Below are 49859 nucleotides of genomic sequence, written 5' to 3' on the forward strand. Positions count from 1 at the left end.
GGCGCAGAAGGCGCAGGGGCCGGCGGAGGCGAAGGCGCCGATGAATGGACCGGCCGATCCGCCCGGCGCGCCGTTTATCCCGGCGGACAGGCCGGAAGGATACGGGGCAGAATGTCGAAAATACAAGGGAAACCCTTGACTTACCAGGGGTTTCCTATTATAATTTTAGCGTGAAAAAAGTAATAGTATGATAGAACCATATGAGAAAGACCGTGACGAAGACAGTAGGGCATGTAGGAACGTCAAAGCGAGCCGGTGATGGTGTAAGGCCGGTACAAGTAGGATGTGCCTGAATATCACTTCAGAGTCGCAGCCTCCGAAAAGAGCATGAGTAGGAGCTGACGGAGTCCGCCGTTACCGGAAGGCATATGATAGTATGTTAGGTGGTTTATAAATGAAGGGAATACGACTTTCATCCTAATTCGGATGAAGGTCTTTTTTTTCATAAATGTTCCAAACAATATACACAATAGCACAGGAGTTAGTGTAATTCCGGACGTAACCCTTTTAAAAAGGGTTACGTCCCCTGTTAACATTTTCACAAGGAGGAAGCCATGTACAAGAAAGTTCCAACAGACCTGAATTTCGTGGACCGGGAGAAAGAGGTCGAGAAATTCTGGGAAGACAATCAGATTTTTGAAAAGAGTATGGAGAACCGCAAAGAGGGTGAGACCTACACCTTCTACGACGGGCCGCCGACAGCCAACGGCAAGCCCCACATCGGTCATGTACTGACCCGTGTCATCAAGGACATGATCCCCAGATACCGCACCATGAAGGGATACATGGTGCCCAGAAAAGCGGGTTGGGATACCCACGGTCTGCCGGTGGAGCTGGAGGTGGAGAAAGCTCTTGGCCTGGACGGCAAGGACCAGATCGAGGAGTACGGTCTGGAGCCGTTCATCAACAAATGTAAGGAGAGTGTCTGGAAGTACAAGGGCATGTGGGAGGACTTCTCCGGCACAGTAGGCTTCTGGGCAGATATGGAAAATCCATACGTCACATACCACAATGATTTCATCGAGTCCGAGTGGTGGGCGCTGAAGAAGATCTGGGACAAGGGACTTCTCTACAAAGGTTTCAAGATCGTTCCCTACTGTCCGCGCTGCGGTACGCCTCTGTCCGCCCAGGAAGTAGCCCAGGGCTACAAGGATGTAAAAGAGCGCTCCGCCATTGTCCGCTTTAAAGTAAAAGACGAGGACGCCTACATTCTGGCATGGACCACAACGCCATGGACACTGCCCTCCAACATCGGTCTCTGCGTAAATCCGGATGAGGACTACGCAAAAGTAAAAGCTGCGGACGGCTATGTGTACTACATGGCACAGGCCCTGCTGGACACAGTCCTTGGAAAGTTGGCCACAGAAGATCAGCCTGCCTATGAGGTGCTGGAGACCTATACGGGAAAGGACCTGGAGTACAAAGAGTACGAGCCGCTGTACCAGTGTGCATATGACTGCGCGGCAAAGCAGAACAAGAAAGCGTTCTTCGTGACATGCGACAGCTATGTAACGCTGACAGACGGTACCGGCGTGGTTCACATTGCTCCCGCCTTTGGTGAGGACGACGCGAAAGTGGGCCGCAAGTACGACATGCCTTTTGTACAGCTTGTAGATGAAAAAGGAAATATGGGCGAGACCACCCCGTTTGCAGGTCTGTTCGTGAAGAAAGCAGACCCGGAGGTGTTAAAGGACCTGGATGCAAGAGGACTTCTCTTTGACGCTCCCAAATTCGAGCACAGCTATCCCCACTGCTGGAGATGCGACACACCGCTCATCTACTATGCCCGCGAGTCCTGGTTCATCAAGATGACAGCGGTGAAGGACGACCTGATCGCCAACAACAACACCATCAACTGGATCCCGGAGAGCATCGGAAAGGGCCGCTTCGGCGACTGGCTGGAGAATGTCCAGGACTGGGGCATCAGCCGGAACCGCTACTGGGGAACTCCGTTAAATATCTGGGAGTGTGAGTGCGGACACCAGCATTCCATCGGAAGCATCGAGGAACTGAAATCTATGTCCGACAACTGTCCGGACGACATCGAACTGCACCGTCCATACATCGACGAAGTGACCATTAAGTGTCCAAAGTGCGGCAAAGAGATGCACCGTGTGCCGGAAGTCATCGACTGCTGGTTCGACTCCGGTTCCATGCCTTTTGCACAGCATCATTATCCGTTTGAAAATAAAGAGCTCTTTGAGCAGCAGTTCCCGGCAGACTTCATTTCCGAGGCTGTGGACCAGACAAGAGGATGGTTCTACTCCCTGCTGGCCATCTCCACGCTGATCTTCAACAAGGCTCCGTATAAGAACGTCATCGTCCTTGGACATGTGCAGGATGAGAACGGCCAGAAGATGAGCAAATCCAAGGGAAATGCGGTGGATCCTTTCGATGCCCTGGAAAAATACGGCGCAGACGCCATCCGCTGGTATTTCTATGTAAACAGCGCGCCCTGGCTGCCTAACCGTTTCCACGGAAAAGCCGTTGTGGAAGGACAGCGCAAATTCATGGGAACACTGTGGAATACCTACGCATTCTTTGTGCTGTACGCGAATATTGACGAGTTTGACGCCACAAAATACACGCTGGATTATGAGAAGCTGCCTGTCATGGACAAATGGCTCCTGTCCAAGATGAACACACTGGTCAAAGAGGTGGACAGCCATCTCGGAAATTACCGCATCCCGGAGGCGGCCAGAGCGCTCCAGGAGTTTGTGGATGACATGAGCAACTGGTATGTGCGCAGGAGCCGCGAGCGCTTCTGGGCAAAAGGAATGCCCCAGGATAAGATCAACGCCTACATGACGCTGTACACGGCCCTTGTGACTCTCTGCAAGGCGGCGGCGCCCATGGTTCCTTTTATGACTGAGGAGATTTACCAGAACCTGGTGCGCAGCATCGATCCCTCCGCACCGGAGAGCATCCACCTGTGCGATTTCCCGGAGGCAGATGAGTCCCGGATTGATAAAGAGCTGGAAGCAAACATGGACGAAGTCCTGAAGATCGTTGTCATGGGCCGCGCATGCAGAAACACAGCCAACATCAAGAACCGGCAGCCCATCGGGCAGATGTTTGTGAAGAGCGCGGTGCAGATTCCGGAATTTTACCAGGATATCATCAAGGAGGAGCTGAACGTAAAGGATCTAACATTTACAGACGATGTGCGCGCCTTTACTTCATATACATTTAAACCACAGTTAAAGACAGTGGGACCAAAATATGGTAAAATGTTAGGTGGCATCAAGGCAGCCCTGGACGCGGTGGACGGCAACGCGGCCATGGACGAGGTCAATGCCACAGGAGCATTAAAGCTGGAGGTAAACGGGCAGGAGGTCACCCTGTTCAGGGAGGATCTTCTCATCGACACAGCGCAGATGGAAGGCTATGTGTCCGAGGACAACAATGGCATCACTGTGGTGCTGGACACAAATCTGACACCGGAACTTCTTGAGGAAGGATTTGTCCGCGAGATCATCAGCAAAGTACAGACCATGAGAAAAGAAGCCGATTTTGAGGTAACCGACAAGATCCATATCACCTACCAGGGAAGCGAGAAGGCTGAGGATGTCTTTGCCGCCCATAAGGAGGAGATCGGAAGCGAGACACTGGCGCTCACTGTGGAGAAAGCCGCACCCGCGGGATACGTGAAGGAGTGGAAGATCAACGGCGAGAACGTGACCATCGGAGTCGAGAGATAAGTCTCTAAGAAAGGAATGGAAAAATGTATAATCCCAGATTTGAAAAAAAGGCTTTTAAGAAGGAAGTAGAACACAACGTAAAGACCCTCTACCGCAAGACCATAGACGAGGCTACGCCACAGCAGCTTTTCCAGGCAGTATCCTACGCGGTAAAGGAGGCCATCATCGATGACTGGATCGCCACACAGAACCAGTTCAAGAAGGATGACCCGAAGACAGTTTACTATATGTCCATGGAGTTTCTGATGGGCCGGGCCCTGGGAAACAACCTGATCAACATGACAGCCTACAGGGAGGTAAAAGAGGCCCTGGATGAGATGGGCATTGACCTGAACACCATCGAGGACCAGGAGCCGGACCCGGCTCTCGGGAACGGAGGCCTTGGCCGTCTGGCGGCCTGCTTCCTGGATTCCCTGGCTACCCTCGGATATGCGGCCTACGGCTGCGGTATCCGCTACCGCTACGGTATGTTCAAGCAGAAGATCGAGAACGGCTACCAGGTGGAGACACCGGACAACTGGCTCAAGGAGGGAAATCCCTTTGAGCTGCGCCGGGAGGAGTACGCAAAGGAGGTCCGCTTTGGCGGAAATATCCGGGTAGAGTACGACGACGCTACAAACCGTACAAAATTTGTGCAGGAAAACTACGAGTCCGTTCTGGCTATCCCTTATGACATGCCTATCGTGGGCTACGGCAATCACCATGTGAACACCCTCAGGATCTGGGATGCCCAGGCTATCACGGACTTCCAGCTGGAGTCCTTTGACCGGGGCGACTACCACAAGGCAGTGGAGCAGGAAAATCTGGCCAAGACCATTGTGGAAGTACTCTATCCAAACGACAACCATTATGCGGGAAAAGAACTCCGCCTGAAGCAGCAGTATTTCTTCGTGTCAGCCAGCATCCAGGCGGCTGTGGCAAAATATAAGAGGTCTCACGATGACATCCACAGCCTGCCGGAGAAGGTCCTCTTCCAGATGAATGACACGCACCCCACGGTAGCAGTGGCAGAGCTGATGCGCATCCTTCTGGACGAGGAGGGACTTGGATGGAACGAAGCGTGGGATATCACCACCAAGTGCTGCGCCTACACAAACCATACGATCATGGCAGAGGCCCTGGAGAAATGGCCTATAGACCTGTTCTCCAAGCTCCTCCCGAGAGTGTACCAGATCATCCAGGAGATCGATCGCCGGTTCATCATCCAGGTGCGGGAGATGTATCCGGGAAATGAGGAGAAGGTAAAGAAGATGGCTATCCTCTACAACGGGCAGGTTCGCATGGCACATCTGGCCATCGTGGCAGGCTTCTCCGTTAACGGTGTTGCAAGGCTCCATACAGAGATCCTGAAGCACCAGGAGCTGAGAGATTTCTATGAGATGATGCCTGAGAAATTCAACAACAAGACAAACGGCATTACCCAGAGACGCTTCCTCATGCACGGAAACCCGCTCCTGGCAGACTGGGTGACAGAAAAGCTGGGAACAAAGGACTGGATCACAGACCTGTCCCTCATGTCCGGGCTGAAAAAGTATGCGGATGACCCGAAGGCCCTGGCCGAGTTCATGGATATCAAGTACAAAAATAAAGAGCGGCTCGCAGCCTATATTTTAAAACACAACGGCATCGAGGTGGATCCCCGGTCCATCTTTGACGTGCAGGTAAAACGTCTCCACGAGTACAAGAGACAGCTCCTCAACATCCTCCATGTGATGTATCTGTACAACCAGATCAAGGAGCATCCGGAGATGTCCTTCTATCCGAGGACCTTTATCTTCGGCGCGAAGGCATCCGCCGGCTACATCCGGGCAAAGGAGATCATCAAGCTTATCAACTCCGTGGGGGACGTGGTCAACAACGACCGCAGCATCAACGGAAAGCTGAAGGTCATCTTTATCGAGGACTACCGCGTGTCCAATGCGGAGATCATCTTTGCGGCGGCAGATGTCAGCGAGCAGATTTCCACAGCCTCCAAGGAGGCATCCGGAACAGGAAACATGAAATTCATGCTGAACGGCGCTCCCACACTGGGAACTATGGACGGAGCCAACGTGGAGATCGTGGAGGAAGTGGGGGCGGAGAATGCCTTCATCTTCGGACTGAGCTCTGAGGAGGTCATTAACTACGAGAATTACGGCGGCTATCATCCCCAGGATATCTATCACAATGACCAGGATATCCACAAGGTGGTGGACCAGCTCGTGGACGGCACCTACTCAAACGGCGATACCGAGATGTACCGTGACCTCTACAACTCCCTTCTCAACAATCAGGGCGGCAACAAGGCGGATATGTACTTTATCCTGAAGGATTTCCGCTCCTACGCAGAGGCCCAGAAGAAGGTGGAGGAGGCCTACAAGGATACAGAAGGCTGGGCAAAGAAAGCGCTTCTCAATACAGCCTGCTGCGGCAAGTTCACCTCCGACAGGACCATCCAGGAATATGTGGATGACATCTGGCATCTGGATAAGATCAAGGTGGAAGTAGACACGGAAGAATAAACAGACATCCCCTCTCATACACTACTGTATGGGAGGGGTTTTTTATGCGCAACAGACTGAAAAAAATAGGCTGCTACATCATCATCATCGTACTGCTTCCCTATATAGTGACCGTTTTCATGAACGGCCCGGCTGTCCCGGCAGGCACAGCTGTGAAGGAGACCTCTGTGAAAGTAAAGAAAGACGACACAGAGCTGGAGATGCCTCTGGATGAGTACTGCATCGGGCGCATGGCAAAGGAGATCCCTGCGGACTACGAGGAGGAGGTACTGAAGGCCCAGGCGGTGCTGGTGCGCACCTCTGTCTACAAGAGCATAAAGGAGGGGGGGACGCAGGTCCTTCTGGAGGATGATTTCTGGACAGAGGAGGAGATGCGTCAGCAGTGGGGAGGCAGCAGGTACTCCGGATACTACAGGAAGCTGGAGGATGCCTGGAAGGAAACGGAGGGACAAGTTGTCATGTACGGGGAAAACCTTGCCAACACTCCGTTTACGAGGCTGACGAACGGAAACAGCCGGGACGGAGGGGAGGTCCTGGGAAGCGGGGATTACCCCTATCTGAAGATAAAGGACTGCCCTCTGGACATCGAAGCTCCCGAGCAGATCCAGACAGTGACAGTGGACGACATGGATGCGGAGGTGACGGCCATGGACACGGCAGGCTATGTGACTTCCGTGCGGGTGGGACAGGAGACAGTGAACGGGGAGGAGTTCCGGCAGACTTACGGCCTGGCCTCCAGCTGTTTTATCCTGCAGAAGTATGACGGCAGGCTGCGGATCACCACAAGAGGGGTGGGGCACGGCCTGGGGCTGTCCCAGTACACGGCCAACGAGATGGCAAAGGAGGGGAAGGACGTGTCGGAAATCCTGCAGTATTTTTTTGAAGGGACCGAGATAAGAGAGGTGGCAGAAATCGTTACAAATTCCCGGGATACAGAATAATGCACCCTGCTTCTGGCAAAAATATAGCCAGAGGTGATGAATATGAATAAGAGACAGAAGCCCTCAAAATCCAGGAGAGGAGCAGGCATTACCCTCGCTGTGTGCTTTGTGGCTGCCGCGGTCATGGTGGGAACATATACACTACGGAACTATCAGGAAGCGAAGCGGCAGGAGCAGGCCCTGGCAGAGGAAAATGCGGACACAAAGGAGAAGGAGAGCCAGGAGGAGGCGGGCAGCAGCCTGGTCATCAACACCGAGGAGGACCCGGCAGACGGAGCGGCTGCGGAAGAGACACGGGACAGCGGGACACAGGACGCCGCGGGTGAGACTGCAGAAGGCCAGCCCGGCGTGACAGATACATCTCAGGGGACGCTGTCCGGGGATACGTCCTCCTACCAGACCTCCGGGAGTGCCGGAAATGTGGATTTCAATGGAGAGAGCATACTTCTGTGGCCGGTGGATGGAAATTTGATCATGAACTACAGCATGGACAAGACTGTCTACTTTTCCACCCTGGACCAGTACAAGTATAATCCGGCGCTTATCATATCCGGCGCAGAGGGAGACCAGGTGATCAGCTCCACCACGGGAATCGTGAAATCCATTGACGAGAGCGCCCAGACAGGCACCACTGTCAATATTGATATCGGAAATGGCTATGAGCTGTTCTACGGGCAGCTGAAGGATGTGACAGTCAGCACAGGGGACTATGTGGAGGCGAAGACAGTCATCGGCTACGTGGCGCAGCCCACAAAATACTACAGCGTAGAGGGATGCAATCTATATTTTGAGATGAGAAAGGACGGACAGCCGGTCAATCCCATGGACTACATGGCCGACTGAGAGGGGATTGGCCGAGACCGCCGGGAGCAGCTGAAAGGGACGCCGGGAGAGCGTCCCTCTTTTGTGTCTTGCCAGCAAAGCACTGCTTCCGCTATAATAAAAAACAGTGGAAGGCTGGGGCAGAATGGAAAATCCAGTCGAAGGATGGGGATAACTTGTGCAATGAGTGTGGATAAAGTGGATAACTATGTGGATAATCCGGAAAAGCCCGTGGATAAAATGGGAAAAGGCAACTGTACATACATCGTAAAGTGCAGGGACGGCAGCCTCTATACCGGCTGGACCAACGACCTGGAAAAGAGGCTCAGGGCTCACAACGAGGGGAGAGGGGCCAAGTATACAAAGAGCCGCAGGCCGGTCACCCTTGTCCACTGTGAAGTTTTCGGGACAAAGGAGGAGGCCATGCGGCGTGAATACGAGATAAAGCATATGTCCAGGAAGGAGAAGGAAAAGCTTATAACACAAAAGCGTACATGACTACAAAGTGGCAGGCGCTTCCGGCCATCACAAAGAGATGGAAAATCTCGTGGCTCCCAAAATATTTGTGCTTTCCGTTAAAGATAGGGAGCTTCAGGGCGTAGATGACACCGCCGATAGTGTAGATGATACCCCCGGCCAGGAGCCAGCCAAAGGCCGCCGGTGACATGGAGTTGAGGATCTGTGTAAAAGCCAGTACACAGGTCCAGCCCATACCGATGTAAAGCACGGAGGATACCCACTTGGGACAGTATACCCAGAAGGCCTTCAGGACAATGCCCAGGATGGCGATACCCCACACAATGGAAAGCAGGAGGATGCCGGTACGGTTCCTGAGGACCAGAAGGCAGATGGGAGTGTAGCTTCCTGCTATGAGGACAAAGATCATCATATGGTCTATCTTCTTCAATATCGTATTTACTTTTCTGGAACGGTCAAACGTGTGGTATGTGGTGCTGGCCGCATAGAGGAGGATGAGGCTCACCGCATAGACCGCTATGGATATCACATAAATCCTGCTGGGCTCGTGCATTGCCTTTATGAGAAGGGGAACGGCAGCGAAAATGGCCATCAGCATGCCGATAAAATGTGTGATCGCGCTTCCAGGATCTTTTACATGTGTCTTGATCATCTGTGTCATAACTATACCTCCTAGAAATTGATATTATTAAAAGTAGTTTTCAAAACCACATCCATGCTTATATACATTATACCCCCTCATGTGAAAAAAGCAACAGAAGAAATACGAAATTTTTTCTTAAATCCATAACTGGTATGATTAAAAAAACCAAAACTGGATGTTTATATGAAGCCAGACCGGTGCTATCATAGACATACGATATAAGGAAAGGAAGTAATCGTATGGAACAGAGAAATCAGACAGTCATGAAACTTGCTCAGACGGCTATACTTGCCGCTCTGTGCTACGTGTCATTTACCTATCTTCAGATAAAGATCCCCATGCCGGGAGGAGATGCCACCTCCCTTCATATAGGAAATGCCTTCTGTGTGCTGGGAGCCCTTCTCCTGGGCGGATGGTACGGAGGGCTGGCAGGCGCCATCGGGATGGGAATTGCGGATATCATGGACCCCATCTACATAACCGGAGCGCCCAAGACCTTCCTGCTGAAGCTGTGCATCGGGCTCATCACAGGGCTGGTCGCTCACAGGATCGCCAGGATAAATGAGAGCAGCGACAAAGCGTACGTGGCAAAATGGAGCACCATAGCGGCCGTGGCAGGACTTGGATTTAATGTGGTCGCTGACCCGGTGGTGGGATACTTTTATAAGATGTACATTCTGGGGCAGCCCCAGCAGATGGCGGAAGTGCTGGCAAAGTGGAGCACGGCGGCAACCTTTGTGAATGCGATCGTCTCCACGGTCCTTGTGTCCTTCCTGTACAATGCGGTGCGGCCTGTCCTCCTCCGCAGCGGTCTTTTGTCCGGCGAGAACAGGCACACCCGTCCCATGGCTCAGTAGTCTGCTATAATAGAAGACAGAGGACAGACGAAAAGGGCGCCCGCCCGGAGACTCAGGTCTCCGGGGCAGGCGCCCTTCCTGTCGCTTCAGTTCTCTTTTTAGTAGTTCTCAGCCTTTCTCTCAAAGTAAGCCCTCGGATGATTGCATACCGGGCATACTTCCGGCGCTTCCTCGCCGTAGTAGATGAAGCCGCAGTTGCCGCATTTCCATCCAAGAGGAGCCTCGCCCTTGAAGGTCTCGCCTGCCAGGTAGTGCTCAAGGAGTCTCTTGTAGCGGGCCTCGTGGGCAGCCTCTACTCTTGCAACGCCCTCGAATTTTTCAGCCAGCTCTTCAAAGCCTTCCTCCCGGGCTTCCTCGGCCATGCGCTTGTACATGTCTGTCCACTCGTAGTTCTCGCCCTCAGCGGCATCCTTCAGGTTCTCGGCAGTGTCGCCGATGCCGTGGAATTCCTTGAACCACATTTTTGCGTGCTCCTTCTCCTGGTTTGCAGTCTCCTCAAAGATGTTTGCCATCTGTACAAAGCCTGCTTTTCTGGCAGCGCTTGCATAGTAAGTATATTTGTTGCGGGCCTGTGACTCGCCTGAGAATGCTTCCATAAGATTTTTTTCTGTTTTGGTTCCTGCGTATTTGGACATATTTTTTCCCTCCTGCAATATAAGTTAAAGGTGCTGCTTGTAAAATAAGGCTTGCAGAACTGTCATCCTGCAAGCCTTGTGTAAGCGTCTGTCTGTGACGACAATATGATCGATCTGTATGGCCGGAGCTTTATCTTAGCCAAAGTATCTCTTGAGGAGTCCCTCGAAAGCTTTTCCGTGACGAGCCTCGTCTCTTGCCATCTCGTGAACTGTGTCATGGATCGCGTCAAGATTTGCGGCCTTTGCACGTTTTGCAAGATCAAATTTTCCGGCTGTAGCGCCGTTCTCAGCGTCTACACGCATCTCAAGGTTCTTCTTTGTGCTGTCTGTGACAACCTCGCCCAGAAGCTCTGCAAATTTAGCAGCATGCTCTGCCTCTTCCCAGGCAGCCTTCTCCCAGTAGAGGCCGATCTCCGGATATCCCTCTCTGTGAGCAACTCTGGCCATTGCCAGATACATACCAACCTCAGAGCACTCGCCCTCAAAGTTAGCGCGAAGGTCTGCAAGGATGTCCTCGCTTACGCCCTGTGCAACGCCTACAACGTGCTCAGCAGCCCACTCTCTGTCTCCTGTCTGCTCTTTGAATTTCTCAGCAGGTGCATGACAGACCGGACACTCAGCCGGAGCTGCCTCTCCCTCGTAAACATAGCCACATACTGTACAAACAAATTTTTTCATGTCTTTCTACTTCCTTTCTTTTTATTTTTTATATTTTAATATCAGTAATTGTTACTGATATTAATTTACACCTTTTTGCTCTGATTGTCAACACTTATTTTGTATTCTTTTTTAAACAATCGCCACAGGTTCCGTAGAACAGAGCCGTGTGATGGTCTATACATCCATCAAAACACTTTTCGGCAAGTTTGTCAATGGAATCTAAGGGGTCCATCTTCAAATCTATCACCCTGCCGCAGGAGGTACATATTACATGATAATGCGGACTGGTCACCGCATCAAATCGGTCGCCGCCGTCCGGTGTGGTGATCTTCGTGATCTCTCCGATGTCGGCGAGCAGGTTCAGGTTGCGGTAGACAGTTCCCAGACTGATGCGGGGAAATTCTTCGCGCACATGCATGTAGACAGTGTCAGCGGTAGGATGTTCTTTTGTGCCTGCAAGAAATTCCTTGATAGCCTCCCTCTGCCGGCTGTATTTCAGAGTTGCCATATGCCAGCCTCCTTCCTGTATAAATTTATAAAATGCTCCAGCAGTCACTAATAATAATGATAATGATTACTGTAATTTTATTATAGCATTCCTGCCTGAAAAGTCAATCAGAAAATAAATGTGTAACAATTTGTAACATTTATCGACAGAAAGTCTGTGGGAGATTAAGAAAAACATAATAATATAGTGCTCAAAATGCAGGGACACTGTGTTGACAAACGGTTGCCGCACTGATATAATCTTATCGTAACATTTGTAACAATTCTGTAATATTTACAAAAGATAAGAAAACATAAACAAGAAGTTAGGAGGCTGTTTATGAAGTTATCTTTTAAAAGAGGATTGTTCATCGTTACTTTGACTGGAGTGATCTCAATTTCCGGGGAGAAGGCGGAGGCGTCTGACAGAACGGCAGAGATGTCCCTGCCCGGAGTGGGAATTGAGGCGGTGCTGGATGGCTGCAGTGCGTCTGACAGAGAGATAGACGTGGAGAGCTATCTCGTGCCGAGTGAAAAGGGTGAGTATTCAAATATGGCGTTCGCAAACGTCAGTACAGATACTTTTCTGTTTGTGCGGAGCGAACCAACGACACAGAGCGAATGGGTTGGAAAGCTGTACACGGATTACGCGGCAAAAGTCACAGGTCCTGTGGGTGAGTGGACGAAGATCGAGAGCGGGTCCGTCAGCGGCTATGTGTACACGCAGTACATTATAATAGGAAACAACGCACAGCAGAAGGCCCAGGAGCTGATACAGTCCTCTGAAGGCCGGAGCGAGGAGAGCGCCTTTCAGTACGCGGTCTCCAGGCAGGAGGAAGAGGAGAGGCTCGCGCGGGAGGCGGCGGAGGCGGCAGCCGCTCAGGCGGAGGCCGAAAGACAGGCCGCCGAGGCGGCGGCTCAGGCCCGGTCGGCCCAGGCGGGGACAGGGCAGGCCATTGTGGATTACGCCTGCCAGTTTATCGGAAATCCCTATGTATGGGGAGGGACAAGCCTGACAAACGGTGCGGACTGCTCCGGATTTGTGCAGTCCGTATACGCGCATTTCGGCATCAGCCTTCCCCGGACCACCTGGGACCAGGAGTATGCCGGCACAGCGGTCAGCTATGACCAGGCCATGCCCGGAGACCTGATCCTGTACGAGGGACATGTGGGGATCTACATGGGAGACGGGCAGATCGTAAATGCTATCAATCCCTCCAAGGGGATTGGCGTGATACCCGCCACCTGCATGCAGATCAAGACGGTGCGCAGAGTCATATAAAGGAGAACGGTACAAAAAGCCGGGCAGAGCGCGACATGCTCCGCCCGGTTTTTGTGACTGAGGGATACCCCTGTCACTGCCGGATGGTAAACATAGGGATAATTTTATTATGTCACACTCCGAAAATCGAAATCATGTGCAATTTACACAAATTTGTAAAATGCTGTAAAAAAATGGAAAAAACACTTATCCAAGTTATCCACAGAAAAAAACATGAAAAAGGTGGAAAAATCGAAGTTTTTGAAAACTTATCCACATTATCCACATCGAAATCCCCCATTTTGGTGGATTACTTATGGTAAACAAAAGAACGCATGTTTTGTGGAGAAATGATAAAAATTTGTTTTTGTCGAAAAAGCGGGGATGGAAACTTGACAAACAAATAACCAGAATTTTACGAGAAATTAATTTTAAATGTTTACACAATGGGGCAAAGCGGATATAATAAGGAATACCGAAAGATAAAGGAGGCGTAACAGAACATGGTAACAAAGGAAATGACTATCGGCGAAGTGCTGAACATCAATATGGATATCGCACCGATCCTCATGGAAATCGGAATGCACTGCCTGGGCTGTCCTGCATCACAGGGGGAGTCACTGGAAGAAGCAGCAATGGTACATGGCATTGACGCAGATTTACTGGTAGAGAAGATCAATGCATTTCTGAAGGCAAATGCATAGGGACTTATCAAGCCCGTCTGAGAAATATATTTGAGATGCAAAGAACGGAAGGTGCCGGCTGGACCGGAACCTTCCGTTCTTCTTTTTTGCTTTCATTTTTAAATCTCCGCCAGCTGCTGCACGGCGTCGCCCGACACCAGCATCTCGCAGTGCTCCTCGAGGAACGCCAGGGAGGCGCTGGACGCCTTCTCCAGAGAGCCGTACTCGGAGAGCATGTTGCAGATCCTGTTGAAATCCCTTGTCTTCAGGTCTGACTGTGTCAGTACAAGGATGTAGAGGTCTGCCTTCTGGTCTTTGTATAATGTGTTGGAACCGAAATAGATGGATTTCAGCAGATGGGCTGCCTGGATCACCTGGTCCATGGTCTCAAAGGAGAAGAAACGGAGTGTGGGCTTCTTTTCTTCCCCGGCCGTATCTGCGGAAGGCTTCTCCGACAGGGCGGAAACGCTTTCCTTTACTTTGCCGATCAGGTTCAGAAGCTCCTCTGCCCCCTCAAGCTTCTCAAGAGCGCTTTCTTTTGCGGACTCCCAGTCACCTCCGGGTGAGGGAGCGAATTTAGAAAATCTGGTATCCAGTTCCTCCGGATCCTCGACCTTCGTGATTATCAGCACGATAGAGTCAGCCGACGCAGGTATCGCCTCTATCATAAGAGGGATATCATCTGCCTCAAAGCCGAACTCGAATGCCGCCTGTTGCATCATGTCATGGAAAAGTGATTTTGCTTTTTCAGTTCCGTAGGCTAACTCGCTGAGCTGGAGCTGCCGGGCTGCCAGATCGGCACGGGTAAGAGTGCATCGGATCTGGTTGTCGTTGATCTTCTCAATCTTCATAGTATCACTTCCTTTTTCACAGTATAGCATAAGGGATAAGTCAAGTTCAATAAAATAAAAATAAAAAAAGCTTGCGTCAACATAATGGCTGGTGTATAATACACTCACAGAAATTAGTATTCCCATTTCACTTATTCTTAGAATGGATCTGCAGGGTCAGATTTATTTATCAGAGATTTTCAGGACAAGATCAGGTAACCAGTCAACCATTTATTTTCCAAAAAAGTCAGAAGAGATAAGCTTTTATCCAATCTACAGATTTTGATCAGATCTGTCATCCGTGTGACAGGCCAGGATTTTCAGCAGGAGCAGGTCCGAAGGACAGCGGCGCGGCTGTTGAGAATACGGTTTCTGTGAGAAGGCCTATCCTGATATATCACGCACTTCCAAGAGGAGACGGGCCTTCCGTTGTTTTTGTCATATTCCATTTTATGCGGCGGGCGGAAAAAGTTTCGCCCAGGCAGAAAAAGGAGGCAGCTATGCCGGTGGATACAAAGGAATTTCAGGAGCTGTTCAGAGAGCTGAACGGCTACGAGAAAAAGGGAGTATACATAGAGCTTGAGGGGAAACCGGCAAGCCCGACACAGATTGTACAGGCGCATATGCTGAGGGAGGACTCCGGCTATATGCGGGATTATGTGCTCAACGAGGAGGGAGATCTGAAAGCGCTGTACTTCGATCATATCGACAGGGAAAAGTAGACAATAGAAAGACCGTACACTGCGGACACCCCTCGCAAAAGTCTTGAAAATGTCGAAATATATAATGACGTGTGCCTGAAACATTGGTATAATAATGTATATGTGTGTGGGAGGTGCAGCATGGATCAGAGACGCAGAAGGAGAAGACCTGCGCGCGGGCGGAAGCAGTCAAGGCGCAGAAGGAAGAGAAATCTCATCCTGAAGACAGGATTTTTCATTATAGTGATCATAGCGGCTGTTGCAGCGTTCTTTTTGTGGAGGCGGTATGGCCCTTCGGATGAACAGGCTGACAGGAATGGATATTATGGAATAGAAAGTGATGGTCAGCTGGCTATTGTCGTGAATAATGAAGTGCTTGAACCAAGGGGGATGCTCTCTGACGGAAGAGCCTACGTGGAGTACGCCATCGTGCGGGACTACATCAACTCGAGGTTCTACTGGGATCCAGGTGAGAACGTGCTGCTCTACACCCTTCCCACTGACACGGTCAGCGTGGGTGTGGGGGCCAGCGAGTATACTCTCGCAAATCAGAAAACGAGCACAGACTACGTCATTTTGCGGACAGAGGGAAGTACAGCGTACATTGCGCTTGATTTTGTGGCTCAGTACACGGATATGTCCTACGAAGTCTTCACCGACCCGGACAGAGCGGTCGTGGTGACAGAGACGGAAGAGACAGTGGCAGAAGTGAAGAGAGACACCCAGGTGCGCTATCAGGGCGGGGTGAAGAGCCCCATCCTGACAGAGGTCTCCAAGGGGGACACAGTGGCAGTCATCGAGGATGAGGGCGACTGGAAGAAGGTGCGCACCCAGGATGGTTTCATCGGATATGTGAAGCAGAACAGGCTCAGGAACGAGGAAAAGACAACATACGACAGAAGCTTTGAGGAGCCTGTGTACACTAATATTTCAGAAGACTACGTGATCAACATGGCATGGCACAATGTGACCAACTCCGACGCCAACAGCAGCGTCCTGGAGATGATCGCCAGCACCAAGGGGCTGACTACCATAGCCCCCACCTGGTTCCACGTGGCCGACACGTCCGGGAACCTGGAGTCCATCGCCAGCTCGGAGTATGTGAACTATGCCCATCAGTCCAACATCGAGGTGTGGGCGGCTATCCGGGATTTCGACGGGGGCATCAGCTCCCAGGAGGAGTCCTACGCGCTGCTCTCCAGCACCTCCAGCAGGACAAATCTCATCAACCAGCTGATGGCGGCTGTGTTCCAGACCGGGATCGACGGCATCAATGTGGACTTTGAGATGATATCGGAGGAGTGCGGCGAGCACTACATCCAGTTCATCCGGGAGCTGTCCGTGCAGTGCAGGAAGAACAACATCGTGCTCTCCGTGGACAACTATGTCCCGCAGAACTACAACCAGCAGTATCACCGGGAGGAGCAGGGCGTTGTGGCGGATTATGTGGTCATCATGGGATACGACGAGCACTACGGCGGGTCCCCCGAGGCGGGCTCAGTGGCTTCCTACGACTTTGTGAAGGCGGGTATTGAGAACACGCTGAAAGAGGTCCCGGCGGAGAAGGTGATCAATGCGGTACCTTTCTTCACGAGAGTGTGGGAGGAGACGCCCAAGACGGAGGAGGAGATTGCCGCCGCCCAGGGCACAGATGCCGCTGAGTACACTATGAATGTGACCAGCACTGCCTACGGAATGGCGGACGCCAGAGCCGTGGTGGAGCAGGCGGGAGCCCAGATCACGTGGGATGAGACCACTCAGCAGAACTACGCTACCTGGGAGGCGAACGGCGTCACCTACGAGGTGTGGCTTGAGGACGCCCAGTCCCTGGAGCCGAGGCTGAAGCTCATGAAGGACTATGGACTGGCCGGGACAGCCGCATGGCGTCTGGGACAGGAGACATCGGACATCTGGGAGCTGATACTGCAGTATGTCAATTAAAATAAAAACAGTCTGAAGAAGGCATTAATAAGCGCCCTCTGGCAGGCATATACTATAGACGTATCTGGAAACGATATCTCTGGTATATGCGGACAGGGGGTGCTTTTTTGCTGAAAAGGATCATGGAGCTTTTGTTTGCTCTGGCCGTGCTGGCCGGGCTTCTCTTTGCCGGGGATAAGGTCCGGACCTATGTCAGCGTGCAGCAGGAAAATGTCAGGAGAAATCTGGTGGTCCTGGATCCGGGACACGGCGGGAAGGACCCCGGGAAGGTGGGGGCGGATGAGGAGCTGGAAAAGGATATCAACCTGGCCATCTCCCTGAAGGTGAGGGAGAAGCTGGAAGAAGACGGGATGGAGGTGGTGATGACAAGGGAGGAGGATGTCATGCTGTCGGACGGGGACGCGGACAACAAGAAGCTGGAGGACCTGAACAGCCGGATCGACATCATCAATGAGCAGCAGCCTGCCATCGCTGTCAGCATCCACCAGAACAGCTATTCCGACCCGGCGGTAAGGGGAGCCCAGGTCTTCTACTTCACCCACTCGGACAAGGGGAAGCAGGCGGCGGAGGCTCTGCAGAAGGAGCTGCTGGAATTTGACCAGGAAAATACAAGGGATATCAAGGCCAATGACACCTACTATCTGCTGAAAAAGACGGAGGTACCCACCGTGATCGTAGAGTGCGGTTTCCTCTCCTGTCCAGGGGAGGCGGAGCTGCTGACGGACGAGGCGTACCAGGAGGAGCTGGCCGGGGCTATCGCCAAAGGGATTGAAAGCTGGGTGGTAAAATAGGCCGATTGATGCTATAATAAAGGGCATGAAGACAAGAGTAGAAAAAATAGACAGAGAACAAATGAATATGGATATCATACGTGCAGCCGGTCATATCCTGGAGCAGGGCGGACTGGTTGCATTTCCTACGGAAACGGTGTACGGACTGGGAGCCAACGCCCTGGACGAGGAGGCGGCCAGAAAGACCTACGCGGCCAAGGGGCGGCCGTCGGACAATCCGCTCATTGTCCATATCGCTGACCTGAAGGATTTGTACCCCATCGCGGGGAAGGTGCCCCAAAAGGCGGTGACTCTGGCAGAGAAATTCTGGCCGGGCCCCCTGACCATGATCTTTGACAAGAGCGGACTCGTCCCCCACGGGACAACAGGGGGGCTGGAGACTGTGGCTGTGCGCATGCCGGATGACGCCGCGGCACTCGCCCTTATCCGGGCGGCAGGCGGCTACGTGTCGGCGCCAAGCGCCAACACATCGGGGAGACCTAGCCCTACGACAGCCGGCCATGTGCTGGACGACCTGGACGGCAGGATCGACATGATCCTGGACGGAGGCCCGGTCCACATCGGTGTGGAGTCCACCATCGTGGATATGACAGTGGACCCGCCCATGATCCTGCGGCCGGGAGCTGTCACAAAGGAGATGCTGGAGGAGACAGTGGGCGAAGTGGCCGTGGACCACACGATACTCGCGGCAGACAGCAAGACGCCGCCCAAGGCACCCGGGATGAAGTACCGCCACTATGCACCCAGGGCGGAGATGACGGTGGTGGAAGGCCCCCTCGAGCGGGTGGTGGACAAGATATCTGAACTGTCTGCAGCCCGGGAGGAGGAGGGGCACCGCACGGGGATCATAGCCACCCGGGAGACCATGCACAGGTACAGCGGCAAAAATGTAAAGTGTATAGGAACAAGGGAGGATGAGAGTACAGTGGCCGCCAATCTGTATGCTATCCTTCGGGACTTTGATGATGACGGGACAGAATTTATATACAGTGAAGCATTTGCGTCTGACGGGATCGGGAGCGCTGTCATGAACCGCCTCCTGAAGGCCGCGGGGCATCATGTGATAAATGTTTAAAAGTGCAGGAGGAAAAAAGAATGTCAAATGTGTACGTAATGGATCATCCGCTGATCCAGCATAAGATCGGACTGCTCCGGAGAGAGGAGACAGGCTCCAGGGATTTCAGGGCCCTTGTGGGGGAGATTGCCATGCTCATGTGCTATGAGGCGACGAGAGACCTGAAGCTGGAGGATGTGAAGATCACCACTCCCATCTGTGAGACCACAGCCAAACAGCTGGAGGGGAAGAAGCTGGCCATCGTCCCCATCCTCAGGGCGGGCATCGGTATGGTGGAGGGCATGCTTGCCCTGATACCGGCGGCCAAGGTGGGACATATCGGCCTGTACCGGGACCCCGAGACGCTGGAGCCGGTGGAGTACTACTGCAAGCTGCCGGCAGACTGTGACGAGAGGGAGGTCTTCGTGGTGGACCCGATGCTGGCTACAGGCGGCTCCTGCGCGGCGGCCATCGAGCTTTTGAAGGCAAAGGGAGTAAAGAAGATCCGTTTCCTGTGTACCATCGCCGCGCCCGAGGGCGTGGAGAGGATGCGCAGAGAGCACCCGGATGTAGACCTCTACATCGGAGCCCTGGACGACCATCTGAACGACCACGGTTACATTGTGCCCGGCCTTGGCGATGCGGGAGACCGTATTTTCGGGACAAAATAGGAGAGCTGGATGTCAGGGGAGCGGAACAGGAGGCATTTTTATGGCGAATAAGAGAGAAGATTATATAAGCTGGGATGAGTATTTTATGGGAGTCGCGATCCTGTCCGGGCAGCGGTCCAAGGACCCCAATACCCAGGTGGGATGCTGTATCGTGAGCCAGGATAATAAGATTTTGTCCATGGGCTACAACGGACTTCCCATAGGCTGTTCAGACGAGGAGTTTCCCTGGAACAGAGAGGGGGACGATCCCCTGGAGACCAAGTATGTATACACGGTCCACAGCGAGCTCAATGCCATCCTTAACTACAGAGGAGGCAGCCTGGAGGGAGCCAAGCTGTATGTGTCCCTCTTTCCCTGCAACGAGTGCGCCAAGGCGATCATCCAGAGCGGGATAAAGGAAGTCATCTATGACTGCAACAAATACAAGGGGACCCCGTCCGTGTCTGCATCCATGAGGATGTTCGACGCGGCCGGAGTCAAATACCATCCCTACCGGAGGACCGGAAGGAAGATCCAGATCGAGCTCTAGGGCTGGATGGCTTTTGCCTGCCGGAGAAGGAAACAGTAGCGCTTCCATGCTGCGTTTCCCCGATAAATATAGCAGTCGATCAGGTCGGGGTCGCAGGCGTTCTGAAAGTTGTTGTAGGCGTCTTCGATCTCCTGCCTGGCCTGAGCCAGCTCCTCGGCAATATCAAAGCTTTCTCTTTCAAAGGACAGTCTTTTATAGATGTCTTCCTCGGCAGCCCGTCCCCTCTGGAACAGCTTCATGTGCAGTCACCTCCACGGTCATTTCTCTTTATTTCCAGTATAGCCAGATTTTGAGAATAAAATACCCGAAGCAGCTCATATACATGTAAAAATGATCGGGCGGGGAGTGTCGGGGAAAAGGGCGATGGAAGACGGGAGAGAGTATGTCCCGGGCGAGAGACCGGGCTGGGTGATCAATTTTGTCATACGCGCGCTGGCCGGGATGGCTGTCATTTTCTTTGTAAACTATTTCCTTGACTCACGGGGGATAGACATGGCGGTGGGGATTGGACCGGTGTCCCTTTTGACATCGGGAGTCCTTGGAATACCTGGGGTTGCGCTCCTTTATGGGATCGTGCTCTATCAATCTTTGTGAGAATTTCACAAAGAAAAAATATTTCTGAAAAAGCTATGGACATTTGTGCGGTGTAAGGCTATAATACATCGTACAAGTTTTCATAACTTGTATCTGATCAAATCTTGTTGAAAATCTGACACTTGTTTCTGTAATTCAAGGCCTTTTCGGCAGAGAATTCAAAAACAAAACAAACACAACTGAATAGGGAACTGTAAACAGAACAGCAAAAGAACATATGCATGCAGAACGCATGCGGGGAGGATGTATGTGAGCAGCAGAAATTTGGTCATCTGCGACCCGGAGACAGAGTATGCTGCCAGGCTCGCCGCGTTTCTGAACGGGAAAAGGGAACTTGCCTTTCAAGTAAAAACATGTAAAAGTCCCGATCAGATCCGGGAGGCTGCAGGACAGATGCCGGTAGATATCCTGCTGATAGCTGATGAGTGCAGGGAGCTGTACGACATGCAGAGTGAAGGGGAAAAGGCGGACAAGACAGTCCTTCTCACCTCGGAGAGAGAGGAGCGGGAGGATGTGGACGCCATTTTCAAATATCAGTCAGGGGAACATATCTGTATGCGTCTGGTGCAGCTTCTGGCAAAGGGAGAAAAACCGGACCTTCTCCGGATACGCAGGAAGGGAAATGGAAGGATCATAGGATTTTATTCACCTGTCCGCAGGCTCGGGCAGACAAAAATGGCTCTCCGGAAAGGAAGGGAGCTGTCCCGCACAGAGAATGTACTGTATCTGAACATGGAGAGCTATGCGGGGCCGGGCGTATATTTCCCGGAGGAGAGGCAGAGAAACATGTCCGAGCTCCTATACTATGCAAAGCAGGAGTCAAAAAAGCTGGCCGGTGTCCTTGCGGGGCTGGTAAGAAGCCGGGACGGCATGGACTATGTGCCGCCTGCCTGTATCCCGGACGATATCAGGGACGTGTCTGCCGGAGAGTGGATCTGGCTCTTTGAGGAGATCCTGCGGACGAGTATCTACGATACCCTTGTGCTGGACATTGGCGACAGTGTGCAGGGGCTGTACAGGATACTGGAAGCCTGTGATGAAATCTATATGCCTGCGGCAGATGACCCTGCGGCCTCCTCCAAGATACGGCAGTTCGAGGAGGCTCTTGAACAGGCCGGCTGCGGGCATATGGCAGAAAGGGTGGTACGATGTGATATCAGAAGAACAGCTCCAGGAAAAGGTGCTGGCCAGGCTGGACCTGTCAAGAGAGATAGGAGACGATGAGCTGACAGAGCTGATCTTCCGGGTGCTGGACGAGGAGAGCGCGGGAGGGTACATACCGCTCAAGAAGAAGGCGGAGCTGGGGCGGGAGCTGTACAATGCCTTCCGCCGGCTGGACCTTCTCCAGGACCTGATAGAGGACCAGGAGATCACGGAGATCATGATCAACGGCACGCAGAATATTTTCGTGGAGAAAAAAGGAAAGATTTACATGACGGACAAGCGCTTTGTGTCCCGGAGCAGGCTGGAGGACGTGATACAGCAGATCGTGGCGGGGGCCAACCGCATGGTGAACGAGTCGGTGCCCATCGCCGACGCCCGCCTCCCGGACGGTTCCAGAGTCAATGTGGTGCTCTATCCAGTGGCCCTCAACGGTCCGGTGGTGACGATCCGCAAATTCCCCTCGGAGCAGATCACCATGCAGGATCTGGTCCGCCTGGGGGCCCTTGGCGAGGAGACGGCGGGCTTCCTGAAGATGCTGGTCATAGCCGGGTACAACATTTTTATCAGCGGAGGCACCGGCTCCGGAAAGACCACGCTCCTCAATGCTCTGTCCCAGTTCATACCGGGGGAGGAGAGAGTCATCACGATAGAAGACAACGCGGAGCTCCAGATCCAGGGAGTGCCCAATCTGGTGCGGATGGAGGCAAGGAATCCCAACATGGAGGGGGCCGGTGAGATCACTATCCGGCAGCTCATCCGGACCGCCCTCAGGATGCGGCCGGACCGCATCATCGTGGGAGAGGTCAGGGGGCCGGAAACCATCGACATGATACAGGCCATGTCCACCGGACACAGGGGAAGTCTCAGCACCGGCCACTCCGACAGTCCCAGAGATATGCTGAGGAGGCTGGAGACCATGGTGCTCATGGGGATGGATATCCCCCTGGCAGCCATACAAAGACAGATTGCCTCCGCTATCGATATCATCATCCATGTGGGCCGGCTGCGGGACAGGAGCAGGAAGGTGCTGGAGATCGTGGAGGTGCTGGACTATGAAGACGGGGAAATCCAGACAGGCTGTCTCTATGAGTTTCAGGAGACAAAATGCAGGAGGACAGACGGCGTCATCGAGGGAAGGTGGCAGAAGTGCCGGGCGCTCCTGCACACAGAAAAATTACTTTCAGCAGGATATCAGACCCCATGAGTATGCTCTTGCAGTCTTAAAATATGCAGGATTTCTTGCAGCGGTCGCCTGGCTCTACTACGAGTCGGTATGGGCCTTTCTCCTGTGCATGCCGGGAGCCTTTCTGTATCTGAGGCACTGGAAAGAGGAGTGCCTGGAGAAGAAAAAGAGAGAATTTGCCCTCCAGTTTCAGGAGGCGATCCGCTCTCTCGCGGCAGCTCTGAATGTGGGGTATTCCCTTGAAAATGCAATAAAAGAAACAAAAAAAGATATTAATATATTATATAGTGAACAATCAGCCATAAACCGGGAGTTTGACTATATGATCCGGCAGATTTACCTGCAAATCCCCATGGACCAGATCCTGTACCAGTGGGCCGGGAGGGTGGACCAGGAGGACCTGCACAGCTTTGTGAATGTCTTTGTCACGGCGAAGAAGAGCGGAGGTGACTCCCTGAGGGTCATACGGGACTCCATCGCGCAGATACGGGACAAGATGGAGATGCAGAGGGAAATAGACACCATTCTTGCAGCCAGAAAATACGAATTTAGGGTGATGTCCGTGATCCCTTTTGGCATTGTGGCCTACATGAAGCTGAGCTTTCCCGAATTTATGGATGCGTTGTACGGTAATCTCATAGGAGCGGGAGTGATGAGCGCATGTCTGGGAGTGTACCTGGCCGCCTGGTATCTCGGGCGAAAAATTGTAAATATAGAAATCTGATCCTTCTCGTATCGGTCCTCTCTCTCCTGGGCTCCGCGGCACTGCTGGTGTCCGACGCAGGGCGGGCGGCGGCGGAGCAGCGGCAGATAGAGAGGAACAGCTACGGGCAGGGAGAGAAAACCGAGAGCTTCCAGATCACGGTGGACGGAGAGCGGGCGGAGGAGGCCCTGGATATCACCGTGGGAGAGAGGCAGTACACGGCAGAGGAGCTGCAGGATATCTTTGACAGGGCGGCAGAGGAGCTTGAAGTGCTGGCGCTGGGAGCGAATGAGAGCCTGGACCAGGTGACAGAGGACCTGTCTCTCGCCGCAAGGCTGCCGGACCTTCCGATCGCCGTGGAGTGGGAGCTGGACAGATACGATGTCCTCACTGTGAGCGGAGAGATACAGGAGACGGCGCTGCGGGAAGCACTGGAAGAAGAACCGGAGGGGGTCCTTGTGAACCTGAAGGCGTTTATGACCTACACACAGGACCAGACCAGGCAGGCGGTCCATGAGATGACAGTGAGGCTGTGTCCGGCCCCACGGACGAAGGAGGAGGAGCTGTTAGACAAGATACGGGGAAAGATCACAGAGTATGGAAATGAAAACAAGACAGAAGAAATGATTAAGTTGCCGGAAGAAGTGGACGGACGGGAAATCAGCTACCACTATCAGATGGATGCAAGAGGGATGGTGGTCCTGGCCATGGGCGCTGTGACAGTGCTCCTCCTGTTCTGCCTGGAAAGACAGAACGAGAAAAAGGACGAGGAAAAGAAAAAACAGCAGATGATGATGGATTATCCCCAGATCGTCAGCCAGCTGAACCTCCTGCTGGGAGCAGGCATGAGCAGCAAGAGCGCCTGGAAGAAGATCGTAGATGATTACCAGAGGAGAAAGCCGGCAAGAGGAACGCGGGCCGCCTACGAGGAGATGGCGTCCACATGGAATGAGATGTGCGGGGGAGTCCCGGAGAAGGACTGCTACGAGAGCTTTGGCAGCAGATGCGGCCTCCAGGACTATATGAAGCTGGGAGCCCTCCTGTCCCAGAATCTGCGGAGGGGCACAAAGGGGCTGGCGGATGCCCTCCGCCTTGAAGGGCTCCACGCCTTTGAGGAGCGCAAGGCTCTCGCCAGGCGCAGAGGCGAGGAGGCGGGGACCAGGCTGCTGCTCCCCATGTTCCTGATGCTGGCCGTGGTGCTGGTCATTGTCATCGTGCCGGCCTTCCTGTCCATCTCCCTCTAGGGGAGCGGCGCGGAAAAAGTTTACGGAAAAAGGAGGAAGATGTATGTGGAGATTATATTACCTGGCACACCTGATGAGGGATAAGAGGGGGATTGGCGTGGTGGAGGTCATACTGATCCTGGTGGTGCTCATCGGGCTTGTCATCATTTTTAAGTCCCAGCTCACAAGCCTGGTGCAGACTATCTTTGAGAAGATAACAAGTGAAAGCGCAGGTATATAGAGTGTGTCAAAGGTGCAGGGGAGGAAACGCTCTTCAGGGAGAGATGACAGCCTTTCTGGCTCTCGTGTTCATCCTCCTCATAGCCTTTGCGGGCTCCCTTATGGAGAGCGCCTCCATACAGTCGGCCAAGAACCACAGGCGGGCGGATATGGACCGGGCCATGGAGTCGGTCTTCGCGGAATATCAGAAGGACCTGCTGGAGGAATATGAGCTGTTTGCCCTGGAGGGCAGCTATGAGAGCGGCAGCTACAGGGAGGAGAACGTATTTGACCGGCTCTCCTACTACGGGGCCGCCGATATGGACCACACCATGGCCAGGCTTCAGCTCCTCACCGATGACGGAGGCGCTCCGTTCCTTTCTCAGGTCAGCCAGTGGGTAAGATACAGGTATGGGCTGGACAGGCTGGAGGGGCTTTTGGGGACCGCCCAGGCATGGGAGACCCAGGATGAGGGGATAAGGGACTACCAGGAGCAGGAACAGGAGGGCAGCCGGGAGCTCTCCTCCCTCCTGGAGGAGCAGGAGCAGAGTCTTCCCTCTGAGGACAACCCGCTGGAAACGGTGGAGCGGCTAAAGAGCTCACCGCTCCTCTCGCTCGTAATGCCGGGGGACAGGCAGGTGTCAGGGAAGAGTATCCCGCTGGCAGAGCAGCCCTCTGGAAGGGCTCTGCAGCAGGGCTACGGCTCCTTTGACGATGTGGCGGAGCAGGGGGAGGCGTCCAGGCTTGCCCTGGGCGTGTACCTGATGGAGCATTTCTCCTCGGCGGTCCCGAGGGAGACGGCAGAGGGGCAGCCGGCTCTGCCCGGCGATGCCGGGGAGTCCGGAAGCGGGCTGGACTATCAGCTGGAGTATGTGATCGGCGGGCAGGCATCAGACGCGGAAAACCTGGAGGAGACAGTGCGCAGACTCCTCCTCGTCCGGATGGTATCCAACTTTGCCTACATCCAGACTGACACCGCCAAAAGGGCGGAGGCAGCGGCTATGGCAGCCACCCTCTGTACCCTGATGGCAGTGCCTGCCATTGTAGAGGCAGTTACCCAGGCCCTCCTCTTTGCCTGGTCCTTCGGCGAGAGCATTGTGGATTTGCGGGCTCTGCTGAAAGGCAGCAGGGTGCCTCTTGTGAAGGACAGCGGGAGCTGGCAGCTCCAGCTCTCCGGCCTCCTGACGCTTGGAGACGGGGAGGAGTGGAACGAGGGAAAGGACACGGAGGGAGGCATGCACTATGAAGAGTACCTGCAGATGCTGCTCTTCCTCACAGGCACGGATGAGGCGGCTGTGCGGAGCCTGGACCTCATTGAGCAGCATATGCGGCTGGAGAGGGGGATGGAATGGTTCCGCATCGACCACTGTATCACAAAGCTGGAGATTGACAGCAGGTGCAGCCTGCGCAGAGGGATCACCTACAGCTTTTCCACCTATTTCGGCTACAGATGATGCCCGGCCGGCTGACGGAGCGGTGGGATGCCGGCTGCGGAAAGGGAGTGCACAGGGGCGCCCTCCTGCCTTCTTTTTTAATATTAAGTCAGAAAGGAGATTTGGCATGATACTCCCATATAGATCAAAAAACATACTCTCATATTCAGAGGATCCTCCTTACAAGGATTTTCCTGTCCTCAGGAGGGCGCCCCTGTGCACTCCCGGAAAGGCCCAAAAGGGCAGCGTCACGGTGGAAGCGGCCCTTGCCATGCCCCTCTTTTTCTTTGCGGTGGTGGCTCTCTGCTATCTGTCTGAGGTCATGGCGATACGGACAAGTATCCGCAGCGGCCTCCAGTATGCGGGGAAGGCGGCCGCTGAGAGCGCCTATGAAAGACCGCTGCTCCTGTCGGGCAGCATAGAGCAGGACCTTGTAAAGGCAGTGGGAGAAGAGCGCCTGGACCGGAGCATTGTGGAGAACGGGAGCAGCGGCGTGCGCTGTGAAAGGTCCTACATGTCCATGAGCACCGGGATCATGGAGCTGCGGGCCGATTACAGCGTGTATCTGCCGCTGCCTGTTTTCGGGAGGGTTGTGGTGCCTATGGAAGAGAGCTGCCGTGTCAAGGGATGGACCGGATACGAGAGGGCTGGTTTCCTGGCGGAGGATGAGGAGACTGTATACATCACTGAGACCGGCATGGTCTATCACCGTGATCCTCACTGCAATTACCTGGAGCTGTCCATCCGGATGGTGCCGGCCGGTGAGATAGAGCATCTCCGCAATGAGAGCCAGGGAAAATACTATCCCTGTGAGAGCTGTTCCCCGGAAGGGGCAGGCGGCGGAGTGTATATCACGGATCACGGAGACAGATATCACGGAAGCCTGGACTGCAGCGGGCTGAAGCGGACAGTCTATGCGGTGCCACTGTCCGAGGCAGTGGGAAAGGGGGCCTGTTCCAAATGTGGATAGAGATAGAGAAGCTTCAGGAAGTGATGACAGTGGGAAACCTGATCTGTCTTGCTTTTTTGCTGGGGATTTCTGTTTATGACATATATTTCCACAGGATTTCAAAGGCCGTCCTTGTGCTGGCGAATCTGCTGGCAGTCTTCTACGCCCTCTTGCAGGCGGGGACGAGCCGGGAGAGCCGGGAAGAGCTGCTGTGGGCAGCGGCGGGAGCGTCCGCCGGGCTGCTCCTGCTCGGCATTGCCCGGCTTACGGAGGAGGCGGTGGGATACGGGGACGGCTGGCTGGTCGTGGCCCTGGGGAGCTATCTGGGACTATGGGGACTTGTGGAGGTGCTTGCGGCGGCCTGGGTGCTGCTGGCCGTGGCTGCAGCCGTGTGCCTGGTGGCAAAAAGGTGGTCCCGCAAGGCAGCTCTCCCCATGACGCCGTTTCTTACGGCAGGGTTTCTGCTCCTCCTGGCGGGAGAATATTTCCGGACTTAGAAGGAGGAGCCCATTGGGGCAGAAAGGAGACGGAAGTGAAGTGGGGGATAGGGAAAAGAAATATAGAGAGAAAAGGCGAGAAAGAGCTCAGAAAGAAGGAGCTCAGAAAGAAGGAGCGCCCGGAGAGTGGGGAGGCAGTCTCACTGTGGAGGCCGCCCTCCTGATGCCTCTCGTGGGCTTGCTCCTTGTGAGCAGCATACTGTTGTTTTTTTATTTTCATGACAAGAATATTATTTCTTCCTGCGCCTATGAAACCGCAGTGATAGGCAGCACGAAGGCCAGAGAGAAGGATGGGGTGGATGCATCCCTGCTGGACCAGGCTTTCCAGGAACGGATGCAGGGGAAATGTATTTTCTTTCCGGGAGCCCGGGCAGACATCCGGGTGGGAGATGAGGAGGTCACGGTCACCGCCTCGGCCGCCAGAGGGTATTTCCGTCTTCAGGTCGTACAGCGGGCGGCGGTGACGGAGCCGGAAGACCATATAAGAAGGATGCGGAGAATCATAAGATGAAGAAGAGGAAGAGAAGAAATGGACGAAAAGGAATATGGAATAGACCATGTCAGCATACGGAGAGGTCTGGACAATACGTTTTTGGTGGTGGAGTGCGGGGGAGAATATACAGAGGATTACCAGATGCGTATGCTGGAGGAAAACGATATGGGCGGCATTCTGTGTCCGCGGGGGCATGGCGAAGAGGGCATCAGTATGTACGAGTATGATATCAGCGGGAAAATCTCGCTGAAGTCAAAGTACAAAGAAATGAAAATAGATATGAAAGAAATGATAAAGTTTATCACAGGGCTTTTGGACGTTGTCAGGGAGATACACGACCATCTTCTGGATGCGGATCATCTGCTCCTGGACCCGGAGTATATCTTCTGGGAGGACGGGGCATACTTCTTCTGCTATTATCCCGGCGGAGGCTGGAATGTATGGAAGGCTTTTCACCGCCTGACAGAACAGTTTGTGCAGTGGACGGATTTCAGGGACGACGCCAGTGTGCGCACCTCTTTTCTCTTACACAAAGAGACGATGAAGGAAAACTACAGTCTGCACAAGATCGCCAGGCAGCTGGAGGACATGCAGGAGGAAGAGGCGAAAAGAAAGAGGGGCGGTGAAGATCCGGGGGGCCGGGGAGGACCTGTGGGCAGGACAGGCGGAATGCTGCCGGAAGGCAGCAGCCAGGCTTACGACTCATCTGGGCACGACTGGATCGCAAAGCAGGAAGCGGGAAGCATCATGCGGGAGACGGAAAATATGTGGCGCCCGGTCCGGGATTTCCTGCGCCGCCACAAAAAGCCGGGATGGCGGGACTGGGATGGCATTTATATAGACGAGGAGGAGCTGTAGGCTTCCCTGTGCTGTTTTTTTAAAGAAAGACATCCAGATAGTGGAAATGTATGGTATAATAACCACAGCGTGGTTATTATACCTGCGCATAGAGCGGTTTCTGCGGAACCGCAGAAATCCGCTGCGCAACTGCCGGAGGTCCATGGCCGCCGTGGGGCCATGGTATAATGACCACAGCGTGAACGTCATATCTGTTCGGTATGGCTGATGCGGATATCAGACAACAGTGCGGAAAATGAAAGGAAGTCTTGGATGTACCGAAGGAAAGCCCCTTGTACGGCTGCTCTGATCGTGGTGAATGTGGCAGTATTTATATTCCTCAGCTTTGGCGGGATGACGGAGGACGCCTACTATATGCTCCAGAACGGAGCCATGTATCTTCCCCTCCTGCAGCAGGGCGAGTACTACCGGATGTTCACATCCATTTTTCTGCATTTTGGTTTTTCCCATCTGGTCAACAATATGCTCATGCTGGGAGTGATGGGATGGCAGCTGGAGCTGGTGATCGGAAGGATAAAATTTCTGATCATCTATTTTGCGGCAGGGCTTGGCGGCAATGTGCTGTCTGCGCTGGCGGAGCTGAGGACCGGAGACTACGCTGTGAGTGCGGGGGCGTCCGGTGCCATATTCGGGATCATAGGGGCCCTTCTTTATATCGCGGTGCGCAATCACGGCCAGATAGGCAATGTGTCGGGGCAGGGCATCCTCATCATGGTCGTGCTCACCCTGTACTATGGATTTACAAGCTCGGGAGTAGACAATTTTGCCCATATCGGCGGGCTGGCAGCGGGCTTTGTCCTGGCTGTCCTCCTATACAGGGAGAGAGACGAGGAATTCCGTTCCGGCGTTTTCCGCTGATGTCACGGAAATGCTTCCGCCGTGGGCCCGGACGGTCCGCTCTGCGATGGCAAGTCCCAGCCCTGTGCCTCCCTGCTTGAATGTGACAAAGGGCTCGAAGATGTGCTCCAGCTGCTCCCTGGCGATACCGCACCCGGTGTCCCGGACAGAGACGGTGATCGTGGAGGAGGAGCAGGCTGCTTCCAGGCGGATGGAGCCTTCATCGGCAATGGCTTCCCTCGCGTTTCGGAGAAGGTTAAGAAAGACCTCCCTTAACTTCACCCGGTCCCCCTTGAAGGCGGGAAGAGCCGGGTCCAGGCGGGATGTGAATTCAACCGGGCTTTCTGCGCAGGAGGCGGCAAAGGAGAGGACGACCTGTTCCATAAACGAGCGGAAGGAAAATTCCGTCAAAAACAGGGACCGGCTGTGGTTCAGGGAAGACAGATCTGTGAGGAGCTGCTGCATATATTCCACATCCTCCCGCATGGACAGCCAGTACCGGTCTGAGACGATATCCGGATGACGGGACTCCAGAAGCTGGAGAGTGCTGTATACAAGGGTCAGAGGGTTTCGTATCTCATGGCTGATGGAGGCCACGGCCTCCTCGTGGGATGCGAGGAGCTTTTCGATGAGCGCGCGGTTTTCCGGCGAACTTGCCATGAGCTGCTGCAATTTGTCGTGATCTGTGCTCGTAAACATAGTTTATTACCGCCTTTCTGAAGATAAAGTTTAGCATCGGCGGTAAAAATATTCAATCACAATTTAGGAAAGAAAGAGGGAAAAGAAGATGAGAGATGACAACTGTATTTTTTGCAAGATAGCAAACGGGGAGATCCCCTCAGCGACGATCTATGAGGATGAGGATTTCCGGGCAATCCTGGACCTGGGCCCGGCCTCAAAGGGACATGCGCTGCTTCTCCCCAAGGAGCACTACGGGGACCTCTTCGCCCTGCCGGATGAGACAGCGGCCAAGGTGCTCCCAACAGCAAAAAAGATCGTCTCACGCATGAAGAGCGTGCTGGGCTGTGACGGCTACAATCTTGTGCAGAACAATGGAACATGTGCGGGACAGACGGTGTTCCACTTCCATATGCACATGATCCCCCGCTACGAGGATGATGGAGTGGGTATCGGCTGGAAGATGGGCGAGCTCAGCGACGCGGACAGAGATGAGATACTGGCAAAGCTGAAGGAAGACCAGCAGTAATCCGGAAAACACAGAAAACATATAAACTGAAGATGAAGGAAAATGATGTGGGAATTGAGTTCATAGGCAGACAAGGGTTCGACGCGGTTTACGAGAAGTACAAGAACCTCATTTTCCAGACAGCGTTTCTGTACATAAAAGAGTGGTATGCGGCAGAAGATATCATGCAGGAGACCTTTCTGCGGTATTACATTTACATGGAACACACGAGAGTAGAGAACACAAAAAGCTGGCTTCTGACCACGGCTAAGAATATTGCGCTGAATTACATCAGAGATAACAGCCGCAGTACTGTCCTGAGCATGGAAGATGAGGAGGAAGGCGTATATGGCTCTGGGGAGGGCGGTGAGGAAATCTTCTTTGACAAGCTTTGGAGGAGAGAAGTGCTCCTGGCTGCTGACACGATCCTGGATGCACTGTATCGCAGGAACAGGAGATGGTATGACGCGGTCACTCTCGCGTATTGTATGGAAAAGCCTCAGAAGGAGGTCGCTGCTTGTATGGATATGAGTCTGGAAAGTCTGCAGAGTATGCTGTACAGAGCGAGAAACTGGATAAAGGAAACTTACAGGGAAGAATTTGACCACATCCATGAAGCGTAAAAACAGGTGTCGTTCTGACACCTGTTTTTTAAAGACAAGCGGCTATTCATTGACAGCAGACTCGATTAAATCAATAATGGTATCAATAGAGTCCTGCTGATGGGATCTGGACATGGCCTCGATGTACTGCTGCCTGTTCTCGTAGAGAGTGTGGACGCAGGAGAGCAATTTTTCATTTGTCATGTCCTCTTCCTCCAGTACCATGCTGAAGCCCTGGCGCTCAAAGGACCGTGCGTTCAGTATCTGGTCGCCCCGACTCGCGTTTGCGGAGAGTGGGATCAGCAGGTTGGGCTTATGCAGTGCGAGGAGTTCACAGATGGCATTGGCTCCCGCCCTGGAGATGACGATGTCTGTCAGGGCAAAGAGGTCCTTTAGCTCATCCTTGATATATTCATACTGCACATAGCCGTTCAGGTTGTTTAAGGTGGGGTCAAGCTTGCCGCGGCCGCACAGGTGGATGACCTGAAAATCCTTCAGGAGCTCCGGGAGGCTGCTCCGCACCGCATTGTTTACAGCTACGGCTCCCAGGCTTCCTCCGATCACGAGGATGACCGGCTTATCTGAAGTAAAGCCCGTGAAGCTCCGCGCTTTTTCGGCGTCTCCCTCGAGAAGCTCCTGGCGGATGGGAGAGCCGGTCAGGACTGCCTTTTCGGCAGGGAGAAGCTCCACGGTCTCCGGGAAATTGCAGCACACCTTCACTGCGGAGGGGATGGAGAGCTTGTTGGCAAGCCCGGGCGTCATATCAGATTCGTGGATGATAACGGGGACTTTACATTGCTTTCCCGCCATGACGACCGGGACGGACACAAAGCCTCCCTTGGAGAAGATCACATCCGGTTTGAGAAGGCGGATGAGCTTTTTCGCCTCGCCAAAACCCTTCAGCACCCGGAAGGGGTCGGTAAAGTTCTGAATGCTGAAATAGCGGCGCAGCTTTCCGGAGGATATCCCGTGGTAGGGAATTCCGAACTGTTCGATCAGCTCCTTCTCAATGCCATTGTAGGAGCCGATGTAGTGAATATCATATTGTAACTCCCGCAGCCGGGGAAGCAGTGCGATATTCGGGGTGACGTGGCCCGCGGTACCGCCGCCAGTTAAAATAATACGTTTCATGATATGTGTATTCCTCCGATTTTAGTTTCTATTAACAATTGTAAACGTAAGTGCGTCGGGGGTCAAGAAAAAGAATTGATCACAGTGCGAAAGAGATAGTCAAAGAGACCGTCAGAGAGGGAATCGATGAGAGAACATTTTAATGGTGAACAATCCTGCGAGGAGCAGAGAGAAGAAGAGAAGCTTGCGGCTCTCCTGGAAGAGCAGATGAGAAAGGAAGCAGAGCAGATTGAGAAAGAGCTGGAAGATAATCCTGAGATTGCCGCACTGTCTCCGGACGACAGCGCGAAAGAGAAGCTGTACGAAAGGATAGAGGAGTACGAGCGGCAGCAGGCTGTGCGCAGGCTGTCGCCGGAGGACCAGGAGGCCCTGCGCCTTGGCCGGCAGCTCCAGAAGGAGAAAGCCGCGGGGGAGGAAGCCGCGGCCGGCGTCAAAGCCGGGCGTGGGAAAAAGCGCTTCCTCAAGCGCCTGGCCGGAGTCGCCGCAGTGTTCGTCATCGTGGCGGCTGTGGGGATCACAGGCGTCGGCGGACCGGATAGGGTGATGGAGGTACTGCAGCAGGTGGTGGGAGGAAGGGAATTAACGACGGTTAATTCTGATGAAAGAGAAATTTTAGAATTTGGAGTAGAAGAAGAGGAAGAAGCATATCAAAAAGTTAGAGATAACTTTAGGATTGAACCTGTAAGAATTGTTAATCTTCTTCCTGAAATGGAATTTTCTGATATGCAGATAGATGTAGATTTGAAAGTGGCCAATATTTTCTATAATGCTAATGGAAATATAATTTCCTATATTATAAATTGTTCTCAAGACGATGCGGTATGGGGGGCGGATATAGAAGATATATTAATACGAGAATATACTTATCCCTTAGAAACAGTGAAAGTATTAGTACAAGAGTATCAAATAGAGCAAAGTGATCAAAAGACTTACACAGCAAAGTTTGAGTATTGTGACGTACATTATCAGCTTAGTGGTGTTCTAACAGAGGAAGATATGGAGCAAATTTTAAATAATCTACATTTTTCATAAAAGTGCGTCAGTTTTTGTGAAGTTATGTGTCTTACTATATGGAAAGAAAAGCAGAACAAGGAAAAGGAGGGACGTTTATTTGAAAAAGAAACTGATATCTGTATGCTTCGCAGCTGTGTTGATGATGGGCCTTACAATAACCGCAGAATTCCCAACAAAAGCAAATGAAAGCAAGCCTATGTTAGACGGCTCATATCTGACATGCGAAGATGAATCTACAGGTATTGCGGGCGCAATGACCAGAGGCGTGGATCTGCAGACAGGATATTCCAAACTCAGGGATTTGGGGAATGGGAAAATCTATGCCGGTGGGACAACTATCGCCAATCATGATGTGGAGTCAATTAAAGTGACTGTTATTGTAGAAAGAGCCAAAAATGAAGATGACAGTTGGCATTATGTTGATTCGTGGAGAAAAGAAAACAAAGACACGTTCAGTGTCAGCACGAGCAAAATGCTGGAAGTGGAAGGAGACTGGTATTATCGTGTCCGTTGCTTTCATTCGGCAGGTAATGACATGAGCAGTTCACTTACTAATGGCCTCTATATCGATGTGCCCGAAGAAGACTAAAAAACAAAAAAATTAAAAAACCAAACCAAGAGAACATTTAAAACCCGATCGTTTGATCGAAAAGCCCAGATGGGCACCAAACCATCCTGCCAGGCTGCTGTATCTGCTGCTTCGTGGCGCACCTGGAAACAATAATCAAACAATAATTTTATTTTTTCCTTACATTGAGAAGCCGTCATACAGGCCCGAAAGGGCTAAAGCCGTCGTGAAGCAGCAGATACAGCAGCTTGGCGGGACATAAGAGAACGCACACAAAAAAAGAAAAAACCAAACGAGAGAGAGGGCGCTGCCACCCATAGGAGTGGCAGCGGGCCCTCTCTTTCCAATTCAGCGGTTTTGTGTTATTTCTGCTGTGCCTTTGCCATGTGCAGGGCTTTGGCAAGCTGATCCGGGCAGGATGTGGGTTTGAAGCCGCACTGGATGCCCTCGATGCGGGAGATGGCCTCGTCCACGTTCATGCCCTCCACAAGCCGGGCAACTCCCTGGGTGTTTCCGGAGCAGCCCCCTACGAACTCTACGGATTTGATAGTATCGCCGTCCAGCTCTACGTTGATGAGCTGGGAACAGACGCCCTGTGGTCTGAACTGTATCATGATAGAAACCTCCTTATCCTTTGTACTCCCTGTGCAGAGTCCTGCGCAGGAGAGGTGATGTCTTTTGTCGAGGGAATTATAGCAGAAAGACAGGCTGAAATCAATGGCTGTGTCACAGACCGTATTTCTGGAACAGCTCCTCTCTGTAGGCAGAGTCAGATGCGGCTTTAATGATCTGGTCTTCCTTTTTCTCTTTGCTGAGAAGAAGGATAAGCCTGCTATAGCGGTCGGACGCCTGCTGTCGTCCGATGCGTGTCCACTCCTCGCGTCCCTTCTCTATTGCGTCATCCCATATCATCTGTCCAAGCTTTGTCATGGCGATCGCCTCCTTTATTGCTTCAAGGTCCTTGTTTTTCAAAAATTTTACTGCGAAAGCGTAGAGTATCGCTTCCATCTTTTGGATCTCCTCCGGGGCAAAAGAGCCCTCAGCTGATTTCAGGAGCTGGATTGCCTGCAAGATCCGGTCCTTCTGACTGCTGCTGTCTCCCATCAGGGGCGAGAGGAGAAGCGGGATAATGTCTTCCCTCGACACAGAAGAGCCGCTTCGCCCGGCAAGACGGGCAAAGAGCTGGTCCGAATTGTCATCCTTGAGGCAGGTCAGGCGGACCGGACGGCCCTCTCCGGAATGCCCAGCCAGTGGATCAGCTCGTCGCCAAAATAGTCTGCAGCGGACTTGAAGGCCAGATCTTCAAGGTGGGAAAGCTCCGTGTTTGGCTTGTTTTTTTCCTGCAATATGTCCTCCGTTTCCGGCGGCACAGGAACTGTTTTCTTATCCTTATCATAACATAACAGATAGCAGATTGCCTTGATCTTATCATAATAATTGTAAAAAATCCGTTGGATATCTGTCCGATGCGGACTGAGATATTCAGATGAGTATAATAATAGAAACAATCTGCGGCCAGAAGGCGCGGCAGATGAACATGGGGCGACAGGAAAACAGCACTGTGCAGCTGCTATCTGTATACTGTCTACGATACCATGGAGGACGGGGGAAAGCAAGGACTTCCCTGCCGATCGCAGATCCATTCCCGTAGATTGCAAACCCATCCCTCCCACGGTATAATGGAGGGGCAGCAAAAAGAAGGTTATCAGACATGATCATTTATTTTATTAGGTAGAAAGGATGAGCAAGATGATAGGGATCATAGGAGCAATGGAGGAGGAGGTCTCCGCCTTAAAAGAGGAGATGCAGGCAGAGGAGGTAAAGGAGATCGCGGGCATGACCTTTGTAAAGGGCCTGCTCTGCGGTCGGGACGCAGTGGTGGTGCGCAGCGGCATCGGCAAGGTGAACGCGGCTCTGTGCGCCCAGATACTGGCCTCGGAGTTTGGAGTGGACATGCTGGTCAACACAGGGATCGCCGGGTCTTTAGATGCCCGTATCGACATTGGGGATATCGTGATATCCACGGATGCCCTGTACCACGACATGGATGCCTCCAAGTTCGGCGACCCGGTGGGGCAGATCCCCCGGATGGACGTGTTTTCCTTTGAGGCGGACCCCCGCCTGGTAGAGCTGGCAAGAGAGGCCAACCAGGAGGCCAATCCGGATATCCGCACATTCACGGGAAGAGTGGTGTCCGGCGACCAGTTTATCTCGGACGCAGAGGACAAGGAGCGGATCAAGCGCAATTTCGACCCTCTGTGTACGGAGATGGAGGGGGCGGGCATTGCCCACGCCGCTTACCTGAACGGGATTTCGTATGTCATTATCCGAGCGATTTCTGACAAAGCCGACAACAGCGCCACCGTGGACTATCCGGCCTTTGAGGAGCAGGCCATCTCCCACAGCGTAAGGCTTGTGAAGGCCCTCCTTGCGAAAATGCCGGAAAAGGGGCTGTAAAAGGAGCGGCAGGACTCGCCAGAAAGCGCCGGAAATCCCCTGTTTCCCTGCAGAAGCTGTAGAACGGTTTTTCTGGTTTCCCTCCCGGATCTGAGTATAATCAAATCAAAGAAGGAGGGTTAGATCATGTTAGAAGTGGTATTGGACAGACATATTCTGGTTATCCTTATGGGGATAGCCGCTGCTGTGGGGGTGGTCAGCAAGATAGCTGCCGGTATCTCCCTGAAGAGGCTGGTCCGGGCGTCCGGCAACATGAATAAGAGCAATCACTCCCTGGTCCGTCTCGTGAAGGCAAAATTTGAACATGCCTGCATGGTGAGCGACCGGGTCCAGAACGTGGAGGTGTTCGTGGAGAAATACCTCCATGAATACCGGGCCGGGGGCCTCAGGCTCCACACCTGGAGGCGGCTGGAGAAGGCGGGGGTGTGGCTGTGTCTTCTCGCCGGACTGGCGGGAGCGGGAGCCTGGTACGGGACCCGGGGCATGGCGGACCAGGTGCTCCAGTACGGTGCGGCGGGAGCGGGAGGAGCCATCCTCCTCTTCCTGTTCCAACTCACGAGCGATGAGAAGTACCAGCTTGGCGTTATCAGGAACTATATGGTGGACTATCTGGAAAATGTCTGCGCCCACCGGTACGAGAAGGCGCAGGCGGACAAGGTGAAGGAGGAGTGGAAGGCCATGGCGCCGCCGGATACGGATCCGCAGCCGGAGGCCATCCGGCCGGCCAGAGAGATACAGCCGGAAATCCTGCAGCCGGCTGAGGGGCCGCAGCCCGAAATCTGTCAGCCGGAGACACGCCAGCCGGAGACACGCCAGCCGGAGATACGCCAACCGGAGATACGCCAGCCGGAAATACGCCAGGAGGCGGCAGGGGAGACCGTCCCGGAGACGGCGCAGGGACAGAGGATACACTTCCGGGAGGAGGCCTCCGGAGAGCCGGCCGCTGACGCCAGAAGGCGCCAGGCAGGGAAGGACAGGATCCAGAAGGAGGAAAAGGCGGCCCGGACGAGGAGCGGGAAGGAAGAGGACGAGATTTCAAAGGAGGTCCGCATCCGGGAGATACTGGAGGAGTTTTTGGCTTGATTATAAAGGGTAATACTGGTAAAATAAACTTGATATGAGCTGAAGCGGGACGACCCGCCCGGCTCAGGAACAGTATCACCATATCGTAAGCATACGAAAACAAAGAGAGAAGGAAGGGTTTACCATGAGCAGTAAGGTTACATTCGATTATTCAAAGGCAATGACATTTATCAAAGAGCATGAAATAGACTCCATGAAAGAGATCGTAGGAAATGCCAGGGACATCCTGGTAGGCGGGACGGGAGCAGGAAACGACTATATTGGCTGGGTAAATCTTCCTGTAGATTACGATAAAGAAGAGTTTGCGCGCATCCAGAAGGCGGCGGAGAAGATCAAGAGCGATTCCGAGGTGCTGGTCGTCATCGGCATCGGCGGCTCCTATCTGGGAGCGAGAGCGGCCATCGAGTTCCTGCGCCACGGTTTCTACAATAACGTGTCCAGAGAGATCCGCAAGACACCTGAGATCTACTATGCCGGAAACAGCATCAGCAGCACCTACCTGAAGGGACTCATCGATGTGATAGGAGACAGGGATTTCTCCGTAAATATCATCTCCAAGTCCGGCACTACCACGGAGCCGGCCATCGCCTTCCGCGTGTTCAAGGAGATGCTGGAGAAGAAGTACGGCAAAGAGGAGGCGGCAAAGAGGATCTACGCCACCACCGACAAGGCAAGAGGAGCCCTGAAGAACCTGGCCACAGAGGAGGGCTACGAGTCCTTCGTCGTGCCGGACGATGTGGGAGGGCGCTTCTCCGTTCTGACAGCCGTGGGCCTTCTGCCCATCGCAGTCAGCGGCGCGGACATTGAAAAGCTGATGGAGGGAGCGGCAGCAGGAAGGGAGCTGGCCCTGAACAAGCCCTTTGAGGAAAATGACGCCCTGCAGTATGCGGCCATCCGCAACATCCTCCACAGAAAAGGCAAATCCGTGGAGGTGCTGGCAAACTATGAGCCGAGCCTCCACTATGTATCCGAGTGGTGGAAGCAGCTCTACGGCGAGAGCGAGGGAAAGGACCAGAAGGGCATCTTCCCGGCATCCGTGGATCTGACCACAGACCTCCACTCCATGGGACAGTTCATCCAGGACGGCAGCCGCATCATGTATGAGACAGTCCTGAATGTGGAGACATCCAGGGAGGAGATACTCATTAACGAGGAGCCGGTGGACCTGGACGGCCTGAACTACCTGGCAGGAAAGAGCATGGACTTTGTAAACAAGAGCGCCATGAACGGAACAGTCCTGGCCCACACAGACGGAAATGTGCCGAACCTGATGGTGAACATCCCGGAGCAGGATGAATTCTATCTGGGTGAGCTCTTCTACTTCTTCGAGTTTGCCTGCGGCGTAAGCGGCTACGTGTCCGGCGTTAATCCGTTCAACCAGCCGGGCGTTGAGAGCTACAAGAAAAACATGTTCGCTCTCCTCGGAAAGCCGGGCTTTGAGAAAGAGAGAGAAGAGCTGCTCAAGAGATTATAAGACAGGATACAAAGCTATATGAGGCTATCAGATGACTGAACTTTATGACAGGCTGCACAGATACAGCATTTCCGACTATTACGGCTTTCACATGCCGGGGCACAAGAGGAACACAGAGCGCTTCGGCAGTGACCTGCCCTACGGGATAGACATCACGGAGATCGAGGGCTTTGACGACCTCCATCACCCGGACGGGATCCTGAGGGAGGCCCAGGAGGAGGCATCCCGCATCTACGGGGCCGGTGAGACGAGATTTCTCGTGAACGGCAGCACGGCGGGGATACTGAGCGCCATCCTCGGCTGCACCCGGAGGGGCGACCAGGTGCTGGTGGGCCGGAACTGTCACAAATCTGTGTATCATGCCATCTATATGAACGGGCTGGATCCGGTGTACCTGTACCCCGGTTTCCGGCCGGACATCCAGTTGAATACAGAAATCTCTGTAAGCGCAGTGAAAGCTGCGCTTAATGAACATTCCAGGGTAAAGGCGGTGATCCTGGTCTCCCCCACCTACGACGGTGTGGTCTCGGACATCCGGGCCATTGCCGGGGAGGTCCACAGGAGGGGGATCCCCCTGATCGTGGACGAGGCCCACGGAGCCCACTTCGGATTTCATCCCTATTTCCCGGAGAGCGCCCTGAAGCAGGGGGCGGATGTGGTCATCCACAGCCTTCACAAGACGCTGCCCGCGCTGACCCAGACGGCCCTCCTCCATGTGGACGGGCCCTATGCAGACCGGAGCCGGATCTTCCGGTATCTGGACATGCTCCAGTCCAGCAGCCCCTCCTACGTGCTCATGGCCGGCATCGACAGGTGCGTCCGGCTGCTGGGCGAGAAGCGGGATGAGCTCTTCAGCCCATACGTGGAGCGGCTGGAACGGCTCAGGGAGCGTCTGGGGCAACTGGAAAAGCTATCCCTTGCACAGACAGAGCGCTATGACCGCTCCAAGCTGGTCCTGTCTGCAGCCAGAGCGGATATGACAGGAAGAGAGCTTTATCTGCGGCTTCTGGAGACGTACCATCTGCAGCTGGAGATGGCCGCCGGCTCCTACGCCCTGGCCATGACCAGCGTGGGAGACACAGAGGAGGGCTTCCGCAGGCTGGGTGACGCTCTGGAGGAGATGGACAGGTCGGCGGGAGAAAACGGCGGGGAAGTCACAGGGCAGGACGGCGGGCTGCCGGAGAACGAGATGGTCTGCAGCAGCGCCCGGATAGAAGAGCTGGCCCGGGAAGAGGGCTGTATCAGAAGCGTGCCCCTTGAGGCGTGCGAGGGACTGGTATCCATGGAGTACGCCTACCTCTATCCGCCGGGCATCCCGCTCATTGTCCCGGGGGAGCGCGTCAGCCACGGGAGCCTGCAGGTGCTGCTCAAAAGCAGGAGACAGGGATTTTCACTGGAAGGCATGGAAAAAGAAGGAAGCATCAGGGTCTGGATAAATGGGTAAGATATACTATATAATGGGAAAAAGTTCATCGGGCAAGGATACCATCTTCAAGGAGCTCCTGAACCGCGTTCCCGGACTCAGGCGGGTGGTGCCCTACACCACAAGGCCCCGGCGGGAGGGCGAAGAGAACGGGGTGGAGTATTTTTTCACGGACGAGGAACAGACGGAGAAGCTGGAGAAGGCCGGACGCATCATTGAGCTCCGGGCCTACGACACAGCCTGCGGCGTGTGGAAATATTTTACCGCGGACGACGGGCAGGTGGATCTGGGAGCGGCAGACTATCTTATGATCGGGACCCTGGAAGCCTACGAAAAAATGATACGATACTATGGAGCGGACAATATCCTGCCCCTCTACGTAGAAGTGGAGGACGGGGAGCGGCTTGCCCGCGCTCTTGCGAGAGAGCGGCGGCAGGCGCAGCCGAAGTACAGGGAGCTGTGCCGCCGTTTCCTTGCGGACGAGGAGGATTTTTCGGAGGAAAAGCTGCGCGGACTTGGGATACACCGGCGGTTTTGCAACGAGGACATAGAACACTGTTTAGAAGAGATCACAGAGGTAATATACAATGGGAAGCTTTAAAGACGTAGTCGGACACAAGGACATCATCAATTATATACGCAGCGCCGTGACAGAGAACAAGGTGTCGCATGCCTATATCCTGAACGGGGAGAGGGGCTCCGGCAAGAAGATGCTGGCCAGCCTGTTTGCCACTACGCTCTTATGCGAGAAGCAGGGGCCGGATCCCTGCAACGAATGCCATTCCTGCCGGCAGGCGGAGAGCGGGAACCATCCGGATATCATCCGGGTGACCCACGAGAAGCCGAACACCATCAGCGTGGAGGACATACGTAGGCAGGTCAACGAGGATATCCAGATCAGGCCCTACCAGGGGCCCTATAAGATATATATTATCGCGGAGGCGGACCTGATGACCGTGCAGGCCCAGAACGCACTCCTCAAGACGATCGAGGAGCCGCCGGCCTACGCGGTGATCTTCCTTCTCACAGAGAATGCGGAGGCACTGCTGCCCACCATCACATCCCGGTGCGTGATGCTGAAGCTGCGGAACATCAGGGACACCCTGATACGCAAATATCTCATGGAGACTATGCACGTGCCGGACTACAAGGCGGACATGTGCACGGCCTTTGCCCAGGGAAATATGGGGCGGGCCATCATGCTGGCCAGCTCGGACCATTTCAACGAGATACGGGAGGAGGCGGTCCAGCTCCTGAAATATATCAACGAGATGGATATCAGTGAGATCACAAAGGCCATCAGGAAGATCAACACGTATAAACTGGAGATCAACGACTACCTGGACATCATCATGATATGGTACAGGGACGTGTTACTATATAAGGCGACAAAGGATATGGACAAGGTCGTGTTCAAGGACCAGATCACCTACATCCAGGAGCGGGCGAAGAAGAGCTCCTACGAGGGGATAGAGCTGATACTGGAGAGCCTGGAGAAGGCAAAGACGCGGCTCAGGGCAAACGTGAGCTTTGACCTTGTCATGGAGCTTTTGCTGCTGACGATAAAGGAGAACTGACAGATATGACAAAGGTGATTGGAGTAAGATTTCGCAGGGCAGGGAAGGTCTATTTCTTCTCTCCGGGAAAGCTGGAGATCCGCCACGGGGACAACGTGATCGTGGAGACTGCCAGAGGCGTGGAGTTCGGCAGTGTTGTGACCGGACCAAGAGAGGTGGAGGAGGAGAGGATCAGCCAGCCTCTCAAATCCGTCATCCGCATAGCAAACAGGGATGACTACCGCCGGGAGGAGAAGAACCGGGAGAAGGAAAAAGAGGCCTTCAGCATCTGCCAGGAGAAGATCCGCAAGCATGGGCTGGAGATGAAGCTTATCGACGCGGAGTACACATTTGACAACAACAAGGTGCTGTTTTACTTTACAGCGGACGGACGGATTGATTTCCGCGAGCTGGTAAAGGACCTGGCCAGCGTGTTCCGCACGAGGATCGAGCTGCGCCAGATCGGAGTGCGGGATGAGACGAAGATCCGGGGCGGCCTGGGGATCTGCGGCCGGGAGCTGTGCTGCCATACATACCTGACAGAGTTCGCCCCCGTGTCCATCAAGATGGCCAAGGAGCAGAACCTGTCCCTGAACCCCAGCAAGATATCGGGCGTCTGCGGCAGGCTCATGTGCTGCCTCACCAACGAGGAGCAGACCTATGAGGAGCTGAACAGCCGTCTGCCGGTGGTGGGAGACACCGTCACCACACCGGAGAAGCTGAAGGGGGACGTGCAGTCTGTCAATGTACTGCGCCAGCTTGTGAAGGTGGTGGTCACCCTGGACAACGATGAGAAGGAGGTCCGGGAGTACAGGGCCGCGGAGCTGCGCTTTAAGCCCCGCCGCAAAAAGAAGGACATGAAGATATCCAAAGAAGAGATGGCGCAGCTAAAGGCGCTGGAGGAGAAGAACGGAGCGTCGAAGCTGGATGACAAGTAAGATGACGACGGGCCTGAAGCCGGGCGAGCGCCTGGACGACCTGCAGATCAGGGGGTACCGCATCATCCAGTCCCCCGGCAGATTCTGCTTTGGCATGGACGCCGTCCTTCTGTCCGCCTTCGCAAAGGTGAAAAAGGGCGAGAGGGCTCTGGACCTGGGGACCGGGACAGGCATCCTCCCCATCCTGCTGGAGGCAAAAAACGGGGGAGAGTCCTACACAGGCCTGGAGATACAGGAGGAGAGTGCGGATATGGCCCGCCGCAGTGTCCTGTACAACCACCTGGAGGACAGAGTCCGCATTGTCACAGGAGATATCAGAGAGGCAGCCGCCCTTTTCGGTGCCGCCTCTTTTCACGTCATTACAGTCAATCCGCCCTACATGATCGGGGCCCACGGGCTGAAAAATGACAATGAGGCAAAATACATTGCCCGCCACGAAGTGCTCTGCACGCTGGAGGATGTGCTCCGGGAGAGCGAGAGGATCCTGCCGGACAAAGGCCGGTTTTACATGGTGCACCGCCCTTTCCGGCTGGCTGAGATACTCTCCGGCATGAGCCGCCACCGGATGGAGCCCAAGCGGATGCGCCTCGTCCATCCCTACATAGACAAGGAGCCGAATATGGTGCTCCTGGAGGGAGTGAAGGGAGCCAACCCCAGGATGACCGTGGAGCCGCCCCTGGTGGTGTACAATAAAGACGGAACCTACACAGACGAGCTGCTGGAGCTGTACGGACTGGACAGACAGGGCAGATAGGAGAGAAATATGGCAGGAATACTGTATCTGTGCGCCACCCCCATCGGGAACCTGGAGGACATGACCTTCCGGGCCGTGCGCATCCTGAGGGAGGCAGACCTCATAGCCGCGGAGGACACCCGCAACAGCATCAAGCTGCTGAGCCACTTTGAGATAAGGACTCCCATGACCAGCTACCACGAATACAACAAGATCGAGAAGGGGAAAAAGCTGACAGCCCTTCTCCTGGAGGGGAAAAATATCGCCCTCATCACGGATGCCGGCACGCCGGGCATCTCCGACCCGGGGGAGGAGCTTGTGAAAATGTGCCACGAGGCGGGAGTTACTGTCACGGCCGTCCCCGGGGCCGCGGCCTGCGTGACCGCCCTTACCATCTCCGGGCTCCCTACGAGGCGCTTCGCCTTTGAAGCGTTCCTGCCCTCTGATAACAAAGAGAGGAGAGAGGTGCTGGAGGAGCTGAAGGACGAGACAAGGACCATCGTGATCTACGAGGCGCCGCACCGCCTCGTGCGGACGCTGGAGGAGCTCCTTGAGACACTGGGGGACCGGCAGGTGTCCGTCTGCCGGGAGCTGACAAAGAAGCATGAGACGGTCTGCCATGCCACGCTGGAGGAGGCCTGCGCCTACTACAGGGCTCATGAGCCCCGGGGAGAGTGCGTCCTTGTCATCCGGGGAAGGAGCCGGGAGGAGCTGCGCAGGGAGTCGCAGAGAAAGTGGGAGGAATTGTCCCTGGAGGAGCATATGAGGTACTACGCAGACCAGGGGGCGGACCGGAAGGAGGCCATGAAGAGGGTGGCAAAGGACAGAGGCATCAGCAAGAGAGAGGTTTACCAGGCGCTTTTGCGCACGGAAGAGGACTGATGCTGTCAGACTGACGAAAGAGAAGAGGGGACGGTTGGTCAAGTTGTATAGAAATCAAAAAAAAGATTGTTCAACTTGGGCATGGCGCAGTCCCTTCTTTTTTTATATACTGATTAACAGATAGAGAACGCCGGCTCCGGCCGGGTACCATTAACAGGAGGAATAGAACAATGGCAAGTTTATCATTAAAGCACATTAACAAAACATATCCTAACGGATTTGAAGCTGTTAAAGATTTCAACCTTGAGATCGAGGATAAAGAATTCATCATCTTCGTAGGACCATCCGGATGTGGAAAATCCACAACACTCCGTATGGTCGCAGGTCTTGAGGAGATCACATCCGGTGAGCTGAAGATCGGCGACAGAGTTGTTAACGACGTGGAGCCGAAGGACCGCGATATCGCAATGGTATTCCAGAACTACGCTCTGTATCCGCATATGACAGTATACGATAACATGGCGTTTGGTCTGAAGCTGAGAAAGGTTCCGAAGGACCAGATCGACAAGATGGTCCGCGAGGCTGCCAAGATCCTCGACCTGGAAGCTCTTCTGGATCGTAAGCCGAAGGCTCTTTCCGGTGGACAGAGACAGCGTGTTGCCATGGGTCGTGCTATCGTGCGTAACCCCAAGGTATTCCTTATGGACGAGCCTCTCTCCAACCTGGACGCAAAACTCCGTGGACAGATGCGTGTTGAGATCTCCAAGCTTCACCAGAGACTGGGCACAACGATCATCTACGTAACACATGACCAGACAGAGGCTATGACACTTGGTACAAGGATCGTAGTCATGAACGCCGGTGTTGTACAGCAGGTAGATACACCGCAGACACTGTACGATTATCCGTGCAATATGTTCGTCGCAGGCTTCATCGGATCCCCGCAGATGAACTTTATCGATGCTACATGCAAAGTTGAGGGAGACAAAGTTTCTCTTGTAACAGGACCTCACACGATCGCTCTTCCGCCTGCAAAAGCAAAAGCGCTCAAAGAGGGCGGCTATGACGGAAAGACAGTTGTTCTCGGTATCCGTCCTGAGGATGTACATGATGAGCAGATGTTCATCGAGGCTTCTCCTGACACAGTGATCGAGGCAAAGATCCGTGTATACGAGATGCTGGGCGCAGAAGTGCTTCTGTACTTCGACTATGAGGGCTCCAGCATGACAGCGAGAGTTGACCCCAGGACTACAGCAAGATCCGGCGACACAGTTAAGTTTGCCCTGGATGCTGAGAAGATCCACATCTTTGACAAAGAGACAGAGCTGACGATCACAAACTAGTCAGATGCTTTAAAATGAATATGTGAAGACCAAGGGAGAGACGCCTGAGAGGGTGTCTCTCTTTTTCTGTCCCGAGAGTGGGATGCGCCCGCCATCCGGGTCTGCAACGAAACGTTAATTGTACGCCGTTTTGACATAATATATAATCAATGTTGAACGTATATCTAAAAGGAGATACAGAATACATACGGATAAAAAAGAGAGGAACGTTGGAGTGGGAATACAATAAGGCCAGGGAAGAGCTGCTGTGGAAGAGCCGGAAGGAAGAGGAGGAAAAGGTCCTGCGGCAGTGGGGGATGGAGGAGGCCCAGATACAGGTCCTGCGGGAATACGACTGGGATACCTTCAAATCGGAGCGCCGGTTCCTGGAGCACTGGGCACCCTGGGAGGCCTACGAGGCAGAGGGATGGATGCTGGATCGAAGGAGAGCCGTCATGAAATATCTTGAGCTGGAGGAGGGAAGATTTTTTTCTGAGAAGACAGAGCGGGTCCTGGAAGGCCTTGATAAGACAGGAAAAGAAATCCTGTATTTGAAAATAAACGGTTATGAGACACGGGAAATTTCTGCTATAATAGGAATTACAGAAAAAGCCATATACCGGAGAATGGACCGGATCAAAGAAAAATTAAAAAAAATCTGACGCCAGAGGGGAAAAACGACACTGTTCGACGGCTATATTATGTAGGACGGTTTCCAAGGTGGGGAGAGAGCGGAGGAAGATCGGAAATGAAGAGAAGTGTTTTGTACCTCGCCCTTACCCTGCTGTCTGCTGCAGCGGGGCTTATCCTGGCTAAAAGATTTCAGACGGATCTGGAGATCAGTGTATTTGACTGCCAGATGAGAGAATGGAAAAAACGGGAGCAGAGCCCGGAAAGGATGTGAAACGTTGCTGTCAAATCAAACGATACAGAAGCTGATACAGGAGATAAAGAGGATATCAGGCTTTGACTGCTCTATATGGAATGAGAAAGCAGAGTGCCTGGCCATGACGAACGTAAAGACAAAGCCCCGGCAGGCAGAGGTGGAGGACCTGATAGAAAGGTATAACAGCCAGGGGACGGAGGAGAGCGCAGGGGAACAGAGCCTGTTCCTTCTGGAGAGCGGAGAGAGCCTCTATGTGCTGGCGGTGGACGGGACAGATGAAAGGGCGGTGCTGGCCGGACGCTTTGGGATCAGCCACCTGGAGAGCCTGGTATCCATGAACCGCGGAAAAATGGACAAGAACAGATTTATCCAGAGCCTTCTTCTGGACAATCTCCTTCTGGTGGATATCTACAATCAGGCGAAGAAGCTGAAGATCCCGGTGCTGCAGAGGAGAGTCGTGTTCCTGGTAGAGACGAAGAACGCGGACAGCAGCCTGGTCCTGGAGACATTGAAGGGGATCTTCTCCATCGGAGCCAGGGATTTTGCCACTTCCGTTGAGGAGGGGCATATCATCCTCGTGAAGGCGCTGGAGCCCACAGAGGATTACAAGGCGATCCAGCACATGGCGGATGTGATCGTGGATACACTGGGGATGGAGGTCATGGTGGGCGTCCGTGTCTCCTACGGCACCATTGTGGAGGAGCTCAAGGATGTATCCCGCTCCTACAAGGAGGCGGACATGGCCCTGGAGGTGGGGCGCATCTTCTATTCCCAGCGTCGCGTGCTGTCCTACAGGGTGCTGGGGATCGGCAGGCTCATACACCAGCTCCCCGCCTCTCTGTGCGAGATGTTCCTGGATGAGGTGTTTGAGGGAAATGCAATGGAGAGCTTCGAGGAGGAGGAGCTGGCAGCGGTCTACACCTTCTTCGAGAACAACCTGAATATCTCGGAGACAGCGAGAAAGCTGTACGTGCACCGGAACACGCTGGTATATCGCCTTGAGAAGATACAGAAGAAGACAGGTCTGGACGTCCGGGTGTTTGAGGACGCCATGACATTTAAGATTGCCCTGATGGTGGAAAAGCATATGAGGGCGATGAAGGAGAAGGAAAGCTGAATACAGACACAGACTTTACGGCAGGCGTCCGGTCCACGAGACCGGGCGCCTTTTTTCTGCATGTGATGGAAGAAATTCCCAGGTTGTATTATAGTGGATGGATACACACTAAAGAAAAAAGAAAGGAAGCTTGTTTTTTATGGAAAAAAGGACATTTCGCATCAAAGAGAAGGACATGGACGACTTTCGGGAGTATCTGCAGGAGAGGGGGAGCTCTTTGGCCACTATCGAGAAGTATATGAGAGATATGAGAAAATTTGCGGGATTTATAGGAGGGGAGGAGGTCGGGAAGGAGCAGCTGATCAGATATAAGGAGTGGCTGATGGAGTCCTATTCAGCCAGCAGTGCTAACTCTATGTTGGCGGCTCTAAATCAGTATCTGGTCTTTATAGGTATGGAAGGACTCCGGGTAAAACGTATACGTATGCAGAGGACAGATATCCATATCAGAGAAAAGCTGCTTGAGAAGGAAGAGTTTCATGATCTGGTACGGACAGCAAGACAGGGAAAGAAGGAGCAGATTGCCATGATCATGGAAACTATGTGCGCTACAGGAATCCGTGTCAGCGAGCTTAAATATTTTCGTGTGGAAAATGTGAAAAAGGGTATCGTGAGAGTCTGGAACAAAGGAAAGTATCGGATTGTGATCATACCAGCTGTCCTAAGAAAGAAACTACTTTTGTATATAAGTAAAAATAAAATCCGTTCAGGTATTATTTTCTGTACCCGGACCGGAAAAGAGAAGGACAGGTCCAATATCTGGAGAGAGATGAAGCAGATTGCAAAAAAGGCCGGCGTAAAGCTGGAGAGAGTATTTCCGCACAATCTGCGGCACCTCTTCGCAAGAACCTTTTACAGGGAGACAAAAAACCTGCTTAACCTGGCGGATATTCTTGGACACAGCAGTCTGGAAGTAACGCGGATCTATGCGTCAGACGGCATGAGCGAGTGGAAGCGAAATTTAGAAAAGCTGAAGCTGCTTGAAAGTACAACATAACGCTGATTATGTTGTTAAAGGCTTCGTATATAGACAAACCTATTCAGTCTTTTTAAGTTTATAATACATAAAAGGAAATGTCAATAAAGCCGGATCTTGAGTTTCCGCAGAATTATCCCCTTAGATAAATCTACCGTATTTCGTTATCCACAACTTTCAAAAAATGGCCAAAATATAAGGAATCCTAATCCTTTTTGATGTAAAATTAAGCTA

General features: G+C 53.4%; 56 protein-coding genes (1 of these 56 only partly in view). 45 read left to right on the forward strand and 11 right to left on the reverse strand.

Annotation, left to right across the window (positions count from 1 at the left end):
* The 6 genes from B5E62_RS11075 to B5E62_RS11100 all read left to right on the forward strand — a co-directional run.
* A protein-coding gene (locus tag B5E62_RS11075) for a D-alanyl-D-alanine carboxypeptidase family protein (protein WP_087174629.1) crosses the window boundary here: on the forward strand, positions 1–44 show its 3' end. 1330 nt of this gene lie to the left of the window's left edge; only the last 44 of its 1374 coding nucleotides appear in the window; its start codon lies off the left edge, out of view; its stop codon occupies positions 42–44.
* Between the two features lie 510 nt (positions 45–554).
* Positions 555–3701 carry an isoleucine--tRNA ligase gene (gene ileS, locus B5E62_RS11080; RefSeq protein ID WP_087174630.1) on the forward strand — a complete coding sequence of 1049 codons (3147 nt, stop codon included), beginning with the start codon at positions 555–557 and terminating at the stop codon, positions 3699–3701.
* A 23-nt stretch (positions 3702–3724) separates the two neighbouring features.
* The gene (locus tag B5E62_RS11085; RefSeq protein ID WP_087174631.1) at positions 3725–6202 is read left to right on the forward strand and encodes a glycogen/starch/alpha-glucan phosphorylase; all 2478 of its coding nucleotides are present in this window, start codon (positions 3725–3727) and stop codon (positions 6200–6202) included.
* A gap of 44 nt (positions 6203–6246) precedes the next feature.
* Positions 6247–7143 carry a SpoIID/LytB domain-containing protein gene (locus tag B5E62_RS11090; protein ID WP_087174632.1) on the forward strand — a complete coding sequence of 299 codons (897 nt, stop codon included), beginning with the start codon at positions 6247–6249 and terminating at the stop codon, positions 7141–7143.
* A 42-nt stretch (positions 7144–7185) separates the two neighbouring features.
* A complete protein-coding gene (locus tag B5E62_RS11095; RefSeq protein ID WP_087174633.1) occupies positions 7186–7986 on the forward strand; it encodes a M23 family metallopeptidase in 801 nt (266 codons plus the stop codon).
* 219 nt (positions 7987–8205) lie between these two features.
* Positions 8206–8463 carry a GIY-YIG nuclease family protein gene (locus B5E62_RS11100; RefSeq protein WP_087174684.1) on the forward strand — a complete coding sequence of 86 codons (258 nt, stop codon included), beginning with the start codon at positions 8206–8208 and terminating at the stop codon, positions 8461–8463.
* Here B5E62_RS11100 and trhA read toward each other — a convergent pair.
* Complete coding sequence (gene trhA, locus B5E62_RS11105) at positions 8441–9094, reverse strand: PAQR family membrane homeostasis protein TrhA (protein WP_087174683.1); 654 nt, start codon at positions 9092–9094, stop codon at positions 8441–8443. The two genes, B5E62_RS11100 and trhA, sit on opposite strands and share 23 nt — an antisense overlap.
* Positions 9095–9324: 230 nt before the next feature.
* On the opposite strand from trhA, the gene B5E62_RS11110 reads away from it, so the two are divergent.
* On the forward strand, positions 9325–9942 hold the full coding sequence (locus B5E62_RS11110; protein WP_087174634.1) for an ECF transporter S component: 618 nt from the start codon (positions 9325–9327) through the stop codon (positions 9940–9942).
* Positions 9943–10040: 98 nt separating this feature from the next.
* On the opposite strand, the gene rbr is transcribed toward B5E62_RS11110, so the two are convergent.
* The 3 genes from rbr to B5E62_RS11125 form a co-directional block, all read right to left on the reverse strand.
* Positions 10041–10577 (reverse strand): rubrerythrin, encoded by a 537-nt coding sequence (rbr, locus tag B5E62_RS11115; protein WP_087174635.1) that lies wholly within the window; start codon positions 10575–10577, stop codon positions 10041–10043.
* Positions 10578–10712: 135 nt separating this feature from the next.
* On the reverse strand, positions 10713–11255 hold the full coding sequence (locus B5E62_RS11120) for an NADH peroxidase (protein WP_087174636.1): 543 nt from the start codon (positions 11253–11255) through the stop codon (positions 10713–10715).
* 94 nt (positions 11256–11349) lie between these two features.
* Positions 11350–11745, reverse strand: coding sequence for a Fur family transcriptional regulator (locus tag B5E62_RS11125; protein ID WP_087174637.1), 396 nt, complete (start codon positions 11743–11745; stop codon positions 11350–11352).
* A 318-nt stretch (positions 11746–12063) separates the two neighbouring features.
* Between B5E62_RS11125 and B5E62_RS11130 the strand changes: the two genes are divergently transcribed.
* Both B5E62_RS11130 and B5E62_RS11135 read left to right on the forward strand, forming a co-directional pair.
* Complete coding sequence (locus B5E62_RS11130) at positions 12064–13005, forward strand: C40 family peptidase (protein ID WP_087174638.1); 942 nt, start codon at positions 12064–12066, stop codon at positions 13003–13005.
* 482 nt (positions 13006–13487) lie between these two features.
* Positions 13488–13688 (forward strand): DUF1858 domain-containing protein, encoded by a 201-nt coding sequence (locus B5E62_RS11135; protein WP_033126123.1) that lies wholly within the window; start codon positions 13488–13490, stop codon positions 13686–13688.
* A gap of 98 nt (positions 13689–13786) precedes the next feature.
* Here B5E62_RS11135 and B5E62_RS11140 read toward each other — a convergent pair whose 3' ends face one another.
* Positions 13787–14518, reverse strand: a complete 732-nt coding sequence (locus tag B5E62_RS11140; protein WP_087174639.1) for an adaptor protein MecA — start codon at positions 14516–14518, stop codon at positions 13787–13789.
* Positions 14519–14997: 479 nt separating this feature from the next.
* Here B5E62_RS11140 and B5E62_RS11145 point away from each other — a divergent pair, with 479 nt between their 5' ends.
* From B5E62_RS11145 to B5E62_RS11170, 6 genes are all read left to right on the forward strand, one after another.
* Positions 14998–15219, forward strand: coding sequence for a hypothetical protein (locus B5E62_RS11145; RefSeq protein ID WP_087174685.1), 222 nt, complete (start codon positions 14998–15000; stop codon positions 15217–15219).
* A gap of 120 nt (positions 15220–15339) precedes the next feature.
* On the forward strand, positions 15340–17139 hold the full coding sequence (locus B5E62_RS11150) for a glycosyl hydrolase family 18 protein (RefSeq protein ID WP_087174640.1): 1800 nt from the start codon (positions 15340–15342) through the stop codon (positions 17137–17139).
* Between the two features lie 107 nt (positions 17140–17246).
* A complete protein-coding gene (locus tag B5E62_RS11155) occupies positions 17247–17930 on the forward strand; it encodes an N-acetylmuramoyl-L-alanine amidase (RefSeq protein ID WP_242957865.1) in 684 nt (227 codons plus the stop codon).
* A gap of 25 nt (positions 17931–17955) precedes the next feature.
* A complete protein-coding gene (locus B5E62_RS11160; RefSeq protein WP_087174641.1) occupies positions 17956–19005 on the forward strand; it encodes an L-threonylcarbamoyladenylate synthase in 1050 nt (349 codons plus the stop codon).
* 20 nt (positions 19006–19025) lie between these two features.
* Positions 19026–19655 carry a uracil phosphoribosyltransferase gene (upp, locus tag B5E62_RS11165; protein WP_087174642.1) on the forward strand — a complete coding sequence of 210 codons (630 nt, stop codon included), beginning with the start codon at positions 19026–19028 and terminating at the stop codon, positions 19653–19655.
* 40 nt (positions 19656–19695) lie between these two features.
* A complete protein-coding gene (locus B5E62_RS11170; RefSeq protein ID WP_191383887.1) occupies positions 19696–20184 on the forward strand; it encodes a deoxycytidylate deaminase in 489 nt (162 codons plus the stop codon).
* Here B5E62_RS11170 and B5E62_RS11175 read toward each other — a convergent pair.
* The gene (locus B5E62_RS11175; protein WP_087174644.1) at positions 20181–20423 is read right to left on the reverse strand and encodes a YaaL family protein; all 243 of its coding nucleotides are present in this window, start codon (positions 20421–20423) and stop codon (positions 20181–20183) included. The genes B5E62_RS11170 and B5E62_RS11175 overlap by 4 nt on opposite strands.
* 91 nt (positions 20424–20514) lie before the next feature.
* On the opposite strand from B5E62_RS11175, the gene B5E62_RS11180 reads away from it, so the two are divergent.
* The 12 genes from B5E62_RS11180 to B5E62_RS11235 all read left to right on the forward strand — a co-directional run bounded on the left by B5E62_RS11180 (position 20515) and on the right by B5E62_RS11235 (position 30358).
* Complete coding sequence (locus B5E62_RS11180; RefSeq protein WP_330398107.1) at positions 20515–20778, forward strand: pro-sigmaK processing inhibitor BofA family protein; 264 nt, start codon at positions 20515–20517, stop codon at positions 20776–20778.
* A gap of 249 nt (positions 20779–21027) precedes the next feature.
* Positions 21028–22002, forward strand: a complete 975-nt coding sequence (locus B5E62_RS11185) for a hypothetical protein (RefSeq protein WP_143468859.1) — start codon at positions 21028–21030, stop codon at positions 22000–22002.
* Positions 21929–23146, forward strand: a complete 1218-nt coding sequence (locus tag B5E62_RS11190; protein WP_087174647.1) for a CpaF family protein — start codon at positions 21929–21931, stop codon at positions 23144–23146. Before B5E62_RS11185 ends, B5E62_RS11190 begins: the two co-directional genes overlap by 74 nt.
* Before the next feature lie 88 nt (positions 23147–23234).
* Positions 23235–23849 carry a type II secretion system F family protein gene (locus B5E62_RS11195; protein WP_087174648.1) on the forward strand — a complete coding sequence of 205 codons (615 nt, stop codon included), beginning with the start codon at positions 23235–23237 and terminating at the stop codon, positions 23847–23849.
* A complete protein-coding gene (locus tag B5E62_RS11200) occupies positions 23786–25072 on the forward strand; it encodes a hypothetical protein (RefSeq protein ID WP_143468861.1) in 1287 nt (428 codons plus the stop codon). Before B5E62_RS11195 ends, B5E62_RS11200 begins: the two co-directional genes overlap by 64 nt.
* A 43-nt stretch (positions 25073–25115) precedes the next feature.
* The gene (locus B5E62_RS11205; RefSeq protein ID WP_087174650.1) at positions 25116–25292 is read left to right on the forward strand and encodes a Flp1 family type IVb pilin; all 177 of its coding nucleotides are present in this window, start codon (positions 25116–25118) and stop codon (positions 25290–25292) included.
* Positions 25293–25335: 43 nt separating this feature from the next.
* A complete protein-coding gene (locus tag B5E62_RS17430; RefSeq protein WP_087174651.1) occupies positions 25336–26724 on the forward strand; it encodes a DUF5702 domain-containing protein in 1389 nt (462 codons plus the stop codon).
* Positions 26725–26830: 106 nt separating this feature from the next.
* Positions 26831–27673, forward strand: coding sequence for a TadE/TadG family type IV pilus assembly protein (locus tag B5E62_RS11215; protein WP_087174652.1), 843 nt, complete (start codon positions 26831–26833; stop codon positions 27671–27673).
* A complete protein-coding gene (locus B5E62_RS11220; protein WP_087174653.1) occupies positions 27664–28149 on the forward strand; it encodes a prepilin peptidase in 486 nt (161 codons plus the stop codon). The genes B5E62_RS11215 and B5E62_RS11220 overlap by 10 nt, the downstream gene beginning before the upstream one ends.
* A 13-nt stretch (positions 28150–28162) precedes the next feature.
* Complete coding sequence (locus B5E62_RS11225; protein WP_242957870.1) at positions 28163–28660, forward strand: TadE/TadG family type IV pilus assembly protein; 498 nt, start codon at positions 28163–28165, stop codon at positions 28658–28660.
* A gap of 18 nt (positions 28661–28678) precedes the next feature.
* Positions 28679–29500: a DUF6382 domain-containing protein gene (locus B5E62_RS11230; protein ID WP_087174655.1), complete on the forward strand. Its 822-nt coding sequence runs from the start codon at positions 28679–28681 to the stop codon at positions 29498–29500.
* A 252-nt stretch (positions 29501–29752) separates the two neighbouring features.
* Positions 29753–30358: a rhomboid family intramembrane serine protease gene (locus B5E62_RS11235; protein ID WP_087174656.1), complete on the forward strand. Its 606-nt coding sequence runs from the start codon at positions 29753–29755 to the stop codon at positions 30356–30358.
* On the opposite strand, the gene B5E62_RS11240 is transcribed toward B5E62_RS11235, so the two are convergent.
* Positions 30311–31036 (reverse strand): sensor histidine kinase, encoded by a 726-nt coding sequence (locus B5E62_RS11240; protein WP_087174657.1) that lies wholly within the window; start codon positions 31034–31036, stop codon positions 30311–30313. The two genes, B5E62_RS11235 and B5E62_RS11240, sit on opposite strands and share 48 nt — an antisense overlap.
* Positions 31037–31124: 88 nt before the next feature.
* Here B5E62_RS11240 and B5E62_RS11245 point away from each other — a divergent pair, with 88 nt between their 5' ends.
* Both B5E62_RS11245 and B5E62_RS11250 read left to right on the forward strand, forming a co-directional pair.
* On the forward strand, positions 31125–31544 hold the full coding sequence (locus B5E62_RS11245; protein WP_087174658.1) for an HIT family protein: 420 nt from the start codon (positions 31125–31127) through the stop codon (positions 31542–31544).
* Positions 31545–31576: 32 nt separating this feature from the next.
* Entirely contained in the window at positions 31577–32146 is a 570-nt protein-coding gene (locus B5E62_RS11250; RefSeq protein WP_087174659.1) for an RNA polymerase sigma factor, read from the forward strand.
* Between the two features lie 42 nt (positions 32147–32188).
* On the opposite strand, the gene B5E62_RS11255 is transcribed toward B5E62_RS11250, so the two are convergent.
* Positions 32189–33256 carry an undecaprenyldiphospho-muramoylpentapeptide beta-N-acetylglucosaminyltransferase gene (locus B5E62_RS11255; RefSeq protein WP_087174660.1) on the reverse strand — a complete coding sequence of 356 codons (1068 nt, stop codon included), beginning with the start codon at positions 33254–33256 and terminating at the stop codon, positions 32189–32191.
* Between the two features lie 126 nt (positions 33257–33382).
* Here B5E62_RS11255 and B5E62_RS11260 point away from each other — a divergent pair, with 126 nt between their 5' ends.
* Both B5E62_RS11260 and B5E62_RS11265 read left to right on the forward strand, forming a co-directional pair.
* Complete coding sequence (locus B5E62_RS11260; RefSeq protein WP_087174661.1) at positions 33383–34288, forward strand: DUF4367 domain-containing protein; 906 nt, start codon at positions 33383–33385, stop codon at positions 34286–34288.
* 79 nt (positions 34289–34367) lie between these two features.
* On the forward strand, positions 34368–34859 hold the full coding sequence (locus tag B5E62_RS11265; RefSeq protein ID WP_087174662.1) for a DUF6147 family protein: 492 nt from the start codon (positions 34368–34370) through the stop codon (positions 34857–34859).
* Between the two features lie 341 nt (positions 34860–35200).
* On the opposite strand, the gene B5E62_RS11270 is transcribed toward B5E62_RS11265, so the two are convergent.
* From B5E62_RS11270 to B5E62_RS17435, 3 genes are all read right to left on the reverse strand, one after another.
* A complete protein-coding gene (locus B5E62_RS11270; protein WP_087174687.1) occupies positions 35201–35449 on the reverse strand; it encodes a TIGR03905 family TSCPD domain-containing protein in 249 nt (82 codons plus the stop codon).
* Between the two features lie 115 nt (positions 35450–35564).
* Positions 35565–35984, reverse strand: coding sequence for a hypothetical protein (locus tag B5E62_RS11275; RefSeq protein WP_143468862.1), 420 nt, complete (start codon positions 35982–35984; stop codon positions 35565–35567).
* A 65-nt stretch (positions 35985–36049) separates the two neighbouring features.
* The gene (locus B5E62_RS17435) at positions 36050–36184 is read right to left on the reverse strand and encodes a hypothetical protein (protein ID WP_275532589.1); all 135 of its coding nucleotides are present in this window, start codon (positions 36182–36184) and stop codon (positions 36050–36052) included.
* 403 nt (positions 36185–36587) lie between these two features.
* Here B5E62_RS17435 and B5E62_RS11280 point away from each other — a divergent pair, with 403 nt between their 5' ends.
* The 14 genes from B5E62_RS11280 (at position 36588) to B5E62_RS11340 (ending at position 49646) form a co-directional block, all read left to right on the forward strand.
* Complete coding sequence (locus tag B5E62_RS11280) at positions 36588–37295, forward strand: 5'-methylthioadenosine/adenosylhomocysteine nucleosidase (protein ID WP_087174664.1); 708 nt, start codon at positions 36588–36590, stop codon at positions 37293–37295.
* A 126-nt stretch (positions 37296–37421) separates the two neighbouring features.
* The gene (locus B5E62_RS11285) at positions 37422–38378 is read left to right on the forward strand and encodes a hypothetical protein (RefSeq protein WP_087174665.1); all 957 of its coding nucleotides are present in this window, start codon (positions 37422–37424) and stop codon (positions 38376–38378) included.
* A 124-nt stretch (positions 38379–38502) separates the two neighbouring features.
* The gene (locus B5E62_RS11290) at positions 38503–39852 is read left to right on the forward strand and encodes a glucose-6-phosphate isomerase (RefSeq protein ID WP_087174666.1); all 1350 of its coding nucleotides are present in this window, start codon (positions 38503–38505) and stop codon (positions 39850–39852) included.
* 31 nt (positions 39853–39883) lie between these two features.
* A complete protein-coding gene (locus B5E62_RS11295; protein WP_087174667.1) occupies positions 39884–41296 on the forward strand; it encodes an aminotransferase class I/II-fold pyridoxal phosphate-dependent enzyme in 1413 nt (470 codons plus the stop codon).
* On the forward strand, positions 41289–41876 hold the full coding sequence (locus B5E62_RS11300; protein ID WP_087174668.1) for a guanylate kinase: 588 nt from the start codon (positions 41289–41291) through the stop codon (positions 41874–41876). Before B5E62_RS11295 ends, B5E62_RS11300 begins: the two co-directional genes overlap by 8 nt.
* Positions 41863–42852: a DNA polymerase III subunit delta' gene (gene holB, locus B5E62_RS11305; RefSeq protein ID WP_087174669.1), complete on the forward strand. Its 990-nt coding sequence runs from the start codon at positions 41863–41865 to the stop codon at positions 42850–42852. The genes B5E62_RS11300 and holB overlap by 14 nt, the downstream gene beginning before the upstream one ends.
* 5 nt (positions 42853–42857) lie before the next feature.
* A complete protein-coding gene (locus tag B5E62_RS11310; RefSeq protein ID WP_087174670.1) occupies positions 42858–43769 on the forward strand; it encodes a PSP1 domain-containing protein in 912 nt (303 codons plus the stop codon).
* A gap of 1 nt (position 43770) precedes the next feature.
* Positions 43771–44523 (forward strand): tRNA1(Val) (adenine(37)-N6)-methyltransferase, encoded by a 753-nt coding sequence (locus tag B5E62_RS11315; protein ID WP_087174671.1) that lies wholly within the window; start codon positions 43771–43773, stop codon positions 44521–44523.
* A gap of 9 nt (positions 44524–44532) precedes the next feature.
* Positions 44533–45384: a 16S rRNA (cytidine(1402)-2'-O)-methyltransferase gene (rsmI, locus tag B5E62_RS11320; RefSeq protein ID WP_087174672.1), complete on the forward strand. Its 852-nt coding sequence runs from the start codon at positions 44533–44535 to the stop codon at positions 45382–45384.
* 170 nt (positions 45385–45554) lie between these two features.
* Positions 45555–46667: an ABC transporter ATP-binding protein gene (locus B5E62_RS11325; protein ID WP_087174673.1), complete on the forward strand. Its 1113-nt coding sequence runs from the start codon at positions 45555–45557 to the stop codon at positions 46665–46667.
* Positions 46668–46876: 209 nt separating this feature from the next.
* Positions 46877–47308 carry a helix-turn-helix transcriptional regulator gene (locus tag B5E62_RS11330; protein WP_087174674.1) on the forward strand — a complete coding sequence of 144 codons (432 nt, stop codon included), beginning with the start codon at positions 46877–46879 and terminating at the stop codon, positions 47306–47308.
* Between the two features lie 86 nt (positions 47309–47394).
* Complete coding sequence (locus B5E62_RS16945) at positions 47395–47550, forward strand: hypothetical protein (RefSeq protein WP_162610302.1); 156 nt, start codon at positions 47395–47397, stop codon at positions 47548–47550.
* A gap of 4 nt (positions 47551–47554) precedes the next feature.
* Positions 47555–48649 (forward strand): PucR family transcriptional regulator, encoded by a 1095-nt coding sequence (locus tag B5E62_RS11335; RefSeq protein WP_087174675.1) that lies wholly within the window; start codon positions 47555–47557, stop codon positions 48647–48649.
* Positions 48650–48788: 139 nt separating this feature from the next.
* The gene (locus B5E62_RS11340) at positions 48789–49646 is read left to right on the forward strand and encodes a tyrosine-type recombinase/integrase (RefSeq protein WP_087174676.1); all 858 of its coding nucleotides are present in this window, start codon (positions 48789–48791) and stop codon (positions 49644–49646) included.
* The last annotated feature ends 213 nt before the right edge of the window (positions 49647–49859 follow it).

The sequence above is a fragment of the Lachnoclostridium sp. An118 genome, from assembly GCF_002160985.1.
GTDB classification, from domain to species: domain Bacteria; phylum Bacillota; class Clostridia; order Lachnospirales; family Lachnospiraceae; genus Claveliimonas; species Claveliimonas stercoravium.

Coding starts and splice junctions, on each gene's coding strand:
- ileS (WP_087174630.1), top strand. CDS start 555: ATGTACAAGAAAGTTCCAACAGACCTGAATTTCGTGGACCGGGAGAAA.
- B5E62_RS11085 (WP_087174631.1), top strand. CDS start 3,725: ATGTATAATCCCAGATTTGAAAAAAAGGCTTTTAAGAAGGAAGTAGAA.
- B5E62_RS11090 (WP_087174632.1), top strand. CDS start 6,247: ATGCGCAACAGACTGAAAAAAATAGGCTGCTACATCATCATCATCGTA.
- B5E62_RS11095 (WP_087174633.1), top strand. CDS start 7,186: ATGAATAAGAGACAGAAGCCCTCAAAATCCAGGAGAGGAGCAGGCATT.
- B5E62_RS11100 (WP_087174684.1), top strand. CDS start 8,206: ATGGGAAAAGGCAACTGTACATACATCGTAAAGTGCAGGGACGGCAGC.
- trhA (WP_087174683.1), bottom strand. CDS start 9,094: ATGATCAAGACACATGTAAAAGATCCTGGAAGCGCGATCACACATTTT.
- B5E62_RS11110 (WP_087174634.1), top strand. CDS start 9,325: ATGGAACAGAGAAATCAGACAGTCATGAAACTTGCTCAGACGGCTATA.
- rbr (WP_087174635.1), bottom strand. CDS start 10,577: ATGTCCAAATACGCAGGAACCAAAACAGAAAAAAATCTTATGGAAGCA.
- B5E62_RS11120 (WP_087174636.1), bottom strand. CDS start 11,255: ATGAAAAAATTTGTTTGTACAGTATGTGGCTATGTTTACGAGGGAGAG.
- B5E62_RS11125 (WP_087174637.1), bottom strand. CDS start 11,745: ATGGCAACTCTGAAATACAGCCGGCAGAGGGAGGCTATCAAGGAATTT.
- B5E62_RS11130 (WP_087174638.1), top strand. CDS start 12,064: ATGAAGTTATCTTTTAAAAGAGGATTGTTCATCGTTACTTTGACTGGA.
- B5E62_RS11135 (WP_033126123.1), top strand. CDS start 13,488: ATGGTAACAAAGGAAATGACTATCGGCGAAGTGCTGAACATCAATATG.
- B5E62_RS11140 (WP_087174639.1), bottom strand. CDS start 14,518: ATGAAGATTGAGAAGATCAACGACAACCAGATCCGATGCACTCTTACC.
- B5E62_RS11145 (WP_087174685.1), top strand. CDS start 14,998: ATGCCGGTGGATACAAAGGAATTTCAGGAGCTGTTCAGAGAGCTGAAC.
- B5E62_RS11150 (WP_087174640.1), top strand. CDS start 15,340: ATGGATCAGAGACGCAGAAGGAGAAGACCTGCGCGCGGGCGGAAGCAG.
- B5E62_RS11160 (WP_087174641.1), top strand. CDS start 17,956: ATGAAGACAAGAGTAGAAAAAATAGACAGAGAACAAATGAATATGGAT.
- upp (WP_087174642.1), top strand. CDS start 19,026: ATGTCAAATGTGTACGTAATGGATCATCCGCTGATCCAGCATAAGATC.
- B5E62_RS11170 (WP_191383887.1), top strand. CDS start 19,696: ATGGCGAATAAGAGAGAAGATTATATAAGCTGGGATGAGTATTTTATG.
- B5E62_RS11175 (WP_087174644.1), bottom strand. CDS start 20,423: ATGAAGCTGTTCCAGAGGGGACGGGCTGCCGAGGAAGACATCTATAAA.
- B5E62_RS11180 (WP_330398107.1), top strand. CDS start 20,515: ATGATCGGGCGGGGAGTGTCGGGGAAAAGGGCGATGGAAGACGGGAGA.
- B5E62_RS11195 (WP_087174648.1), top strand. CDS start 23,235: ATGCCGGGAGCCTTTCTGTATCTGAGGCACTGGAAAGAGGAGTGCCTG.
- B5E62_RS11200 (WP_143468861.1), top strand. CDS start 23,786: ATGTCTGGGAGTGTACCTGGCCGCCTGGTATCTCGGGCGAAAAATTGT.
- B5E62_RS11205 (WP_087174650.1), top strand. CDS start 25,116: ATGTGGAGATTATATTACCTGGCACACCTGATGAGGGATAAGAGGGGG.
- B5E62_RS17430 (WP_087174651.1), top strand. CDS start 25,336: ATGACAGCCTTTCTGGCTCTCGTGTTCATCCTCCTCATAGCCTTTGCG.
- B5E62_RS11215 (WP_087174652.1), top strand. CDS start 26,831: ATGATACTCCCATATAGATCAAAAAACATACTCTCATATTCAGAGGAT.
- B5E62_RS11220 (WP_087174653.1), top strand. CDS start 27,664: ATGTGGATAGAGATAGAGAAGCTTCAGGAAGTGATGACAGTGGGAAAC.
- B5E62_RS11230 (WP_087174655.1), top strand. CDS start 28,679: ATGGACGAAAAGGAATATGGAATAGACCATGTCAGCATACGGAGAGGT.
- B5E62_RS11235 (WP_087174656.1), top strand. CDS start 29,753: ATGTACCGAAGGAAAGCCCCTTGTACGGCTGCTCTGATCGTGGTGAAT.
- B5E62_RS11240 (WP_087174657.1), bottom strand. CDS start 31,036: ATGTTTACGAGCACAGATCACGACAAATTGCAGCAGCTCATGGCAAGT.
- B5E62_RS11245 (WP_087174658.1), top strand. CDS start 31,125: ATGAGAGATGACAACTGTATTTTTTGCAAGATAGCAAACGGGGAGATC.
- B5E62_RS11250 (WP_087174659.1), top strand. CDS start 31,577: ATGAAGGAAAATGATGTGGGAATTGAGTTCATAGGCAGACAAGGGTTC.
- B5E62_RS11255 (WP_087174660.1), bottom strand. CDS start 33,256: ATGAAACGTATTATTTTAACTGGCGGCGGTACCGCGGGCCACGTCACC.
- B5E62_RS11260 (WP_087174661.1), top strand. CDS start 33,383: ATGAGAGAACATTTTAATGGTGAACAATCCTGCGAGGAGCAGAGAGAA.
- B5E62_RS11280 (WP_087174664.1), top strand. CDS start 36,588: ATGATAGGGATCATAGGAGCAATGGAGGAGGAGGTCTCCGCCTTAAAA.
- B5E62_RS11285 (WP_087174665.1), top strand. CDS start 37,422: ATGTTAGAAGTGGTATTGGACAGACATATTCTGGTTATCCTTATGGGG.
- B5E62_RS11290 (WP_087174666.1), top strand. CDS start 38,503: ATGAGCAGTAAGGTTACATTCGATTATTCAAAGGCAATGACATTTATC.
- B5E62_RS11295 (WP_087174667.1), top strand. CDS start 39,884: ATGACTGAACTTTATGACAGGCTGCACAGATACAGCATTTCCGACTAT.
- B5E62_RS11300 (WP_087174668.1), top strand. CDS start 41,289: ATGGGTAAGATATACTATATAATGGGAAAAAGTTCATCGGGCAAGGAT.
- holB (WP_087174669.1), top strand. CDS start 41,863: ATGGGAAGCTTTAAAGACGTAGTCGGACACAAGGACATCATCAATTAT.
- B5E62_RS11310 (WP_087174670.1), top strand. CDS start 42,858: ATGACAAAGGTGATTGGAGTAAGATTTCGCAGGGCAGGGAAGGTCTAT.
- B5E62_RS11315 (WP_087174671.1), top strand. CDS start 43,771: ATGACGACGGGCCTGAAGCCGGGCGAGCGCCTGGACGACCTGCAGATC.
- rsmI (WP_087174672.1), top strand. CDS start 44,533: ATGGCAGGAATACTGTATCTGTGCGCCACCCCCATCGGGAACCTGGAG.
- B5E62_RS11325 (WP_087174673.1), top strand. CDS start 45,555: ATGGCAAGTTTATCATTAAAGCACATTAACAAAACATATCCTAACGGA.
- B5E62_RS16945 (WP_162610302.1), top strand. CDS start 47,395: ATGAAGAGAAGTGTTTTGTACCTCGCCCTTACCCTGCTGTCTGCTGCA.
- B5E62_RS11340 (WP_087174676.1), top strand. CDS start 48,789: ATGGAAAAAAGGACATTTCGCATCAAAGAGAAGGACATGGACGACTTT.